This is a genomic window from Paenibacillus sp. N22P23 (genome assembly GCF_059383735.1).
The window spans coordinates 57672-115342 of the sequence record NZ_JBXENT010000013.1; the positions used below are offsets into that span (position 1 = coordinate 57672).

Here is a 57671-nt window from a genome sequence, read left to right on the forward strand (position 1 = left end):
CACAAGCTGCAGGCGCAGACATTCTGCAAGGCAATCAAGCAGGCGCATTTGCACCTAAAGCGAATGCAACGCGCGCGGAAGCAGCGGTTGTATTGAAGCGTTGGCTGCAATTCGTGGGCTTCATGAACTAAACAACAAAAAGGGACGGAGCAGGTTCAAGCTGCACCGTCCTTTTTGTTGTACGCGCATATACGGTGCGCGACATTATGCCGCAGTTCCGTTGACGATCCGATTCACGGATGCGACCGTAATGCCGTAGTACACCGTGTAAATGATCACATAAGCGATCATGGCCAATGCAATGCTCCAGCTGCCGGCAATCAGGTTCACATTGTCCAGCACCTTCAGAATCATGGCGCAATGGGCGATGCCGACAAGAAGCGGCAGCGCGAAGATGAACTGCGTTTGCTTCGCGATCGCCCGGCGGATCTCTTGCCGGCTGACGCCGATCTTGCGCAGCACCGCATAGCGTTCGCGGTCAGCATGTGCCTCGGCCAGCTGCTTAAAGTAGATGATGCTCCCGGTCGCCGCAAGGAACACCAGCCCGAGGAAGCCGAGGATGAACAAATTCAGACCGCCATTCTCCAGTCCTTCGCGGTAAGGGGTGTAGAACGGCGACATTTCATCATCATCTTCCGCCATCGCAAGCAGTGTCTTGGCCGTCGCGCCTGTCTTACGTTCATTCTCGACGTTGTATGCCATATACGTAATCGGAAGCGCAGTCTTCGACATCGCGGCAAACGTCTCGTCGCTTACGACCAGCGCAAGGTCGGGATAACCCCATCGCAGCACGTGCTCCTCCAAGAGCTGCGTCAAGCGAACCTCCGTCCGCGGAGCGACAGCAGCTGCATCCTTGCCGCGCCAATCAATCGTGCGGCCGACGAAATCGGCAGACGAGAGATCGGACGTATAACGCGGCCGAATGATAGCGGCCTCATCGCGCTGCAGCTCACCCAGCTGGCTGCGTTCTCCGAGCGCTCGGACGGCGTCTGCGTATGCGCTGGCCGACATCACTTTCATCGGCATTTCGGCAGCGGGAAAGGCGGACGGAATATAGACAAGCTTCGATACGTCACCTACCGCGCGCAGGACAGGAATTTGCGCCTGCGCCGTAACCGGGTGCGATTTGTCCGCCTCGATAAGAGCAATAGCCTTCGCGTCAAGCTCGCCGCGGCTGACCCAGCTGTAGCTGAACGGCGCAGACTCCTCAGCTGCCCGTCCGTTGTCGGTATACATAATATACCCCGTGCTGACTGCGCTTAGCGCCATCGCACTCAGCAGCGCGATCATGGTCAGCGTGCGGGTATTGCCCTTCATGCGGTACGCGAGCTGAGAGACGGCAACGAGGTTCATCCCTGAATAGTAGCGGGATTTGTTCCGCTGCGCCAGCTGCAGCAGCTTCATAATGCCGGAGCGAAACAGGAGATACGTCCCCGCAATCAGCCCGATCAAGAACAGCAAGCCGTTCCGGCCCATCTGCTCACTGGTCGTCATCGGTTGAAACACGATCCAATAGCTGCCTGCAAGCAGCGCTGCGGCCGCAAGGGCAGCGACCAGTGAAGTGCGCGGAGCATGCTCGCCTTCTTTGTCCGCTTGAAAGAGCTGCGCGAGCTGGAACCGGTAGACCAGGCGGTAAGCCCGTACCGACACCAGCAAGATGAGCGCCATGAACACGATGACCGTATTGACGATGGCAGCGCCGGAGAAACGGAAGCTGACCTCTACCGCGGAATCCAGCAGCTTCAAGAAGATCATCGCGAACATTTTGGAAAGTAGCGTGCCGAGCAGCACCCCTGCTCCAAGCGCCGCTGCACCCATCAGCAGATTCTCATAGAAGAGAAGCAGGCCGATGGTTCTTTTGCGAATGCCAAGCAGCGCATAGAGTCCGACTTCCTTTTTTCTCCGCCTCGTGAAGAAGCCGTTCGAGAACCAGATAAACACGGCAACGAATAGAATGAGCACGATAGAAGCGCCGAAGAACACGTTGCGAATGCTGTCCGCAAGCTCCATGGTGGCCTTGATTTCACGGCTGTACATTAACGAAACGAAGGTGAAGTAGATCATGACACTCAGCACGAGCGAGACGAAATAGAGCAGATAGCTGCGCGCGTTGCCGATCAGATTCTTCTTAACCAAACTAAACAAGGTCACCAGCGCCACCTCCAAGCACGGCCAGCACATCGAGCACCTTCTTGAAGAATTGGCTGCGCGGCATCGATCCTCGCACCAATTCGGTAAACAACGTCCCATCCTTTATAAAAATAACCCGTTTGCAGTAGCTCGCGGCAAACGCATCATGCGTGACCATGAGAATGGTGGCACGGTCTTGCTCATTCAATCCCCTCAAGCTGTCCAGCAGGTCGGCGGCTGCTTTGGAGTCAAGCGAGCCGGTCGGCTCGTCCGCGAGCAGCAAACTCGGTCGTGCGATCATCGCGCGGGCGGCAGCCGTCCGCTGCTTCTGACCGCCGGAGATGTGATAGGGGTACTTATCGAGGATAGCCCCTATTCCGAAGGTGGCGGCGACCTCCTCGGCACGTCGCTCCATATCAGAAGCTTTCACCTTCGAGAGCGCAAGCGGCAATATAATATTCTCCTTCACCGTCAGCGTATCGAGCAAATTGAAATCTTGAAAAATAAAGCCGAGCTTGCTGCGCCTAAACGCCGATAGCTGCTCCTCGTTCATGCGCAGCATGCTCTGGCCGTCAATGATAATATCGCCGGCCGTCGGCTGATCAATCGTCGCCAGCAGGTTCAGCAATGTCGTCTTGCCTGACCCGGACGGGCCCATGATACCGACGAACTCACCTTCCTGCACAGTGAGGTCGATGTCCTGCAGTGCGGTATATAGATTGCCCTTAGCGCCGTATACTTTGCGCACGGCGGTTGCTTCCAATATGGTCTTCATCGTCAGTTGTCCTCTCCATTAGGTGCTCATCGCACCGGTTATAGCTTCATTGTACAGGAATCAACCCTAGCTCAAGCTTACAGCTTCCGCCGGGAACCTTACAGATTTGTCAGGTTGGTTGCTTCCGATTCGGGCCGAAGGTAACATGAAGGAAGAAACCATTGCAGGGAGCGAAGGCTACGTTGAAAATCATGATTGTCGAGGATGACGCGACTATACGGGAGATGATCTGCGAGTCACTGAACAAGTGGGGGTTTGAGACAGCGGCTATCGTTGATTTCCAAGACGTCATGGGCCGCTTTGCCCGCGAGGAGCCGCATCTTGTGCTGCTCGATATCAATTTGCCGGTCTTCGACGGCTTCTACTGGTGCAGCGAAATCCGCGCAGTGTCGAAGGTGCCCATTCTATTCATTTCCTCGCGCAATACCCCTATGGATATGATTATGTCCATGAATATGGGCGGGGATGATTTTATTCAGAAGCCGTTTCACCCCGATGTGCTCATTGCGAAGATCAATGCGCTGCTGCGCCGAACCTATACCTACATGGACGCGCAAACCAGCGCCATCGAGCATGATGGCATACTCCTGAATTTGAAGGACGGAGCCTTATATCTAGGCGAGCGGAAGGCGGAGCTGACGAAGACGGAATTCGTCATTATGAGCCTGCTCATGCGGCAGAAAGGATCCATTGTCAGCCGGACGAAACTGATGCGAAGTCTGTGGGAGGACGAAAGCTTCGTTGACGACAATACGCTGACCGTCAATATCGTAAGACTGCGCAAGAAGCTGGCTGAACTCGGCCGTGAAGAATTCATATCGACGCGGAAAGGGCAGGGGTATATGATCGAATGACCTTTCTCTCTTATCTGAAGGACAAGCGTTATTATGTCAGCTGGTTCGCGGTCGTGCTGCTGTTCGTGACCGTCATGCTGATTGTCAGCGGCAACGGCTGGAGTGACGTGGTCTACATCGATGGAAGCTGCCTCGTGTTCGCCATCATCTATATAGTGGCAGGCTATTACTATCGGCGTTCCTTCTACAAGGAACTGGCGGAGCTGCTTCATAGCGGCGAACTGGAACGGTTCGAAGCGCTGCCGGATCCGCAGAACGAAACCCAATCTCTTTATTTTGCGCTTCTTCGCAGCCAGCAGGAAACCTACGTCAAGCGACTTCAGCAGGTGCAGCTGGAGATAAAGGATCATCAGGACTTCGTGATGTCCTGGATTCACGAGGTGAAGCTGCCCATAACGGCAAGCAAGCTGCTGCTGTCGGGCAGTGATGATAAGCCAGTCGATGAGTTGGTCGACAAGCTGGAGGATGAGATCAACAAAATTGACAGCTACGTCGAACAAGCGCTGTACTATTCGCGGATTGACTCGTTCTCCAAGGATTATTTTATAAACGAAATCGGCATTTCGGCGGTCGTAAAAGGAAGCGTGAAGAAATACGCGAAGCTCTTCATTACGAAGCGCATCCGGATTCTGCTCGCGCCAAGCGATGACATGTTCGTCGCCAGCGACAGCAAGTGGCTGACGTTCATGATTGATCAAATGATGGCCAATGCGCTGCAATATACGGCAGAAGGCGGGGAAGTCGCGACTTTCTATGAGGAAGACAGCAGAGAGAGACGGCTTGTCATTCGTGATACCGGTATCGGCATTCGGCCGGAGGAAGTACACCGCGTGTTCGATAAAGGGTTCACCGGCTCTAATGGGCGCGCGCATACAAAGTCGACAGGGATGGGGCTTTATCTGGTCAAGCAGTTGGCTGCTAAACTCGGGCATGAGGTGTCAATCGCTTCGGAGGAAGGCGTGTTTACCGCAGTTACGATACATTTTCCAAAGTTTCGAAGATTGGAATAGCCAAGCTTATCAGCGAAGAAATAAGAACCATCGCCATTTCATATGGCGGTGGTTTTTTGTCATTTTTTCCACCAAACCGCGATAGGCGATAGGCAATTATCTACTCCCGGCATTTGCCACTCAGAGATATCTATCAAGTGTTGATAGGAGATGGTTTTCATAGATTCGGGGGTATTGTCCAGTACGAGCCATCTGCCTTGTACATATATATACAGTACATAGCTGCAGTTAGGGGCATGCAGAGGAGGAATCTATGAAAACAGCAGGGCGAAGAATGAGTTCCTATTCGGCTTGAAAGGAGAATGAAAGACTAGAGAAACGATTCTTTGAAGAGAGGTAAAAAAACATGCACGACATAATGGCAATCATTACAGTTTGTACGTTCTTCCTAACCGTCGGCTTTATGTTTTGGCGTCCGAATGTGAATGAAGCGATACCAGCCACAGTCGGAGCGGTAATTGTTATGCTTACCGGTACGGTGTCGCTTGGAGATTTAGGGAGCATCACAGAAACGATCTATGGCGCCGCTATTACCATCATAGCGACGATCGTCATGGCGATTGTGCTCGAGAGCTTCGGTTTCTTCAATTGGGCCGCTGAAATCTTAACCCGCAAGGCACGGGGCTCGGGAATCCGTCTATTCTGGCTCACCAACCTGTTTTGTTTTCTCATGACGCTCTTCGTCAACAATGACGGCAGTATTCTGATTACAACACCGATTCTGCTTATGCTGCTTAAGAGCATGGGGCTCAAAAACCATCAGAAAATACCGTATCTCCTCTCCGGCGCTCTGATCGCAACGGCCTCCAGCGCTCCCATCGGTGTAAGCAACATCGTCAATCTGATCGCACTCAAGATCGTTCACATGGACCTCTACATGCAAACGGCGATGATGTTCGTGCCGTCATTCATTGGACTTGTGTTCATGGCGTTTCTCTTGTTTGCGATCTTCTACCGTACGCTTCCGAAGAAGCTGCCTGAAATTCAGCCGTGGAAAATGACGCCGGGCGGCCATCCGCTCAAAGGGGAAGCACCTAAGGAGAACCCTAACCGCAGCAGCAAGTTTATGCGCAATGTGCTTATCTTTGTCTTCTGCGTGCGGATCAGCCTGTTCGTTGCTTCGTATTTCCATTTTCCCGTCGCTTTAATGGCCGTCATCGGATCTGCTTTTCTACTCACTTGGCGCTGGATCTATCTCAAAGTACCGCCTGTCGATATGTTGAAGAAAACGCCGTGGTATATCTTGATCTTTGCCTTTGGGATGTATGTCATCATCTATGGACTGCGCAATATCGGATTAACGGAGTGGTTAATTGATTATTTACAGCCGCTGGTCTCCGGCAGCTTATTGCACGCAAGCGTGTTGATGGGCGTGCTGCTGAGCATAATGTCCAACTTGTTTAACAACCATCCGGCATTAATGGTCGGGACGCTCACTTTAACGAATATGGGTCTGGACCCGCTTACGCTCAAAGTTTCTTATCTGGCAAGTGTTATTGGCAGTGACATCGGTTCGCTTCTGCTGCCGATTGGTACACTGGCGACCATTATGTGGATGCATATCATCAGGAAAGGCGGTGTGAAACTCAAGTGGACCGAGTATATGAAGATAACGGTCCTCGTTATTCCGATAACAGTGCTGTTCACGCTTGTCCTGTTAACGTACTGGGTAAGCTGGATTTTCTGACCAGACAAGCCAAGTGAAATATGAATGTAAAGGAGGGACTGGCTTGAATCAATTGATTCCTTTTCTTGCGGAGAAAATAATGGTGGAGGTGACGGGTAAACAGCAGTTAGCGGGTAAATTAGTCGATGTCGGTCCGGATGTTATGGTCCTCTACCATCAAGAACGGTATATGTATATTCCGACCATCCACGTGCACAATCTGAATCCGGACACTTCAACCGGTAACGTTGATGATCAAATAGGAGATCCGAGTGCGATGCTGCAGACGGCTTCCATTTCTCTACTGGCTGTGCTTCAGGAAGCGAAAGGCATGTTCGTCGAAATTAGTGTCAGCGGCAGTAAGCCGATGCATGGCTTCTTGCAAGGCATTATGAACGACTATCTCGTGATCTGTTCACCCATCTATAACGCGGTTTATGTTTCCCTGCATCACTTGAAATGGCTCATTCCTTATCCGACTTCTCATCTCCCATACGCCCGAAGTGCGGATACACCTTCGATGAAGCCGCTGCCGCCCGCTCTATCCAGAAGCTTCGAGGAACGGTGCAAAGAAGAAGAAGGTAACATGGTCGTGATCAATCTTGGCGGACAATCCGCAAAATTAGGCGTCATCAAGAAGGTGAGCGGCGGCATCATTGAATTCATCACTGCAAGCGGAAGCAGCACATTTTTGAATATGCAGCACATCAAATCCATCTATGCGCCAAAGTAATCCTTTCGAAGATTGCAGGGCGTTATCGTGGCACTTAGGGATTATCGCACAAAAAAAAGAGACCTCCGGGAGAAGGCCGCAAAGAAATTCATGCACAACTTAGTTTATGTACGATTGCATTTGCGTGCGTGGGTGTTTGAAAGGCTTGAACAATAATTGTTCAAGCCTTTTCTGCGTACAGGCATTTTCTAGGGCTGTCTCTTATATATTTTAGTATTTAGACGAGAGGTGCTGAAGGGATGCTGCATATTGTCGCCTGCATTAAGCAAGTGCCGGATACGAAAATCATCAAGATGAACCCCAAAACCAATACGATGGATCGTGCCAGCGCGCCGGCGATTCTGAATCCCTATGACGCGCATGCGGTTGAGGAAGCGGTTCGGCTGAAGCAGCGCTACGGGGGAACGGTTTCGGTGCTCACCATGGGTCCGCCGCCGGCTGTCAAAGCGATTCGCAAATGCATCGAGATTGGCGCAGATGAGGGGTATATGATTTCCGACCGCGCCTTCGCCGGAGCGGATACGCTGGCAACGAGCTACGCATTAACGAAAGCGCTTAACAAAATCGCCAAGGAAAAGCCGATCGACCTCATTATCTGCGGCAAAATGACGATCGACGGCGATACCGGCCAAGTGGGACCGGGCATCGCGCGGCGGCTCGACATTCCGCCGCTGACTTCGGTGAAGAAGATCGTCGAGATCGACAAGGAGAAGGGGATTGCGATTCTCCACCGGAAGCTGGAGGACGGCTATGAGGTGGTCTCCTCGACGCTGCCTTGTCTGTTCTCCGTCGAGAAGGACATCAACGAGGTCCCTTACTCGACCATGCCAAACATGCTCCGAGCGGCAAGATATAATCCGTATATTTGGTCGGTTAATGAGCTCGAGGATGTGGATAAGGCGCAGCTTGGTCTTAAAGGCTCGCCGACGATCGTATCGTCGGTTTGGGCACCGCAGAAGCCGCAAGGCGGACAGATGCTGGATGGCGCGGCAAGAGAGCAGGTCAGCCAGCTGCTAACTGTCCTGATGGAGAAGAAGGAACTGTTCCAAGCGAAGGGGGAATCGTCATGAACTTCGAGGATTACCGCGGGATCTGGGTGTTCATGGAGGTCAAGGACGGTGCAATCGTACCCGTAGCGCGGGAGCTGCTGGGCGCGGGCAGGCAGTTGGCGGACAAACGCAGAACCGAGCTGGCCGGCGTTATTATTGGCGATGGGGTGAGCGCGCTTGCACAGGAAGCCATCTATTACGGCGCGGATCGCGTTTATGTCTACGACGCGCCGATTTTCAAGCATTACCGTACCGAAACGTACATGCAGGCGCTCCTCGCCTGTACGGAGAAATACAAGCCCGAGATTATCCTCTACGGCGCAACGTCGACGGGTAAGGATTTGGCAAGCGCTGTCGCCACAGACCTCCCGACAGGTCTTACCGCCGATACAACGCAGCTGGACGTGGAAGAGGACACAGGTCTTCTGCTCGCAAGCCGCCCCGCCTTCGGCGGCAACATCATGGCGACGATTCTATGCAAGAAATACCGGCCGCAAATGGCCACGGTAAGACCGAAAGTGGTTCGGGCGCTCCCTCGTGACACGACCCGAGAGGGCACGGTTATTGAGGAAGCCATCGAGCTGCACGAGGATGATGTACGGACGAAGGTACTCGAGATCGTACGCAATACGGTACAGACCGTACGGATCGACGAGGCTGATATTATCGTCGCCGGCGGCAAGGGGCTTGGCAGCCCGGCCGGGTTCCAGCTCATCCACGAGTTTGCGGACGTCATCGGAGCTGCGGTCGGTGCAAGCCGGGATGTAGTCGAAGCCGGCTGGGTGGGTCATCACCATCAGGTCGGGCAGACCGGCGTGACGGTGACGCCTAAGATTTATTTTGCCATCGGAATCTCCGGGGCGATCCAGCATATTGTGGGCATGCAGAATTCCGGTCTCATTATTGCGATTAACAAAGATCCCGGCGCGCTAATCTTCCAATCCTGCCACTATGGCATCGTAGGCGATGCCTTCGAAGTTGTGCCGCTGCTGATCGAGCAGTTCAAGCTTGCGCTTGGGAAGGAGAGTAACTATGCCTGAGAAGTTTGATTGTATCGTCGTAGGCGCAGGGCCTGCCGGCATTGCCTGCGCCTACGAGCTGGCGAAGGCGGGCGTGAAGGTGCTGCTGATCGAGAGGGGGGAGTATCCCGGCTCGAAGAACGTCATGGGCGGCGTGCTGTATCGGCAGATGATGGAGGATATCATACCGGAGTTTTATAAGGAAGCGCCGGTAGAACGGCCCATCGTGGAGCAGCGCTTCATGATGATGGATAAAGAATCGGCAACGACGTTCGGTTACAAAGGGCTGGAGTGGGCACGCGAGCCCTATAACAATTTCACCGTGCTGCGGGCCAAATTCGATCAGTGGTTCGCGAGCAAAGCGGTAGAGCAAGGGGCGCTGCTCATCAATGAGACGGTTGTCCTCTCCTGCATCGTCGAGAACGGCAAAGTCGTAGGCGTTCAGACCGATCGCCCGGACGGTCAGCTCTATGCTGACGTTGTCGTGCTCGCCGATGGCGTGAACTCGCTGCTCGCCAAGTCGCTCGGCTTCCACAAAGAGTTTAGACCGGATGAAGTGGCGCTTGCGACGATGGAGATTTTGAAGCTGGATAAGAAGGTCATCGAGGACCGCTTCAACTTGGAGGAAGGACAGGGCTGCACGATTGAACTGTTCGGAGATGCGACGAAAGGCATTCTCGGCACGGGGTTCCTCTACACGAATAAGGATACACTCAGCCTTGGCGTGGGCACGTTACTTTCGGGCATGATCAAGCATAAGCTAAAGCCTCACCATTTACTCGACTATGTCAAGAATCACCCGATGATTCGTCCGTTTGTGCAAGGCGCGGAGCCGCAGGAATATTTGGCCCATCTCATTCCCGAGGGTGGCTACCACTCCATGCCGAAGGTGGTCGGCAACGGCGTGCTTGTCGTTGGCGACGCGGCGCAGCTCGTCAACGCCATTCACCGCGAGGGCTCCAATATGGCGATGACGTCAGGACGATTAGCCGCGGAGACGGTCGTGCTGGCGAAGCAAGCCGGAGATTTCTCGGAAGCCTTTCTCGAACACTACAAGGCAGCGCTGATGGGCAGCTTTGTCGGGAAGGATTTGAAGAAGTACAAAGACTCCACGCATCATTTTGACAAGTTCCCGCAATTCTTCGAGCAGTACATTCCGATGATGAACCGTGCGGCCAGCCAAATGTTCACCGTAGACGGCACTTCGAAGCGGGATAAGCAGAAGAAGATATGGCGGGATATCGGCACGACGAAAGAGAAGGTGAAAATCGCGCGGGATATGTACCGGGCCTGGAAGGTGATGAAGTGAAATGAGCGATCTGGCGAAAGGGCAGTCCATCGAGGAGAAGCAGTACCTCTTACGGTTCAATGCCGATACGAAGTCGCATTTGACCGTACTCGATGCCGAGGTGTGCATGTCGAGCTGTCCGGACAAAATTTGTACGATTTTCTGTCCGGCGGAGGTGTACAAATGGGAGGAGATCCGCATGCATGTCGGCTATGAAGGCTGTCATGAATGCGGGAGCTGCCGCATCGGCTGTCCGCATCAGAACATCAAGTGGGAATATCCGAAAGGTGGTCACGGAATCGTTTTCAGACTGGGGTGATAACGATGTTCGAGGTCGGAGATTGCGTTGTGTTCTTGCTGGATGGCACGAGAGGTACCGTAATGGAAGCCGGAGAAGGCTTATACCACGTAGCTTGGGAAGATCAGTTCGTAAGCTGGGAGCGGGAAGAGCTGCTGGAGAAGATTCAGCTTCAGAGTTGAAAACGCATACGTTAGATGAATGCCGCTCTCCTGCCTTGCAGGGAGCGGTTTTTTATCGTTTGGGTGTGGGGGATGCAGGAACATTGACGGTTTTTGTCGAATATTCTCTCATCAGCTTGAAAGGGGGCATGTGCATGCTCCGAGCTAAGGGATTCTCGATACGAACGATGGTTAGCGTACTTGTCGTTGCATCCGTACTGATTACACTGGGTATCAGCCTGTTGATCAGCTACCGCAATGAGAAGAACTCGCTGATGACCATGAATTTTCAGCTTAACCACATGTATACGACGAAGATCAGCGACACGGTCAACGAGCTGTTCGCTTCGATGAAGCAGAACTTGAAGTACAACGCCGAGCATCTTGCAAAAGGGGATCTGAACCGTCCTGACCTGGACGAGCAGGTGAAACTTATTCAACAAACGAACCCGATGTACAAAGCGGTCGTCGTGGTCGATAAGACCGGTAGAGTGATCAGCATTGCATCGGAAACCGAAACGGGGCTTAAAGGTAAAACCATTGAAACGGATGGTGCCAAGCAGGCGCTTACGGAACGGAAGCCGCTCATTTCCGAGCCTTATATTAGTGCGGCTGCTCAATTGATTATTATGGTGAGCCATCCGCTGTGGGGGGCCGACGGCGAATATTTGGGCTATATCGGCGGTACGATCCGTCTGCATGAGACGAATCTGTTGAATACGATTCTAGGTGATGCTGCGCAATCCGGCAACGGCACATACGCTTATGTGGTCAGTGCTTCCGGCGCGATGCTGTATCATCCGGATAAGAGTCGCATCGGGGAGCGCGATATTGTGAATCCGATCTTCGCAGAAATGCTCTCTGGGCACAGCGGCGTGAAACGCATTGTCAATTCGCGTGGGGTTGATATGCTAGCCAGTTACACCTATATGAAGGAGACCGGGTGGGGCGTGGTCACGCAGACCCCGACAGCTGTCATCTTAACGGCGTCCAAGCGTCCGATTCTCAAGGTTGCGCTGTATATGACTCCGATTCTGGTACTCCTGCTGCTGGTCATTTATTGGCTAATTGGTAAAATGTCCGAGCCGCTGACGAAGCTCTCTAATTTCGCTTCTGTGCTGCTGACCAGCAAATCCGTGCGTGATGAGGTTCCTCGTATTCACTCTTGGAATAGTGAAGCCAATGCAATGCACCGGGCGTTCGTGCTGGCTGTCGGCCATATTCGCAGCAGATTCGATCATTTATCGCAGGAGGCGCAAACCGATCCGCTCACGGGGCTGTACAATCGGCGGACAATGGATCTCTATATTCGCAGATGGATCGCCGAGGAGCTGCCTTTTGTCATTATGGTGCTGGATCTGGACCACTTTAAGCTGGTCAATGACACCTACGGCCATGAAAGGGGCGACGAAGTGTTGCGGTTCCTGGCTGCCAACATGCAAGCGCAATTCGAGAACACCCATATTTGCTGCAGATATGGCGGGGAAGAATTTGTCGTGCTTCTGCCGGAAACGGATCTGGACACGGCGATGGTCTATGCGCAGAACCTGCGCACCATCATGGAAGAAACGGACAGTCCCGTTGGCAGACCTGTTACGCTATCGATGGGCATTGCGCGGTATCCGGACACCGCGCAGGATGCGGCCGTATTGTTCCGGGATGCGGACGAGGCACTCTACCGCGCCAAGCATCTGGGCCGCAACCGCGTGGAAACGGCGAGTACCGCTGCTCCGGAGCTTGTGCTCTAACAGCCATCGCAGCAGCACATCAGCGGAAAGCTGGCGAAATGAACGAAAGTGTAGCGCGTAGAGCCAAACACCAGGGGAAAGTTGGCGAAATGATCGCGAGAGTAGTCCGTAGAGCCACACACCAGCGAATAGATGGCGAAATGAGCACGAGAGTAGTCCGTAGAGCCACACACACCAGCCAACAACAGCCGAATACAAAGCAAAAGAGCAGCTCTCAGCCGAGAGCTGCTCTTTTAGGCTGTCGATAAAGTCTCGACGGCCATTTTTCGATATAAATAAACACATCACAGCGATAATATAGTAAAAATCTCAACTTGCGCTCCTCATCTTGCATGCCGCGAAAATCTAACGAACCGTAGAGGCCTTATTGGGCCGGATTTCGGGCCTTTGAGAATCTAACGAACCGTAGAGGCGTTAATCGGGGATAATCGGCTCCCAAAACCTCCAAAACCGTCAAATAGAGTCCCTACGGTTCGTTAGAATGTTTTCGCTGCCAATAATGGGCAAATAAGCGCCGTACGGTTCGTTAGAACATTCCGCTCTTCCATATTCCCCAAAAGGCTTAGATGCCTTCAGCCTGCTGAGAAACCTCTATACAAAAAATCGTCAATCACCTGTTCAATCAGGCAGGTGGTTGACGATCTTTTTGTTAGATGGCAAGCGAATTGATAAAGCTTCTACCGCTTCTCGGCAGCCAGTATGTGCTCCGGCGAATGACTGTTTAGGATGCGAAGAATGGTATCTGCTTGCTGCGGCGGATAGTACAGGAACCCTTGAATGTCATGGCAGTGGTTCTGCTGCAGGAAGAACAGCTGGTCCGTCGTTTCGACGCCTTCGGCGATGATGGTTAGGCCCAGATGGCTTGCCATCAGCATGATGGCCAGAATGATGGCTTCATCCTTAGGTTCCTTGGAGATGCCGTTTACGAAAGAGCGGTCGATCTTGATTTTGTCGATCGGCAGACGCTTCAGGTAGCTAAGAGACGAGTAATGCGTCCCGAAATCATCGATGGAAATCGTAATATTTAGATTGCGCAGCTCTTGCAAGGCTGTCGCGTTCTCGTCCTGCATAGCCAGGTTTTCCGTAATTTCAAGCTCCAGATAGGCGGGGTTGAGTCCGGTCTCGGCCAGAATCGATTTAATGAGCTCCGTCAGCTTGTTCCGCTGGTTGAATTGGCGGGCGGACAAATTGACAGCGACCCGAATAGGCTCGGCGCCGGAATCCTGCCATACCTTACTCTGCGCGCATACGGTACGCAGCACCCACTCTCCGATCGGTTCGATCAAGCCGCATTCTTCCGCAATGGGAATAAAGGTGGACGGCGGAATATGACCTCGCTTCGGATGATTCCACCGGATAAGCGCTTCAAGTCCGATGATTTTTCTCGTCTTAATCTCCAACTGCGGTTGGTAGTAAATTTCGAACTCGTTATTCTCAAGCGCGCGACGAAGGCTGTTCTTGATGTAAATTTTCTCCTGCACATCGGCATTTAGCGTATCGTCATAAATTCGGTAGTTGTTCTTGCCCTCTTCCTTCGCGCGGTACATAGCGGCATCGGCATACTTCATGAGCAGCTCCGCATCGTCACTATGTTCCGGGAAGACCGAAATACCGATACTTGCAGTCACATAATATTCGATCCCTTGAAGGACAAATGGCTGCTGGAACAAGTTCACGACCTGCTGCGCCATATGGTGCAAATGCGCCAAATCCTTCAGATAGGGCAAAATAATGGTGAATTCGTCGCCGCCGATCCGCGAGAACGATTCCCCTCTGGTCAGGAGCATCGTCATCCGTTCGCCGACCTCTTTAAGCAGCAAGTCGCCATACGAATGGCCGAGTGTATCGTTAATGAGCTTGAATTGATCCAGATCGATGAAGAGCAGCGCGAAGCGGCGATTCTTGCTGCTGGACATGACGATAATTTCTTCGAGTCGTTCTTGGAAGAAAATCCGGTTGTTGAGCCCGGTTACCGTATCGCGGTAAGCCATCTGCCGGAGTGTCCGTTCGGTGCCTTCCAGCAGCCGATATTGCGTACGCAGCTCATCTTCGGTAGCAATGAGCTCCTCGTACGTTGCTTCCAGCTGTTGATTGGCGCGCGTCAGGTTGTTCGTTCGCTCGTTCACCATCACTTGCAGCTTATGTTTCTGGGTCAATTGAATATAAATTAAATAGATGAGCAGAATCAGAGCCAAGAGGAAGATCAGCTGGATAATTTGTACCTTCGTATCAATCGCGTTCAGCTTCGCTTTATTAGGAAGTGCGGCAATCTCCCAGTTTCCCTCAACCAGATAGACCTTCTCCAACAGCGGAGACCGATTGTAGAGTCCGGCATCACCGTAGATGACGTGCTTGTCCGCTTTTACAGCCAGATCAATGCCCTTATTCACTTTCGTCAGCCCAGCCTCTTCGAGAATAGGCGGCACATCAAGAACGATGGAGACGAAGCCCCAGAATTCGCGCTCTACGAAGATGGACTGTCTGGACAATAACCCGAGCCCGCCTTGTGTGAGCTCGAATGGACCGAAGATCGTCTTGGCGTTCAGATGCCGGGTTCGCAGCGCATTCGCACGGATGTCAGGATTGGGATGTTCAAAGAGATTGATCCCAATGACATTCTCATTTCCTTTCAGGGGATAGACAAATTCAGCGATGCCGCCAGGGTAGACAGATAAATTACGAATGCCCTGAATCGGACCGATGAAACTTTTAGCGAAACTGTTAAAATGATTAGGATCGAGTGTATGATTCGAGTTCATCAGCGAGGTATCCACAAAGGCTTTAAGCCCGTCTGAGAGCAGCAGCCTGCGCTCCAGAGCCAGCGTCAGCGAAGAGGCATTGGCCGACAGCTCCACGGATGCATCGTGATAGACTTCTTTATGCAGCCACCGGCTGTAGGCGCTTGTAATCCACCAGAAACAGCTGCCTAGAACAAGCGTACTGATGAGCAGTATAAACCATGTTCTGCGGGGAGTCGCGTACCGCAATTGCGTGTCGTCATTTAAGTTATACAAGGGTGCAGAACTCCTCTCAAGCAGTAAGGGGAAATAATAACCAGTCGTTATCAATTCGTCATGAATCGACAAATTCCTCCATTCTTCGGTATAATATGCTGTCTTCTTATCAAATCACTGCCACAGGGTCAAACTAGCAGCAACAACAAGACAGTGAATTGCGTTACCTATGATGATTACTACATACAGAGGGGATGAACAATAGAATGAATAGATGGCATCAATTGCCCAAAGTAGATCTTCATGTTCATCTGGACGGTAGTCTCTTGCCGGCTACCGTCCTTGAGATTGCTGCAGCAGAAGGCATCGAGCTGCCTGCAGGAGATGCGGCAGGATTGATTCCTTACATGCAGGTTGACGATGAGTGCCGCAGCTTGCCGGAGTATTTAAGCAAGTTTGATTTTACGACGCGGTTCATGCAAACAGGGGCTGCGCTGGAACGTGTGGCTTACGAGACGTTGGCACAAGCCGCTTCTCATAATTGCCGCTATATCGAAGTCAGATTTGCGCCGCAGCTTCACAGACTTCGCGGCCTTCGGCCGGAGGAAGCGATCCATCATGTTATTGAGGGATTGAACCGGGCTGAGCAGCAGTTTGATATTAAAGGTCGTGCGATAGCGATTTGCATGCGTCACCATGGCCGTGAGGATAATCTTGAAGTCATCGAAGCGGCGGCCAAATTTGCCGGACGCGGTCTAGTCGCCGTTGATTTGGCGGGGGACGAGGCTTCTTTCCCGCCTGAGCTGTTCCGCGAAGTGTTCGCGCTTGCCCACAAGCGGTCGTTGCCTGTTACGATTCACGCCGGCGAAGCGGCAGGGGCGGAGAATGTATATGAAGCCGTGAAGAATCTGGGAGCGTCTCGGATCGGTCACGGTGTCCGCCTGCGAGAGAATCCGGCGATTCTCCAGATGATGCTGGAGCAGCGCATTCCGCTTGAAATGTGCCCGGTCAGCAACATTCAGACGAAGGCAGTAGCGGACTGGGATGTCTATCCGATCCGTGATTATTTTGAGCAAGGACTGATCGTCACGTTGAACACGGATAACCCAAGCGTCTCGGGCACGGATATTACACGCGAATATCGCATTGTATCGGAGAAGTTTGATTTTACGGATGCGGAGCTCGCGTCGATCATTCGTAACGGCGTGAATGCGGCTTTCCTGGAGGACTCGGAGAAGAAGGCGCTGAAGCAGCGTATCGAACAGGAGCTGCAGGTACTCGGGATAAAATAATGCGATCACTCGTTCGGATTTTGGCAGGATTTCATTCCAACTTCATCGAAGAATAGGGAGAAGGATTCAGCCAAAATGCCAAGGAGGAATTCGCTACAATGGGACAACGGGTTGTTTTGTTAATTGGGACGAATAAAGGGGTATTTCAATACACCTCGGATCTGGAACGGAAAGATTGGAAGCTGAGCGGTCCTTTTCTTCCGGGCTGGGAAGTGTACAGCGTGCTTGGAGACAGCCGGCATGGCAATCGGATTTATGCCGGTACTTCGCATGCTGCTTATGGTGCTTCAATTCGAGTATCGGATGATTTCGGCGAAAGCTGGACGCAAATTGAGAATGGCCCGTCGTACACCCAAGAGAGCGGATTCTCTTTGAATCGAATATGGCAGCTCGTTCCCGGGGCAGAACCGGATACGCTATATGCCGGGGCCGAGGAAGCGGGTCTGTTCGTCAGCTATGACCGTGGCATCAATTGGCGCGAGCTGAAGGGATTGACCGAGCACCCAACCAGGCCGAACTGGTTCCCAGGCGCTGGAGGCATGTGCTTGCATACGATTATTATCGATCCGTCGAATAAGCATCGGATGTGGGTTGCGATGTCGGCGGTCGGCGTCTTCCGTTCAGAGGATGGCGGCGAGACATGGAAGGCGTGCAATAATGGACTTGCACGCGTACCTACGGGACAGCCTTATGATGAAGTAGGCTACTGCATCCACAAGATGGTCATCGATCCGAAGGAGTCGAACACGCTCTATATGCAGGAACATAGCGGGGTGTTCAAATCGACGGATGGCGGCGACAGCTGGTTTGCCATCGAAGAGGGTTTGACCTTGAAAGGCGACGATGCGCCATTCGGTTTCCCGATCAGCGTCTCGCCGACAGGCGATCTGTTCCTTGTCCCGCTTGAGAGCAGCGAGCAGCGCTCGATGAAGGGCGGCAAGCTGCTCGTTTACGGCATGGCCCCAGGAGAGAGCCGCTGGGAGCCGATCGGCGATGTGATGCCTGATGAAGAGCGCCATGTCAGCGTGCTGCGTGACGCAATGGCTGTAGATTCGCTCGATCCGTACGGCCTGTATTTTGGCACGACATCCGGTGAAATCTTCTGCTCCATTGATCGAGGCGTAACGTGGGACAGGCTGCCGGGACAGTTTTCCCGGATTCTGACGGTCAAACCTTGGATCATAGAGGAGTAATGCGCGTGCGTATTCAAGTATCTGTGCCGCTTCTGCTGAGCGACTGCACGAAGGGCAGATCAACTTTCGAGCTTGAAGCGGAGACGCTTAAAGAAGCGCTGCAGCTGCTTATTGAGGAATATCCACTGTTGAAGGTACATCTGTATACGGAGCAGGGCGAGGTGCGGAAACATGTGCTGCTCTACTACAATGCCGATAACATTGCTTGGCTGGAGCGGCTTGATATTCCGCTTGCGTCAGGCGATAAGCTGCGCGTGCTGCAGGCCGTTTCCGGCGGGTAACGCAGGAGCTGCGATAACCCATAGATCGTTATATAGAGCCGTCCTGTCCTGCTGCATGCCAGCGTGAAGGGCGGCTTGATTTGCACAGAGAGGGCGTGATGCAGCTTGAGTCTAGAAGAACAATCCCCATCACCGCTTGAGGATCAAGCTTCTATTAACAGGGAGCGCTATTCTCGGCAAATGCTGTTCCCTCCAATCGGGGTGAGCGGGCAGCGGAAGATTGAAGCGGCAACCGTTGTTGTCGTTGGAATGGGTGCGCTTGGTACCGTCATCGCGAATCATATGGCAAGAGCCGGGGTAGGCACCTTGCGTATTATTGATCGCGACTATGTGGAACGGAGCAATCTACAGCGGCAAATGCTGTATGACGAGGACGATGTGCAGCAGGTCAGGCCGAAAGTGGTTGCCGCAGAGCGGAAGCTTGGACTCATTAACGCTGACGTCGCAGTGGAGGCAGTCGTCTCGCATGTGACAGCCGAGAATGCGGAGCAGCTGCTTGCCGGTGCGGATCTCGTGCTGGATGGCACGGATAACTTTCAAACCCGGCTGCTGCTCAATGATGTGTGCTTCAAGCGGGGAATCCCGTTCATCTACGGAGGGGCCGTCAGTTCGCATGGCATGACTGCGGTATTTGTTCCCGGTAAGACATCTTGCCTGCGCTGCCTGCTCGGTGCCGGAGACAGCGGCGGAGACACGTGCGATACCATTGGCGTCATCTCGCCGATCGTCGATATTATCGCTTCCCTTCAAGCGGTGGAGGCGCTCAAGATTATCGTCGGTGCGACAAGCGCGCAGCGGCAGGGTTTGCTGTCGCTGGAAATTTGGCAGCATCAGATGATGGATTTGAAGCTCCCGCCGGCAAGAGAGGATTGTCCTACTTGCGGTTTGCGGCAATTTCCGTCCTTGCAGGCGAGGGATGGCGCCGGGGCGGTAACGCTGTGCGGCAGGGAGACCGTTCAAATAAGCGGCTCGCGTCCGCTTGACTTGGAACGTATGGCGGAGAAGCTTGCTCGCTCCTGTGAGCTGCAGCGAAATCCGTATTTGCTCAAGGCCTCGCTGCCGGAAGGGGAGCGGCTTATCTTGTTCGCAGATGGGCGTGTGCTCGTGCAGGGAACGGAAGATCTCCACCGGGCGCAGTCGCTTTACGACCGTTATATTGGATCGTGATTTTTTTGTAAATGGGTGTATGGGAGAGGCATGTGACGGTCATAATAGCAGAGGGCAAGCGTAATAGCTTGCACTTTGCAGATGGCTGGGTGAAGAATAACCTAAAGAAACAGTTAAGAAATGGAATCACGTTGCTTTTCACTTATAGATATGCTAATATGATCTTAGTAAGAAAAGACCTGAATTCACATATTGAAAAGGGTTGTCATAAATCGAGATGGTACCTTTTTCAATGTGTGATTTTTTTATTTGCTAAACGAATAAAAAGTACATGTTAATTAAATTTTGGAGGTTTTCCTAATGCAAACAGGAACAGTTAAATGGTTTAACGCAGAGAAAGGTTTCGGCTTCATCGAAGTTGAAGGCGGCAACGACGTATTCGTACACTTCTCCGCAATCGTAGGCGAAGGCTTCAAGTCCCTTGACGAAGGCCAACGCGTTGAGTTCAACGTTGTTCAAGGCAACCGTGGACCACAAGCAGAAAACGTTGTAAAACTGTAGTTTTATAGCGAACAACAACAAACTGCCCTTAACGAAAGTTGAGGGCAGTTTTTTTATAATTCCGGGAGGGATGCGCCTTGTATAATCGCAAGAAAATCGTGGAGGATATCCCTGAAGAGAACACAGCCATTTGGAGCTGTGAGACAGAAGGCTGTAAAAGCTGGATGCGCGATAACTTCGCCTTCGATGTTGCTCCTTCCTGCCATGTGCATCATACACCTATGGTAAAAAGCATGAAGATGCTGCCGGCATTGAACAACAACAATTCGTTAAAAAGCTCAAAAAACTAGTCGTCCCTTGTAGGGACGGCTTTTTTTTGCGCAGATTTGGGGTTGATGGTACAATTGAGGAACAAATGTTCGATGTGGTTAGCTTGAGGGAGATGCCATGGGAGATCAAATACAGCTGTCTGTTCGCGCTTTGGTGGAATATGCATACCGGAGCGGCGATATCGAATCGGGATTTCATGTGATGAGTTCGATGACGGAAGGCACGAAGGCACATCAACGCATCCAGAAGCAATATGGCGAACTCGATCAGAAGGAAGTATATGTAAGCGCGGAGATCGTCATGGATGATCTTCTCTTTGTCATTGATGGACGCTGTGATGGACTGCTCGTTGCCGAGGGGGACGGCGGTCTTATTGTCGATGAAATTAAGTCGACCGCCGGGCGGCTGCCGGAGGAGATCGATCATACATACCCGGTTCACTGGGCACAGGCCAAGTGCTACGCCTATATGATTGCCAAGGATCGCGGGCTTCAGGAGCTGACTGTGCAGCTGACGTATGTGCAGGTGGAGAGCGAGGAAGAGCGGCGCTTCCTGCAGCATTTTACTTATGAGGAGCTCGCGCAGTTTGTTCAAGAGATGGTAAACCGTTATTATGCATGCGCTGCGCAGCAGGTGCGGCATAGGGACCTTCGGAATCGCAGTATCCAAGAGCTCGCTTTTCCCTTTGCGGCTTATCGGGAAGGGCAGCGGAAGCTGGCAGGTGCTGTTTATCAGACTATCGCCGAAGGCCATAAATTATTTGCTAAGGCGCCGACGGGCATCGGCAAAACGATCTCCACGATTTTCCCTTCGGTTAAAGCGATTGGGGCAGGGCTGCTGCAACGCTTCGTTTATTTAACGGCGAAGACGATTACGCGAACAGCGGCGGAAGAAGCGTTCGCACTGCTGCAGACGAACGGTCTGCATATGCAGGTGGTCACCATGACGGCGAAAGAGAAGATTTGTTTTCAGGAAGAAGTCCGGTGCTCGAAGGAGCATTGTCCGTATGCGGACGGCTACTACGACCGAATCAATGAGGCGCTGCTTGATTTGCGAACGAACGAAACGCTCATTACACGTGAAGTAGTGGAGGGCTATGCGCGTAAGCACAGGGTCTGTCCGTTCGAATTCGCGCTGGATGCGGCGTATGGGGCGGATGCGATGATCTGCGACTATAACTATGTCTTTGATCCGCGCGTCAGCTTGAAGCGCATGTTCGAGGAGCAGAAACGGCAGACGGCGCTGTTGATTGACGAGGCGCATAACCTTGTAGATCGGGCGCGGGAAATGTACTCGAGTGACCTTAATAAAGCGGACTTTCTGGAGATGCAGCGAGCGTTTAAAGGCGTGAACAGCGAGGTTCACGGCGCGGCAAAAGCGATCAATCAATATTACATCACGCAGCGTAAAGCGCTTGGAGAACAGCGGCAGGAAGTGACGGAGTCGCTGCCGGAGCCGCTTGTGAGCTTGGTGGAGCGGTTTGCCGCGGCGGCAGAGAAGGAACTGCTGGCACCTGCTGGAGGAAGCGTGAACCCGGAGCTGCTTGACTTGTACTTTCAGAGTCAAAGCTTCGTGCGCATTGCGGAGCTGTATGATGAGCGATTCGTTGCGTATACAGAGTGCATACGGGGTGATATGCATACCAAACTATTCTGTTTAGATCCTTCGCATCTGCTTGGGGTGATGAGCAAGGGATACCGCGCGATGGTATTCTTCTCGGCTACGCTTACGCCGCTGAATTACTTCATGGATATGCTTGGTGCCGGTGAGAGCGAGGGGAGCTACAGCATTGTCATTCCATCCCCATTCTCGGCGGACCAGCTGGAAGTGACGATTGCTCCGTTATCTACCCGCTATCAGGACCGGGAACGGACGAAATACTCGATTGCGGCTCTCATCGCAAGGGTGACACAGGAGAAGCAGGGTAATTATTTGGTTTTCTTCCCGTCCTATGCCTACATGAATGATGCGTATGAGCAGTATCACGTGCTTGTTGGTGAAAGTTCGGATTCGATGAGGACCATGGTGCAAGGGCCGGGAATGACGGAAGAGGAGCGGGAAGGTTTTCTGGCTGCTTTTCAGGAAGGATCCGGGGAAACGTTGGTTGGCTTTGCTGTTATGGGCGGCATTTTCTCGGAAGGAATCGATCTTGTCGGGGATCGGCTTACAGGGGTTGTAGTAGTAGGTGTAGGACTGCCTCAAGTCGGGCTTGAGCGCGACATTATGAAGGCATACTTCGACCGGACTGACCGCAATGGATTTGATTACGCGTTCCTATATCCCGGAATGAATAAGGTGCTGCAGGCAGGCGGGCGTCTCATCCGCTCAGAGCGTGATCGCGGAAGTTTGCTGTTGATCGACGACCGCTACCTGCAGCCTCATTATAACCGGCTTCTGCCACCGGAGTGGCTTAACTATCGTGTACTGCGTGCTAATGAAGATCAAATGGATCCGAACACCTTCGTGCCGCGCGGTTGACTACCCTGATCATCGGGCTCAATGGTAATGCCGATGCTGTCGTAATCGAGCTTCGCCGAAGCGATAGGCATCGCGAGCAGGCCGATTCCGCGATCCGCTTGGCCGACACGGAATGTACCGGCGCTCGTACGGGTGCCGTCCTTAATTAGCCAGACCTGATAGGCTTCCTCGCCATGAGTTGCAGCGGCGCCGAACAAATACACGACGAACTGCCGGCTTTGCCCATTGTCTACAATACAGGCGACCCCGGAGGATTTGCCGGCGAGCGGTCCTTGCGCCTTTAGTGAAACGAGCTCACTAATCTGGGCGGCAGATACTTGGAGTGCCTGCTCCACCGGAAGGGGAGCGATTCGCTGCTCATGCCGCAGCTGGATGTTCCAAATGGACAGCAGCACTATCCCTGCAATTGAGGCGGCGAGCAGTCCGGGGAGCAGCTTGCCGAAGCGAGCTCTGGAATTCCTTGGTCGTTTCGCAATACGGCTAACAGCCGCATCGTGGAGAATCTCTTCTTCCGGACGAGCTGCAAGCGCGGCATCCATCACTTGCTGCTTCAGGTCTTGAGGCGGCTCGATCCATTCAATGTCGACAGGGAGTGCATCCCAGGCAGTTCGCAATTCCAGCAGCTCCTTCTGACAGGCATCGCAGTGAGGGAGATGAAGCTCGAAGGCGAGCGATTCTTCTTCTGTGCATGCGCCTGAAACGTATTCCAGACAGAGCTCGCACGGGAATGAAGACAGTATATCTTGCTTCTCCATCACAATCCCTCCTCTTCTGCCGGCAAATGTCTGCGTAATATTTTGAGTGTTTGATGCAATCGATTCTTCACGGTGCCAAGGGGCTGATTATAAGCTGCAGCGAGCTCGCTTAAGCTGTACCCCTGCCAATAGAAGTGCTCCAGCAGCATAATTTGTTGTGAGGACAGATGGCGGTAAGCGCTGCGAATTTGCGCTTTGAGCGATTCGCGCTCTGCACTCTCCTCAGGGGAATGGACGGCAGCATCCGGAATGCGCTCAAGCTCCTCCGGCACATAGGGGAGCAATGGGGCGTTGATACGCCGCTGCTTGCGCAGCCAGTCTGTTGTCATATTTCTCGTTACGGTTAGCAGCCAACTGGTGAAACGGCCTTTGTCCGGGTTATAGTCCGACTCGGTCGTCCACAGCCGCATGAAGACGGACTGCGTAATGTCCCTTGCAGACTGTTCGTCCTTCAACGACTTCAGCGCGAACGAATACACGAGTGCCGCGTAACGGTCGTATAGAACAGACAGCGCCATCTGCTGCTTGGCTTTGATGAGCAGCATCAATTCATGATCAGCAAGATTGTGCATACCGGCAAGCCTCCAGAACAGACGTCAATAATTAAGACAAGTGTACCAAAATAACGCAGAGAGGGTAACCGCCTGAGCTGCGGCTACCCTAAACGTTGCAAGGCAGGCATGTTATTTAGCTGAAACGATAATGGTTGCCTGCATAGCGGGATGCGGCGAGCAGTAGTAAGAAAACTCGCCCTCGGTGTCGAAGGTGACGGATTTCTCTTCATCGAGACCGAAGAGGCCTGTATCGAAACTGCCATCGTCCGCCGTGGCGCTGTGCTTGACCTTATCCCGATTGATGAATTTTACGGTATCGCCCGGGCGGATGGTTAGACTGCTTACGGTGAATGCGAACTCCTTAATCTCGACCACATAGGTTTTACTCTTCACTTCGGCTTTCGAATCGCCCGCAACCGGTTTGTCGGGCTTGGTCGTCGTGCTTTGATCAGGCTTCGTCTCGGGTTTCGCAGCCGGTTTTGTTGCTGGCTTTGGAGCAGGTGTCGTTGACTTTGAATCATCTTTTTGCGTATCATCTTTGGAATCGTTCTTTGTGCCGCCTTTATCATCAGCTGCCGGTTTAGGCTCGGCTTTGTCATCCTCGGGCATCGTCACAGTCTTAGAATCGTCAGCCTTCGGCTCTGTTTCCGCAGCAGTTCCGCCATCTGTTGAAGAGTTGCTGCCCTTGTCGTCCGCCTGAGTGTCGTCAGTCGTTGGGGCAGGCTGCACTGCCGAGTTGTTGGCTGCTGAGGCGTTAACAGAGCTGTTCTCTCCGGAGTCAGACAAGTTTGCTGCATCATTCATCGCCATATCACCATGATTGCCGTGATTCTCCATAGCGGCGTTATTATTGCTGCTGCAAGCAGACACCAACAGACATAGCAATAAGCACATGGCAGCGAATAGATAGCCTTTGTTCCACATCGCTCCTACGCGGTTACTCCTCGTTTTCCTCTGCATAAGCTGTCACTCATTTCACAATAATTTGGCCCGTCATGAACTTCTTGTGGGGCTCGCAGAAATAATCGTACGTACCAGGTTTGCTGATTGTAATGGTAAATGTTTCGCCCTTTGCTAATAACGGAGTGCTGAAGCTGCCGTCTACCGCAATGGCATTGTGTTTCATGTCGTCAAAGTTGGTGAAAATGATCTTGGAGCCGGCTTCCACAGTCAGCGGGCCGGTGCCGAAGGAATATTCTTTGATGTCTACCTGATACGTTTTGACTTCTGCGCTGGCAGTTGTACCTTTGAAAGCAACAGGGTCAATGACATACCACACCTTATTCAAGCCTTGTCCGTTAACGTCGCCATGTGCCAAGTCTTTGACAAAGTAATAGAGCGGGTAGCCCTTATACGTGGACTGTTTGCTGCCATCCGTGCGTGTAATGACGCCGAAATCAGAGCTTGCAACGCCGGTAGGCGCTTTTGCACCCGCAGCGAGATAAGCCGGCCAGTTGGCCAAACAAGTGCCTTCGCAAACGCTGCTGCCAGAAGTATCTTTGTCAAAATAGTACAAGGTGCGTCCATTCGCATCTGTTAAGTAGTTTCCGAGGGTGGCAGACGTGCCTAACATAGCGGCATAATCCGATTTGGCTGCGAACCATACGCCTCCGACTGCTTCGCCATTTACATCACCGGGAGCCATGTCTTTGGCAAAATAGTAAAGCGGCCATCCTTTATACGTTGTTTGTATCGTACCGTCAGCACGAGTATACATCCCAAAGTCAGCCGCGTTCAGAGATGTTGGAATTTGCAGCTGATCCGCATGGAAAATCGGCCATGCTTGCAGGCAGCCGCCTTGGCAGGACTCCAGATTGGCAGCGTCCTTCGTGAAGTAGTAGAGTGTGCGTCCTTTACTGTCGGTTAAGTAGGAGCCGAGCTTATCTGTAGCAGCAAGGCCTATGTGCTCGCCTGTTGGCAGTACGGCAGAAGCGGCGATTACGTTCGCCTGCTGCAGCTGGGCGAACAGCGTGGCACCTTTTGCGTTCGGCGCATTCAGCGCTTCAACAAGTGCTGTTGCGATATCGGCATTGGTCAGCTCGGCTGAGGCCGCGATGTTCTTCAGCCCTTTTCCTTTAGCGAAGGTGAATGTATCGCTATATTGGAAAGCGGTGCCGGACTTGTAGCCGAGCGCTTCAAGCAGCACTTTATAAAACTGCTGTGCTGTGATGGAGGCAAGGGGATTGAAATTGCCGTTGCCCGTACCGTTCCAGCCCAGTTCTGCGTGAACGTTCAAATAAGCCAGGATAGCCTGATTGCTTGTGCTTACGAGGGAGGCATCTTTAAAGCTGCTGCTGCCTGTAAAGGCTTGTGCATCAGTTAATTTACCTTGAAGACGTAACGAAATAATGGCAGCTTGGAGGCGGGTGGACGTCTTGCTGAGATAGGCGGTTGAAACGCCGGTCCCGTCACCTAACAGCAGGCCAAGGTTGGCGGCCGTCTCCGCATCTGTTGTGACCCCCTTGGAGCTTTCTTCCGCCGAGGCGCTGAGAACAGGTAGAAGCATGGCCAGACATACGGTTAGGGTCAGCAAAAACAGCCCAAACCTTCTTGGTTTATTCATCGATCTTCCTCCTCATAATAGTCGTTCTATTAGGAGGTAACGATGAGATAAGCCTAGCGGTTTGAGCTTTTTTTAAAAACCCAATTTTATTTTGCCTCTGTGAGCGATTTCTCGTAGACATTGATCCAGAAGCCGTCAATAACGGAAGCGCCTCGATGCGCGTAGCCATTACTAAGAAACAGCCTTTTGGCGCCGAGTTGGTTCGTTAGGGCGTCGAGATAAATATGGCGAAAGCCGAGCTCCTTAGCCCGGAGCTCCAATTTCGTCAGCATCATCTGGCCATAGCCGCGCTGCTGGAAGCTTGGGTGGACGCGCAGCCGTTTGATTTCAGCGGTCTCGTCGTCGAGCTTTTTCAGTCCGCCCATTGCCACAACGACGCCGTTCTGACCGGTTCCGACAAGAAAATCGCCGCCGCTCTCCAAATATTGCTCGTCAATATGAAAAATATCATGATAATGCTGATGAGTCGGTTCTACGCCTGCTGCGGAAATAACAAGAAGATGAAGCCGCCAGATGTCGTCGTGGTCTGCGGTAGAATAACGCCTAATGTTGAACATAGCATTCTCTCCTTTTCCTAACCGGACTGTGAGCGATCAATTGCTTTATATGTAATATAATCTAACACGAAACAAGGTGTGAATGACAGTTTTTTGTGCAAATCGATGGGTTTATGAACGAAAAATTTAATTAGCGATAAGTCTGTGTTAGATTACAAGAATAAAATGGTTTCATGTTGAATACAGGGTGCTTTTGCACAATAATGAAGGTAATAGGATATAGGTGGAAGATTAGCGGCGTTGTGGTTACACCATGCCAGAGTGAAGGGGCGAGTGGAGGCATGAAAGTAGTCGTTGTATCGGATACGCACATGACAAGGATGGCAAAGAAGCTGCCGGACCGGCTGATTCAGGAGCTTAAGGACGCGGATGCGATCTTGCATGCGGGGGATTGGATGACGTTATCGGTATGGGAAATGCTGCGTGCTTATGCGCCGACTGAAGGTGTGGCAGGCAATAATGACGGGGATGAAATTATAGCTAAATTCGGCCACCGCAAAGTGCTCGATATAGGCGGGCTTCGCGTCGGCCTGGTGCATGGTCACCTAGGTGCGGGTAAGCGTGAGGATACGGAGACGAATGCGTATCGGTCTTTCGAGCAGGGCAGTGTGGATGTTATTGTGTTTGGGCATTCCCATGTTCCCCTTATTCGGGAGCGAAACGGTGTGCTGCTGTTTAATCCGGGCTCACCGACAGATAAACGTAGACAGAAGCAGTATTCGTTTGGGATTTTTACAATGGAAGGCGGCGCTATAGCGGCGGCCGATCATGTTTATTACGACGATAAGGGCTAAAACCGGAGGAGATCAGGAGCTATGAGCGCGCAGATGCGTAATGTTGGCATATTTGCTCATGTCGATGCAGGCAAAACGACCACGACCGAGCAGATGCTCTATCAGAGCGGGCATATTCGCGCGCTGGGCAGCGTGGATTCAGGAACAACGCAGACGGATTGGCTGGATGTGGAGCGGGAGCGGGGCATCTCGGTGCGAGCTGCCGTGACACGGTTCGCATGGAAGGATACGCCTATTAATCTGGTGGACACGCCGGGGCATGTCGATTTTTTGTCTGAGGTGGAGCGGTCGCTTCGAGTGATGGACGGTGCGGTTCTGATCGTATCAGCCGTTGAAGGCGTGCAGGCGCAGACGGAAGTGATCTGGCAGGCGCTGCGCGATCTGTCGATTCCAACGCTTATTTATATCAATAAAATGGATCGCGTAGGCGCTGATGCATTGGTTGTGCTAGGGCAGCTGCAGCGATTGCTGTCGCGGCAGGTGGTGCCTGTCGCGGCACCAGTTGGGGCAGAAGCAGCGTTTACGGGTTCTGTGCCGGTGTTGGACGAGCGAGAATTGGTACAGCATCCGTGGGCGGAACCTTATCGGCGCATGCTGGTGGAAGCGGCTGCCGAGCAGGACGAGTCGCTGCTGGAAGCGTATCTGGAAGGGCAGGCGGTGGATGACGCGCTGCTTGGGCAGGTGGTGGTTCGCGGTGTGCACCAAAGCACGTTGTTTCCTGTCCTGTTCGGTGCATCGAACCGCGGGATTGGCGTAAAGGAATTAATGGATGCCGTTCTGACGTATCTGCCGGCTCCGAGTGGGTCGGAGGATGCTCCGGTTTCGGGCGTTATTTTCAAGATGGAACGGGACCCTGTTATGGGCAAAATCGCGTATGTCCGCCTCTTCGAAGGGACTATCCGCAACCGAGATACGGTGCTCAATTACAGCCGGGATATGCAGGATAAAGTGACGCAAATTCGGCGCGTAACAGGTCAGAAGACGGAAGATATCGGCGTCTTGCGGGCCGGAGATATTGCGGCTGTATATGGCTGGAGCCGCGCACGAATCGGTGATGTCATCGGCGCGCCTGAGGGTGTGCCGGGAGAGAAACGGCTCGCGGTGCCGCTGCTCACCGTGCAGGTGCAGTGGAAGAACGAGGCGGAGTATCCGGCTGTTGTCGCCGCCTTTCAGGAGCTGGCGGACGAGGACCCGCTGCTCGACTTGCAGTGGCTGCAGGATGAGCGTGAGCTGCACTTGAAGGTGATGGGGCCGATACAGATGGAGGTACTGACCTCCATCTTGCTCAGCCGATTTAAGCTCGAAGTCAGCTTCGGCGCGCCGTCGGTCATTTATAAAGAAACGCCTGCTTCGGTTGGCGAAGGCTATGTCGCTTACTTAATGCCGAAGCCTTGCTGGGCCATATTGCGGTTTACGATTGAGCCGGGTGAGCGAGGCAGCGGACTCGTCTATAAGTCGCTTGTTCGCAACGAACGGCTGCTGGAGAGTTATCAGAATGAGGTCGCGAGGCGAGTGCCGGAGGCGCTGCAGCAGGGACTGCGCGGCTGGGAAGTAACGGACCTGCGCGTCACGCTAATCGAAGGTGAGCATCATGTGTGGCATACGCACCCGCTGGACTTTGTCATCGCGACGCCGATGGGCATAATGAACGGCCTTGCGAATACGGGAACGAAGCTGCTGGAACCGCTGCTTCGTTTTCGGCTCTCCGTGCCGGAGGAGTATGGCGGCAAGCTAATGAACGAGCTTGTCCTGATGCGCGGCGAATTCGATGCGCCTATCGTGCGCCAAGAGCGAATGGAGCTTGAGGGAACGCTGCCTGTCGCGACTACGCTCGACTTCCCGGCGCGCCTCGGCTCCATGACAAAAGGCCGCGGCACGCTCACGACCTTCTTCGCGGGCTACCGCGAATGCCCGCCGGACGTTGACGTGTCGCGCCAACGGCGCGGTGTGAATCCGCTCGATCAGGCGAAGTATATTCTCGCGGTACGGAATGCGCTTAGCGGGTAGTGCGATTGAACGCTGAAACTGCGGGAAAATGCTGGTGAGAGTAGGGAAAGCCGTCTCTCAGCAAATAAACTAACCACTTTCCATTGCGGCGGATGATGAGAGTTCGGGAATTGGACTCTCAACGTCAAAAACACGTCGAAATGCAGCTGAGAGTACGAAAGTCGAACTCTCAGTAAACAAACTAACCCGATTCCTCCTAAGTCGGATGGTGAGAGTGCGAAAAACGAACTCTCAAAGTCAAAACCACGCCGAAATGCAGATGAGAGTACGAAAATCGGACTCTCAGCACAGAGGCGAGAGCGTTTGGTGCGCTGAAAGCGAATATGACGCTCTCGTATGCTGCTTTTGGGTCGAAACGAGCTCAACATGCGGATTTCTCATACTTTAAGCGGATATACCGCTTATAGCGCAGAGATTAGCTAGTTTGGAGCATCGATAGCGGAAATACCGCTAATCGAGCCGGTTCCCGGGCCGAAACGAGCTATTATGCGGATTTCTCAGACTTTAAGCGGATATGCCACTATCGGTGCAGAAATTAGCTAGTTTGCAGCCCTGATAGCGGATATACCGCTTATCGAGCTGGTTCTCACTAGTTTGGCGCGCGATGCCCCGCCGCCTCAACCCACCAAAAACACAAAAAGCTGAGAAGGCCAACGTGCCTTCTCAGCTTTTTCACAACCATTTATACCGTTACGCGGTCACCGCGCGTAGTCGGGGACGAAATAACGAGGAATTCCACCGGTTCGATGGTGGAGCCCAGCATCTGGTGAGGGGTGAGCGGCGGCACCTCGACACCTTCGTGCGGCCCAATAATAACAGGCACGCCGTCGATTTCAAGCGTCGCCGTCCCGGACAGCATGAAGAAAAACTGCCGCGACTGCTCATGATAGTGCCGCAACTCACTGGCACCGGCGGGCATCCGCTCGTGGATGATGCTGAGCTGGTCATTTTTGACCAAATGCCAGCCGTCGCATACGTCGCCCCAGATGTAATGCTCCGCACTCTGCTTGCTCACATTTACCTTCATACGAGCCCGCCTTAATAGCCGCGTTGGTATTGCCGCGGAAGAAACGCCGCAGCTTCGCCAGAGCCCTTCTCGGCTACCGCTTGGATCGCATGCAGCGCCCAATACGGGTCGCGCAGCATACCGCGGGCAACGGCTACGAGATCGGCATTGCCTTGCGCAATCGTCGCGTTCGCCAGCTTCGGCTCATCGAGCAAGCCGACGGCGATGACAGGCACGCTCAGCGCATCCCTCACTGCGCGAGCAAGCGGCACCTGATAACCGGCATAAATCGCCGGGCGATTGGCACCGGTAACCGGCGCTTCGCCACCGCTCGAGACGTGAAACATGTCGATGCCGGCTTCTTGATAGCGTCGGAAAATCTCAATTCCCTGCTCAAGCGTATAGCCGCCTTCTGAGAACTCGGCTGCGGAAACCCGAATGATAAGCGGCATATCGGCAGGCATCACGCTTTTTACAGCTTGAATGACTTCCACACCGAACAGTGCACGGTCCTGACCGTATTCATCCTCGCGTCGGTTCGTGACCGGTGATTGGAACTGGTGGATCAGATACCCGTGGGCGCCGTGGAGCTCGATCGTATCGACACCGGCTTCAACCGCGCGGCGAGCTGCTTCCCGGAACTTCACCACCATGGCTTTCACTTCTTCAGTCGTCAATGCACGAGGTGTACGGTAGGCTTCACTGAATGCGATAGCGGAAGGAGCAACAGGGTCTACCGCTTCTTCGGCCTTACGTCCGGCATGGGCAATTTGGATGCCGATCTTCGCGCCGTGACGGTGCACTTCCGAAATAATGCGGCGATAAGCCGGGATCTGCTCATCTGACCACAGGCCAAGACAACGCTCCGTGATACGTCCATCCGGCTCGACATCGGTCATTTCCATAATGATCAGGCCCGTGCCGCCAACCGCGCGAGTCACATAGTGAATATAATGCCATTCGTTCGGCGTACCGTCCTTTGCATCTACGGAATATTGGCACATCGGCGCCATAACGATGCGGTTCTTAAGTGACAGGCTTTTCAGCGCAAAAGGTTCTGCTAATCGGTTCAACATGCTCCACTCCTTCTTATTTGAATACCTATAAAGCAGCAATTCAACAGTAAGCTCAGCCTCAGTATACCCCTGTCACTTACATTTTGAAAGTGAAATTCCTTCCACAAGCTGGGAAACGGGAATTCGTCAAGCAAATCCGTTATAATAAAGATAACTAATCATCGGGCAGGCAAGGAGAAGTTATGCAGAATCAACAGACGATCATCAACAATGTAGGGCTGCTTCAGGAGGCGGAGACGTTTATCAGACAATTCGGCAGCGAGCTCTTTATTGCCGAACAGGAGACAGCGGCACGAATAGCGGAGATCACAGCGGAGATCGCTGCCACCGGAACGTATACGCATACTTTGGAGGAGCTTGCCTACGGGGCTAAGCTGGCATGGCGCAACAGCAATCGGTGCATCGGCCGATTGTTCTGGGATTCGTTAACCGTGCAGGATGCGAGAGAAGCGACTGCCGCGGCTGATATCGCCAAAGCGGTTTTTCGTCATATTGAACATGCCACAGGTGGAGGTAAAATATTACCTTCTATCACCGTTTTTGCCCCGTGCGTAGACGCAGAATCGCCTCGTATCCGAATCTGGAACGATCAGTTGATCCGATACGCGGGTTACCAGAAGGAAGATGGTACCGTTCTTGGCGATCCGATATCGGTGACCCTTACGCAAACGTGCATGGAGATGGGCTGGCGGGGGACCGGAACTGCGTTCGACGTGCTGCCGTTAGTAATCCAAATCGGCTCGCAGCCGCCGGAGTGGTTCGATATTCCGACGGATATCGTCCTCGAGGTGCCGCTATCTCACCCCGACTATCCTGCTTTCGACGACTTGCAGCTAAAATGGTACGCGGTTCCGTTCGTCTCGAACATGCGTCTTGAGATCGGCGGTCTTCATTATACGGCGGCTCCGTTTAATGGCTGGTATATGGGCACCGAAATCGGGGCGCGCAATCTCGCTGATCCATTTCGATACAACATGCTGCCGGCAGTAGGCACGTTGATGGGGCTGGATACAACCAGAGAGATCACTTTATGGCGTGATCGGGCGCTCGTAGAGCTGAATGTAGCGGTGCTGCACTCCTATAAGGCGCAAGGCGTTACGATCGTCGATCACCATACCGCGAGCAAGCAGTTCGCTCTGTTTACAGAGAAGGAACGGCGAAACGGCCGAATGCCGACCGGACGATGGTCCTGGTTGATTCCACCGCTGTCCCCGGCGACAACGGCTATTTTTCACAACCGATATGAGGATACGGAGCTAAAACCGAACTATTTTGCTCAAAAGGCTCCTTACGAGTCGTAAAGGATAGGTTGGCGGGCGTGCGATACGGACAAAATAAGGATAAACAGTGGAGAAAAATGGTCGGTAAGCGACATTTTTACTGGGAATTGGGAAGAATCGGTACATGAGCAGGTCCGTAATGTGGTACGATAGAAATGCCGGTTTTCGAACGGGAAGGTTTTTATAACTAAAAGAGGTGGATGTATTGGCAGGTTTTGAACAATTAGGTATTGCCAAGGAACGGTCGCAGTCGCTGCGCAATGAAGGAATTCATGAAGCGACACCGATTCAAGAAGGCGCAATACCCGTTATTATGCAGGGCAGCGACGTAATCTGTCAGGCACAGACAGGTACGGGCAAAACGCTCGCGTTCCTGCTTCCGATGCTGGAGAAAATCAGACCGGAGCGCGATGATTTGCAGGGTCTCATCCTTACGCCGACGCGTGAGCTTGCGCTGCAAATTACGACAGAACTGAAGAAACGGCTTGCAACGAAGGACGAATTCAGCGTGCTGGCTGTTTATGGCGGACAAGATGTGGAATCGCAGCTGCGGAAGCTTCAGCGTGCGGTTCATATTGTTGTTGCTACACCAGGCAGGCTGCTTGATCATATCCGCAGAGGCACAGTGAAGCTTGGTTCGGTCAAAATGCTCGTGCTCGACGAGGCCGATCAAATGCTGCACATGGGCTTCCTGACAGAAGTTGAGGAAATTTTGAGCCAAATGCCTTACCGCAAGCAAACGATGCTGTTCTCGGCTACAATGCCGGGCGGTGTACGCTCGCTGGCGCAGCGGTTCATGATCGAACCGAAGGACATCACGGTGCGCGCACCGCAAGTGACGTTGAAGGCCATTCGCCAACTGACGGTTGAAGTCGGCGCGAAAGATAAGATGGAGCAGCTGCAGCGTCTTCTGGGTGAGTACAACCCTTATTTGGGTGTTATTTTCGTCCGTACGAAGAAGCGGGCTAGCGCGCTTAACGAATTCCTGCAAGAGAATGGCTTTAACAGCGACGAGCTGCATGGCGATCTCACGCAATCGAAACGCGAGCAGGTTATGAAACGGTTCCGCGATGCGAAGATTCATTTGTTGGTTGCGACTGACGTTGCAGCACGTGGCCTTGATGTTGAAGGCATCACACATGTATTCAACTTCGACATCCCGGAAAATGCAGAGAGCTACATTCACCGGATCGGCCGTACTGGTCGCGCAGGTGAAGATGGTCTTGCGATTACGCTCGTATCTCCGCATGATCGTCTGGAGCTTGCTGCTATCGAGAAAGGCATTAATCAGCCGATTCCGCGTGAGAAGAATCGCGGCGGCGCACCGATTCGCACATCGGTGATGGACGATATGCCGGACCGTCAAGGCGGCGAACGCAAATCCGGCGGCTCCGGCCGCAGAGGCGGAACGTCAGGTCAGTCGGCTTCCGGCAAGTGGGCACCAAAGGGCGGACGTTCCGGCCAAGAGGGCCGCAAGAGCAGATCCGGCTTTGGCGGCAACATTGATACCCGGAAAGCCAGCACAGGCGGCGGTGCTTACGGTGGAGCAGCGAAGCGCGGTGAATCGCGCGGAGCAGGTGTACGCGGCGGCGGAGCTGAAGAGGCGCCGCAGTGGGGCGCGGCAAGAGCGGAAGCACCGCGCGGACGCGGCGGAGCAGGCTCGCGCGAAGGCGCAGCAGCGTCTGGCGGACGCGGGCGCTACAGCACGCCGTCCCGCGAAGAAGGCGGACGCGGCGAATTCGGCGGTGCTGGCGCAGCTGAGCGAAGCGGCGGGCGCGAGGGCGCAGGCCGTGGACGCGGCGGCGACTCGTCACGCGGACGCGGCGCATCAGCCGGGCGCAGCGAGTTTGGCGGCGCAGGCGCAGCTGAGCGCAGCGGCGGACGCGAAGGCGCTGGCCGTGGACGCGGCGGCGACTCGTCACGTGGACGCGGCGCATCGGCTGGCCGCAGCGAGTTCGGCGGCGGAGGCCGTGGAGCATCGGCGTCACGCGGTGAGTTCGGCGGCAGCCGCGGCGGTTCTACGCAGCGCGGCGAATCACGCGGAGCATCATCGGCACCGCGCAGCGAGTTTGGCGGCGGCGCAGCAGCTTCGCGCGGGGATTCCCCGCAGCGCGGTGGAACCGGCCGTGGCGGCGAATTCGGCAGCCGCGGTGCAGGCGCACCGCAATTCCCGAACGGGGGCGGCGATAAGAATCGCGCACGCACTAGCGGCAGACCGTCTTCGGGCGGCAGACCATCCTCAGGCGGCTTCAAGGGCGGCCGAAGCAGCGGTGGAAAGCAAGGCGCGGGCGGACGTCCGCCACGTAAAGGGTCACGTTAATATCCATTGATGAGCTAAGAATGAAGCAAGGCACAAGACGATATTCTGTCGATGCCTTGCTTCTTTTTCTATACATAAAGGAGTAGGGGAAAATGGTGCGTTTAGTTAAGCCGTCAGTTGCTTTGCAAGAAGCTTATTTGGCATTCTATCGGGAGTGGATCGAGAGCGGGGAAGATATCGTTCCGTGGGTGGTTAGTAAGGACCCGAGTGATTTTGAAGCATACATAAATGAATTGAACGAGGCCTGTAAGGAGGAGAATACGCCTGACGGCTGGGTGCCTCACTCCACATACTGGCTGTTGGACGATGACGGGCATGTCGTTGGTGCGGCGAATATTCGCCATAGGTTGAATCAGAAGCTGCTTGAGAGCGGCGGTCATATCGGCTACGGCATTATTCCGTCTGAGCGGCGCAAAGGCTATGCAGCGCAGCTTCTTGCCCTGTCGCTCCAGGAGACGGATGCTCTGGGCATACGCGAAGTCCTCGTCATATGCGACCAGGACAATATCGGCTCGGAACGCACGATTCTGCGAAACGGCGGGCAATTCGAATCGATCTTCACGGAAGCACACGGTAATGTCGTCAAGCGTTTCTGGATTCATCGTTCATAACGTAAAAAAGGGATGCCGCATTCAAGTGGTATCACTCTGAAATGCTCTAACGAATCGTACGGCGCTTATTAGCCCATTCTTGGCTCCTAAAACATGCTAACGAATCGTAGGGACTCTATTTGACGGTTTTTGAGTAGTTTGGAGCCGATTATCCCCATATAAGTCCTCTACGATTCGTTAGATTCTCGAAGCCCCAAAATTCGGCCCAATAAGACCTCTACGGTTCGTTAGATTTTCGCGGAGTGTAAAATGAGGAGTGCGAATTGAGATTTTTACGATGTTAACGCTGTGATGTGTTTATTATTGTTGTAATCATTCGATTATGTCGAATGTGCAACCTGATTTACGAATGCAGGCTTGTTTTGTTACACTTTATGGTAACAATGAAAGCGACAGCTATCGAAAAACGGAGGAGGAATTGACCCATGACCAAGCTTCGACCGTATCTCTATTGCGACGATGCGAAAGTGCAGGCGAACTTCTATGTAGAGGCGCTTGGCGGTGAAATTATTAGCCTGCAAACGTACGGCGATATGCCGGGCGCGGCAGAGGAAACAAAGGATAATGTCATGCATTTGGTGCTGCAGGCGGCAGGTTTGCTGTTCTATATGGCAGATGCCGGACCGATTAATCGCGGCAATGGGATTGACCTCACATTGGAGTTCGAGACCGAGGAAGAAGCGGAGGATGCCTTCAACAATCTGTCGGGAAATGGCGGCAAAATCATCATGCCGTTCGAGCGGATGTTCTGGGGCAGCATGTTCGGCCGATTGGAAGATAAGTTCGGCGTCCGCTGGCAAATTGCTACGCAGCCGGGCCATTAATGTCTCTTTGCGCACAAAAAAGCCGATCCGCTCTTCGCGAATCGGCTGCAATAGTCCTACTCAAGCTTAACTAACGCATCTTCGAATTGATAAGCCAAGTGCAGCTGATGAATGGGCAAACCGTCCTTGGCGCTCGATTCATAGATCGTAAGCACACCGGTCGGGCTGGTCGGCGATGCTGTAAGTCTAACTGTAAATTCGTAATTACCCCATTCCGGCGCTCCTTTGTCAGCCATGACATGTCCCTCCGCGAGCACGTTATGCCCGTCTTCCAACGTATAGCTGAAAGCGGCCTCGCGCGCCTGTCCTTTCACCGTAAAGGATTGGCCGATGACACTTTTCTCAGCAGGCCAATAAACGTTGAACGCCTCGTTGCCGGCGACGATCTTGGGAACTTCAAGGACTGCAGCTGAGGCGGGAGATGGTTCTGACCCTTTGCCAACAGTGGTGGTGCTGTGCTTGGCGCAGGCCACCAACAAAATCATGGGCAGTAATAGAGCCGCTGCAGCCACTACTGGCATTTTATTTATTTTCATACGAATCAACCTGCCTTCTTGTGAGCAAAAGCTCTCGCATCATTCTTGAAAATATTATACGCTTGAAGAAGCGGCCTTAATCAGCCGAAGTTGGTTCGTCGGCCCAATATTAGCGAAGAGCGAGGAGAGTGCGCATTCATGTTTGAATGGCGTCGTTTGCTTCGATTCAACAGATATATAAGAGGCAATGGGCAAGAAGAGATCGACTACCAGTGGCCCACTGCAAAGTTTCCCTTCATCAGCATTCGAACAAGCGTAGGCAAAGGAAAGCCTAAGGTCGCCATCGGAATCATCGCACTTGGCGATGTGGCGATCGGGCTGGTAGCCGGAGGGGCTGTCTCGGTCGGCATCATTTCGGTCGGAGCCGTGACGGTAGGCTGGTTGCTCGCGCTTGGCGCTGTGGCCATGTCAGGCGGGTTGTCCGCCGGGGCGGTTGCCATCGGGGAACTGGCGCTCGGAGCGGTTGCCATCGGCCAGTCTGCTGTCGGTGCGGTAGCGATCGGTCAAAACGCGCTTGGAGCCGTGGCCATTGGGGAGCATGTTCTTGGCGCGGTTGCGATTGGCGAACGCGTTTACGGAATTGTAGCCATCGGTGAGCACGGATTTGGCCTGGTACCGATTGTGGGCGATTTTATCAGATGGGTAGCAGGGCTGTTCCGCTAGGTTTCAACCGATTTCGGCTTTGTGCTACAATAAAAGACAGCATGAGTGTATAGAGGAAGGTGTAGTATGAATACAGTCAATATATTAGGCGTTCCGTTCTCGAAGCGGACGCTTTCGGATACGGTGGCGCTCGTACAAGCGCAGATTGCAGCGAAGGATAAGCCGCTATTTCATCTTATTACAGCTAATCCGGAGATCGTTATGGCTGCACGTTCGGAGAAGCAGCTTCAAACGATCGTGGACGAAGCGGATATTATTACGCCGGACGGCATCGGTGTGGTGCTTGCCGCGAAGTGGCAGGGCGAGCATATCCCTGAGCGTGTGACAGGCTATGATTTGCTGATTCGTCTGTTCGAGGAAGCGAAGCAGCACAACTTCACTCTATATGTCGTCGGAGCGGACGAGCAAACCAATGCGACAGCAGCTGAAATCATCGCAAGCAAATACGCAGGCGTCACCATAGTCGGCAGACATAACGGCTTCTTTAAGGACGGGCAGGAAGAAGCGCTTGTCGCGGATATCGGGCAGAAGCGCCCGGATGTGCTGATCGTAGCGCTAGGCGCACCTAACGCGGAGCGGTGGATCTTCAAGCACAAGAGCCGCTTGCATGCGAAGGTTGCTTTCGGTGTCGGCGGCAGCTTGGATGTCATCGCGGGCAAGGTGAAACGCGCCCCGGTAATATGGCAGAAGCTGAACGTCGAGTGGCTGTACCGCCTGCTCAAGCAGCCGTCCCGCTGGCGCCGCCAGCTCGTACTGCCGAGGTTTGCAGTGACGATACTGACTAGCCGTCGTCGTTAGAAACAATAAAGAGCCGTCTCAAAAGTGTGCATCGCGACTTTTGAGGCGGCTCTCTCTATGCAGTGCGGCTATCTCGTTCGCATAGCACTGGAATATGCTAAAGTCGCTGCCGTGGTTTCGCGCTAACGAACCGTACAGGTCTTATTTGCTCGAAAATAGCCCCTTTTCAAATCTAACGAACCGTAGAAGCCTTATTTAGGAAAAATGGGACGGCAAAGGGCATTTTTTGGCCAAATAAGGCCTGTAGGATTCGTTAGAATTTCGAATCGAGCTATTTTGCAGAAATAAGACCTGTAGGATTTGTTAGAATTTCCAGTGTTCGTGATAGTTAGAATCTGCAGCGTTTGCCGCGTGGTCGGTGGCAGGGAACGGATAGTAGGAGGTTGGTCAGAGCGGATAGTGGGTTGGTGGGTAACGGAGGGCGGATAGTAGGCAGTTGGTCAGCGGATAGCGGGTGGCGAGCAGCGGTCAGCGGATAGCGGGTGGCCGGTGGTTGTGGTTGTTCAGCAGGCAGTGAATGGTCGATGGTTGGTGGTTGGTCAGCGACTAGGTAGCGGGTGGTCGATGGTTGGGAATCGGCTCCTTCATGCGGCGTCTAGCGCACATAAAAAAGTGGCTGAGCGGGAATCCCCTGTTCAGCCACTTTTCGTCACAACACTTAAGCCGTAGTCGGTGGAACGAATGTCCGCTGCGCAAACTCGTTATCGAGCATGAAGAAGGCATTGCTGTCGGTGTCGATTCGTTTCAGCTTGTTAATGATGCTGTCGAACATCGACTCTTCCTCGACTTGCTCATCGATAAACCATTTGAGAAACTGGATCGTCGCATGCTCGCGATCATTCATTGCAAGGTCGGACAAGTGGTAGATCCGCTTGGTGACTTCCTGCTCATGCTGGTAAGCATGCTGGAATGCATCGAGGATTGAGCTATAGTCATTGTTAGGTGTGCTCATGCCGATCAGTGTGACGCGTTTTCCGCGATCGTTCAAATACTTGTACATTTTCATCGCGTGGAAGCGTTCTTCTTCGGCTTGAACAATAAAGAAATTCGCAAAACCATCGAGGCTTTCTCCGGAACAGTAAGCGGCAATTGCCAAATACACGTGCGCGGAATACAACTCGAAATTCAATTGATCGTTCAAAGCTTGGCTGAGTGTATCGTTCATCATCGGCCGCACCTCCCTTTCCAAATGTATTATAAAATAAAAAGAGACGAAGCACCAAACTCCACTAAGGAGTATGGACTACCTCGTCTCCTATATTACCATACTATGCCATATCAGCCTATCCGGTGTTTGAGCTTGGCGTACAACACTTCTGCTGTCGGAGCTACAACGACTTCCGTTTTGCCGATCATTACGATACATTGCTTGGAACACAGCTTGCAGTTGCCGAGACAGTCCTTCTTCTTCTGCTTCAAGTCGGGAAATTCTTGCTTTAAGGTTTTGAAAACAGACTTAGAGCCGTGCTTGAAGTTTCTGCAGCAGTATTTGATCTTTTTCATCCGCCTTGTTCCCGACCTCTCTGGATGGTGTTGTTGTCGTGCTCTACAACAATGATAGTAATTCTCATTCTCACTGTCAATCGTTTCTTTCGCTGCCTGTCCAAATTCTTTACTTCACGAGTAAGCTGGCATATGATGGGAGCATTAAAACCTAATTTTGAAGGAGTATGTAACAAACCATGAGTACAAACGGACAACAACGCTCGGCGATCCGCCCAGGGCTTACTGTAGATATCGTTTTGAAGAAGGATCAAGCAACTGGCAAAACAACAAGGGGCATAGTAAAGGATATTTTGACGAATTCGCCCAACCATCCGCATGGTATAAAGGTGCGGCTGCAATCCGGTGACGTCGGCCGTGTGAAATCGATCGTAGAGGGGCCGTAACGCTTATGATATTCAGCGATTTAACGAATTGGGAGCGGGAGCGGCATACGTTCCCTGCGCCTGTGCGCCGGGCGATTGAACGGCTGCAGCAGACGGATCTAGACGAACTTCCTGCCGGTCGGCATGAGTTTGGCGAACCAGGCATGTTTCTGCTCATTAACGAGCCCGTTACGAGAGATTGGCGTGAAGTGAAGCCGGAGACACATAGGCAGCACACGGATATTCAGCTGCTGCTGAGCGGCCGCGAGCGGATGCGAGTAGCCAAGGTTTCGGAGGAGCAGGTCATTACAGACGACCGCTATGAGACGCAGGATATTGCTTTCTATAATGAGGTTCATAACGAGAATACGATTGATATGGTGCCCGGCGATTTCATCGTCTTGTTTCCGACAGATATTCACAGGCCGAACTGCTCGGTGGAACAAGATATTCCGATTCGCAAAGCGGTTGTTAAGGTACATCGGGATCTATTTGCAACACAGCAGCAAAATGAGTAGGATTAGAGAAAACAAGCGCTTTAGCCGGAAATAAAGGAGCTGCGTCCACATGAGCTTTCTCCCTCAATCAATCTCTCTCCCTCACGTGGCGTCCATCTTGCTCACGCTGCTATCAGGCATAGCGGTCATGTTCTTGCGACTGCGAGCAAGCAATCGGCCTACGACAATGCGCAAAATCATTATTCCGCCGATCGGCATGTCCACCGGCTTTCTGATGTTTGTTGTTCCGATCACGCATGTGCCGTGGTTATGGGCCATTGCTGCTTTCGCTGTCGGCGCGGTATTGTTCGCTTATCCGCTCATCCGTACCTCGAAGCTGGAGAGGGTTGGGGAAACAATCGTATTGAAACGTTCCAAAATGTTTATATTCATTCTGCTCGGTCTTCTCATCGTGCGTTTGCTCGTTCATAACTTAGTGGAGCAGGCTGTCAGTATCCCGCAAACGGGAGCGCTGTTCTTCGTGCTTGCATTCGGAATGATCGTGGTCTGGAGAATCGCAATGCTTCAATCGTATCTTAAACTAATGCGGCGGAGGTAAATGGACTGATGAAGATGCCTGAATCTATAAGACGAATGTTTGATCTGTGTGCAGCAGGAGAAAACGCGATGGTGGAAGAGCTGCTTCAGCAAGATCCGAGTCTGGCAACATGCAACTGGGGGTATTTCTCACCGCTGCATGTTGCCGTCAGGGAAGGCCATCTGGATATCGCAGCACTTCTGCTTCGTAACGGCGCAGACGCTGCGGATAAGCCTGTTCTGAGCTGGCAGGATTCCCTGCTGCAGAAGGCGCAGGATCGCGGGTATGGAGATATCGCCGAGCTGCTTCGCGAGCATCTTCAGTGCACGCTGAAGGTGCAGCCTATAGGCGATGTGACGGCGGGGCTTATTCGCGCGTACAACCGCGATGAACTGTTGGCATGGTTCGAGCAGCACCCGGAGACGATCCACGCAGGTGATGAGCGAGGCAACACGCCGCTGCACTGGGCCGTTATGACACGGCAGCTGGAGCTGATCGACCTGCTTCTGGAGCGCGGCGCAGACATTCATGCACGTAGAGCCGACGGGAGTCAGGCCATCCATTTGGCGATGGAAGGCGATTATTTCTACAGGGGCAATCGCGACCTGCCTTCGAATACGTTACGTGACCAACGCTTCTTGCTAGGGTATCTCATTGGAAAAGGAATCCCTTACGACATCTTCATCGCAGCTGCTGTAGGTGATGCTATACGAGTGAAGGAGCAGCTGGCGCAGGATCCGCTGCTGGCTAATGCCAAAGACTCGTCGGGGCGATCGTCTCTCTATTATGCGGCCAAGCATGGCCATGTAGAGGTTGTGCGCTGCCTGCTGGCTGCAAGCGCCGATCCGAACCTGCCTGAGCGAGATGCATCAGGTGGAGCGGCACTCTATGCGGCGGTAAGAGGAGATCATGCCGATTGCGTGAAGCTGCTGCTTGCGCATGGAGCGAATCCAAACGCAGAGATTGAAGCATCAGGTAATGCCGTGTATGCCGCAATGCAGAAAGGCGCGCAGGAACTGCTGGAGCTGCTCTATGAACATGGCGGGACCGTTACGATGTCCGGTGCATGTGCATTAGGCCGTATCGATCTGGTCGGTGAAATGCTCGCGCTTAATCCGGCTTCTGCAAACGATGGCGATTACGGACCGCTCGCCCAGGCGGCGAGCTGCGGATACACCAACATCGTCAAGCTGCTGCTGCGGTATAATGCGGAGCTGAACGGACCGTGGTACGCCAGCAATTATATGGTGTATGCCTTCAGCTATGCAGACCAAGAGATGGTTGAGCTGCTGCTTCGGCATGAGGCTGATCCGAACGTTCGGAATTGGCTCGGTATCAGCTATCTGCATCTTATCGCGAAGAAAGGCGACATCGACCTTGCAGAACTGCTGCTTCGCTATGGCGCTGATCTTCACGCCGTGGACGAGGAATATAATACGACCCCGCTCGGATGGGCGGCTAAGTATGGTCAAGCCGAGATGGCAGCCTATCTGCTTCGCAAAGGAGCCGCTATAGAGCCGGCAGATGTGCCGGAATGGGCGACGCCGCTGGCGTGGGCGAGGCGTGGTGGTCATAAGGCGATCATGGATTTGCTTCTTTCCCATCAGAAAGGTGCGGTGTAGCAGTTGACAGTACCTGTGGCAACTGTTATTCTAACGACATAAATTGCATGCAATTTAATTGTGTTATTCACTATAGATTGGCTTGCTAGCTTAAGCCGCAGAGAGGAAGACTGCAATGGAACAAGGTGCCCAGCTGGAGCTCGACAATCAGCTCTGCTTCGCCCTCTACGCCTGCGCCCGCGAAGTAACGAAGCTGTATCGGCCGTATTTGGATGAACTCGGCATTACGTATACACAGTATGTAACCTTGCTTGCGTTATGGGAGAAGGACGGCGTACCCGTTAAGGAGCTGGGGAGCCGGCTGTACCTGGATTCCGGCACGCTCACGCCGCTCTTAAAGAAGCTCGAAGGAATGTCACTTATCCGCCGGGAGCGCGATCCTGAGGATGAGCGCAGCGTCATCGTTCGATTGACTGATCAAGGACGCGAGATGAAGTCGAAGGTGATAACGATTCCGGAGCGCGTGTTTTGTCAGACCAATATGCCTCCTGAGGAAATCGGCCAGCTTCGAGATCAACTACGCAAGCTAACCGCAGCTGCTCATGAGCTGTCCTGCGGCGGCCAGTCATAAGCCTTAACTACTATAAAGAAGACCATTTCAGAGCTGCTGTACAAGCAGAAGTCTGAGGGGTCTTCTTTTTTTATTGCTTGAGTACGGCGATTATTTCCCGGGAAACAGACAATAGGCGTTATCCTTCCCACCAAGAAATGTTGGCGAAGGAGGTAAGTGTACCCGCTATGGTGAGCGAGCTGCTGACAGTAATGGAAATGCTTTGATTCTCCGGCACAATTAGCCCGCCCACATAGTCGAAAGCAAACATACCGGGGTTGAGCGGCAAAGTCAGAAAGGCTGTCCCTCCGAAAATGGCACTTGTGGATGATCAGTAGGCGCATGCCCATGGCAGCAGCGCGCCGCTGCGGCGGGGCTTGCCGCAGCGTTTGCCGCGCAGGCGAGGGCGTTTAGCGGCGCGGAGCTGCTGCCCAAGCTGCGCTGCGAGGAGATGCCGGAGCTGCTGCTCGGGACTACTGTGCTTGCGAACTAAAGTCGGTTGGCTGTTGCTCGATAGCCCGTCGATAGTCTCTCGATAGTCTCTCGACCAATCACTCTGCAGCAGCCCATCGTCGACCATTCCCGACAACTCTAACGAACCGTGGAGGCCTTATTTTGGGGAAAAGGGCGCCTCCAAAATTCTAACGAACCACAGAGACCTTATATAGCGGAACTAAGCAGAAATGCACGGGTTTTGGAGTAAATAAGGCCTGTAGGGTTCGTTAGAATTTCAAATCCAGCTTTTTGGAGCAAATAAGACCCCTACGGTTCGTTAGATTTATAGGGAACGTGAACTCTCGGCAGTCGCTCAGTAGTCTCTCAATGACAATCGTTCGGCAGTCGCTAGGCAGCCGCTCGATAGTTTCCCGCCCAGTCACTTTGCAGCAGCCCGCCGCCAAGTTTTCCCGGTCACTTCTTCAGCCTTTCCCCAGCTCCTCGCAGCTCTAACGAACCGTGGAGGCCTTATTTTGGGGAAAAGGGCGCCTCCAAAATTCTAACGAACCACAGAGACCTTATATAGCGGAACTAAGCAGAAATGCACGGGTTTTGGAGTAAATAAGGCCTGTAGGGTTTGTTAGAATTTCAAATCCAGCTTTTTGGAGCAAATAAGACCCCTACGGTTCGTTAGACTTACATGGAACGTAATCTCTCAGCAGTCGCTCGATGTCCAGCTGCTGATTGCAAGAATCGCTTAATTTCGGCCAGCCGACTGCCATACGCTGCCGTCCGCGCGTTTCGTCGGCCGGCGGGAATAGAAAGGGAATAAGGTGATGTGGGGAAATCACCGTAAAAACAGCCAATGAGGCCCTGCAGGGGATGATTTGTACCCCTGTAATCCGACAATTCGTACGCTTTCTGACGGAAGTGTACCTATCTCCGCCGTGAACCGTTCTTATATAATCGGTCGTGTGGAAAGCGCTGTCATACATATTTGAGCCGATCGTTATCCACTGCTGGAAGCCTGGCAGTGTTTTTTTTATCGAGGGATAAAAGCGCTTTCAGATCGGCTGTACGGTTGTCGTCGTTCATGCAAGGTGTCATATCGGAAGAAAGGGGGAATGGGCAGCGTCCGCTCGCCGTACATAACCGCGGATGAATGCCGTCGGTGCATCAAGAGGCTATTTTCTAATGACAAAGGGGACTGAATGGAATGAAAAACAAATCGCAGCGCCGAAGAAAAATCTGGCTGAGCTTTCTCTTAGCCATTATCGCCGTCGCGCAGATCGGCTATGTGCCTCCGCACGCCAACGTGGCGGAAGCGGCCGACAACGGATTAGCGCTGAAGCCGTATATGGGCTGGAGCAGCTACAGCATGCAGGTATATGACGGTCCGACGGGAAATTGGATTTCCGAGGCGAAAATCAAGCAAATGTCCGATGCGATGCACGAGAAGCTGCAGGCGCACGGTTATAACTATATTAATATTGATGCCGGCTGGAACGGCAGCATGGACGAATATGGACGTCCGGTTCCGAGCACGACGCTCTATCCGGGCGGATTCGAGAATCTCGTCAAGTACGTCCATGCCAACGGACAGAAAATCGGGATTTATATGATTCCGGGCATCTCTCCGGATGCCATCAATTCGCCGACGCCGATTCCGGTATACGGCACGACAGATTGTTTCGTTAACGATATTGCCGTAACGCCTCACACGACGGCGGACTACTGGGGCATCGGCTACAAGATCGATTTCAGCAATCCGTGCGCGCAGAAATACGTCGATTCCGTCGCGGACCAGCTGGTTGCATGGGGCGTGGACTTCGTTAAGTTCGACAGCGTTACGCCGGGCTCCGGTCATAACGACACGTCAATTGACGCTCGGGACGATGTCAAAGCGTGGTCCGAGGCGCTAAGCAAACGTCATATTTGGTTCGAGCTTTCATGGGCGCTTGATCATAACTACGTTGATTTCTGGAAGAAATACGCGAACGGCTGGCGCGTAGACTGGGATGTTGAATCCTACGACCCCGAAATCGGCATGACGCAGTGGGCCAACATTGCCCGCTTGTTCCCGGATGCCGCTCTGTGGTGGCGGGATGCAGGTCCGGGCGGCTGGAACGACTTCGACTCCCTCAACATTGGCAATGGGATGACATCGGGGCTGACGAAGGATGAACGGCAGACGGCGATGACGCTGTGGTCTTCATCGTCGGCACAGCTCTATACCGGTGACGATCTCAGCCATTTGGATGATTACGGACTTGAGCTGCTGACGAACGACGAGGTTATCGCCGTTAATCAGGCGGGCCGTCCGGCGCATCGGGTGTCGATGTCTACCAATCAGCAGGTATGGTACGCAAATAACGGCGACGGCACGTATACGGTCGCATTGTACAATCTCGGCAACAAGGCGGCCGCGGTGAATGTGAACTGGAAGGATATCGGCCTCACCGGCGCCGCATCCGTCCGTGATCTGTGGGCGCATAAGGAGTTGGGCAATTTCGCGACGGGCTTCGGTCCGGTTACGCTGGAACCGCATGCTTCGCGATTGCTTAAGGTAACGGCGCAAGCCGGAACGTCGCTCGTTAACAATGACGACACGGGCATGCGTTATACGGGCGCATGGACCCGCAATGGCGGCAAAGAGCTGGCAGGCGATGCGCAGGATATGTCCATTGCGGTGACGGATTCGTCCGCCTCTCCGATACTGAACGTTACGCAAAGTGCGGATAACGGCGACAACGCACAAACATCCGGTTCGGACCTTGGCCTCGCGGCAGTATCGCATACGGTCATAATCAACGACAATGATGCAGCGATTTCCTACTCCAACAAGTGGGGCTACAGCAGCGGCAGGAACGGACTTTCCGATTATATGAACGACGTCCATTACGGCGAGCCCGATAACGGGACGGAGCCGGAATTCACGTATACCTTCAACGGCACCGGCATTGAGCTGTGGTCTGAGAAGGGCGGCAGCAACGGCAAACTGGACGTGTATGTCGACAACGATGCAGCCGTAACGGTGGATACCGAAGGAACACCGCAGGCCGGTCAATACGCCGTCTTCAGTAAGACCGACCTGGCACCGGGCGCACATACGATTCGTGTCGTGCGCAACAACAGCGGCCAATATTACTTTATCCTCGATGCGCTGAAGGTCACGACGGACTCACTCCTTGACCAGCCTTCCGCGTCCAGCTTCAGCAAGGACGTTCCTGCTGATATTACGGTCCATCTGCCGTATGGAGCAAGCTCGCTGACGGGTATCAAGAACGGAGCGGCATCGCTTGCAGCCAATACCGATTATTCGATTAACGGCAATGACGTGACGATCAAGCAAAGCTATCTCATGCAGCAGCCTTCCGGCCAATCGGCCGTGCTGAATTTCGGCTTTGCCGGCGGCGATTCGCAGTCGATATCGATCGCGGTTACAGGTACATCGCTTAGCACATTATCGGCGACCTTTGATTTGAAAACATCGGCCCAAGCCGACGTCACGACGACGCTGACGCTTGGCGGCGGCAACAGTCTGACCGCGATCAAGAACGGAGCGGCAGCACTAACGGAAGGTACCGATTACACGATCGCAAGCGGTCTTGTGACCATTAACAAGTCGTATTTGAAGCAGCAGTCGGTCGGCGTGACGAGCCTGACCTTCGAATTCAGCGCGAGCAGTCCGCAGACGCTGGCCATCAACGTTATCAATTCATCTTCGCCGGGACGCTATGCGATGATCAACGATGACAACCCGGATATTAAATTTACGGGCTCTTGGAACCGCAGCACCGGTCGTCCGTTGGACGATTACAACAAAGACGTTCACTATCTCGAGGCGAACGGCGGCTTCTTTACCTACACGTTTAACGGTACGGGAATTTCATACATTACCGAAATCGATCAAGGCCAAGGCGATGTAGATATTTACATCGACGGTGCGTTCGACAAAACGGTCAGTACCTATGAAGCGAATGCCCACAACAAGACGCAGCAGGTTGTCTATTCAATCTCGGATTTGACACCGGGTATCCATACCCTGAAAGCGGTCAAGAAATCCGGCCAATTCATGCTTCTTGATGCACTGAAAGTGCGTTTAACCGATTTGCTCGATGTTTCCGCAGCTGATTTTGACAAGAACGTCTCCGCGCAAGCCGACGTGAGTGTGAACGTTCTTGGCAGTATCGGCAGCCTCAAGGAAATCTCAAACGGCGCGTACACGCTCATTAACGGCACGGATTATAGCATTACGGAAAATGAAGTCACGATTAAGAAGGCGTACTTGGCGGCTCAGCCGGTCGGTACGACGAAGCTGACGTTCGCATTCAACGGAGACTATGCCAATGATGTACACGTGACAGCTGCAGACAACGATTACTTCCACTATCAGTTCAAAGGCACAGGGGTCGAGCTGTTGTCCCCGACAGGACCGGAGCAAGGCGATATGGACATCTATATCGACGGCGAACTGAAGGAAACGGTGAGCGCGAAAGCGGCAACCCGGAACGCGATGATCAGCTTGTTCAGCATCTCGTCACTGACAGACGGCACACACACGCTTAAAGTCGTCAAGAAGTCAGGCGCGCTCATGCTTGTCGATGCGCTCAAATTCAATGTCTCCGCGATTTCCAGTTCCTCTGATCCGGTCAATATCGGGGGCGGCGGATACACAGATCCGGGCGCAATCAACGTCGTGCATACGACACTGCCTGACGGTACAGTCAAGGATGAAGTGAAATTATCCGGCGACAACGCAAAAGCGTTAATCGACAAAGCCAAAGCCGCGGGCGACAAATCGGTCATTATCTCGGTTCCGGTATCGAAGGATGAAGTATCCTTAACGAGCATCACACTGCCGAAAGAAACGATCGGCCAGCTCGCGGAGAGCGCACTCGACGTGAAGCTTGCGGCGAATGGCGTAACGGTTGAAATTCCAAACGCTTCGCTGAAGGACTTCAAAGACGATGCTTACTTTAACCTCGTTCCTGTGAAAGCAGCGGATAAAGGGAAGGAGCTCGAGAAACGCGCGAATAGTGCGAAGATCGTGATTGCGGCAGCAGGCGGCAGTCAAGTGACGCTGCTTGGTCATCCTGTTGAAATCGAGACGAATTTGCAAAATCGCGAGGTAACGCTTGTCCTTCCGATCGAGGATGCAACCATCAGCGAAGCGAATCTGACGCGGCTTGGTGTGTACATTGAACACAGCGACGGCACTACAGAGTTCAAGCAAGGTAAGCTGACGACGATTAACGGCGTACGCAGCATTCAATTCACGACGAACAAGTTCAGTACGTTCGCGCTGATGAAGATCGCAGGCGATTCACCTGTCTTCTCACATGCGCCTTACGTGAAGGGCTACGACGGCGGTTTGTTCAAGCCGAACGGCAGTATCACCCGTGCGGAGTTGGCGACAATTCTGTCCCGCGTCGCGACACAATCCGATACAGAGAGCAGCCTTACGTACACGGACGTTAAGTCCGGATATTGGGCAGCCGACGCGATTGCGAAGGTGACGCGTATGGGATTGATGCATGGTTATGCGAATGGCAGCTTCAAGCCGGAGCAGCCGGTAACCCGTGCCGAGATGGCTGCGCTCACGGCGAGCTTCGCTCCGAAGGACCAGGTTGCAGGAGCGGGTTATTCCGATACGGTCGGCCACTGGGCTGAAGCGGCCATCAAGACCGCTCAAAGCGCAGGCTATCTAAAAGGCTATGCAGACGGAACGTTCCGTCCGGGCAGCACGCTCACGCGCGCCGAAGCGGTAACGGTCATAAACCGCGTGCTTGGCAGAGGCCCGCTTTACGGAATTGCGCATTCCCCATGGAAGGACGTTCCGGATAATCATTGGGCTGCCGGCGATATCGAGGAAGCCTCGGTCAGCCATCAATACCAGCCAAGAACAGGCAGCGGCGAGCAGGTCGCGAAGTAATTTGCTGCTTGGCATAGGCTGAAGTTGATGCGAAGCGCATTTCGAGGGTAAATTCCTGAACCGCCGAATGCCAATATATGCATGAAAAGAAAGGAAGCAGTCCGGATCATCCATCCGGGCTGCTTCCTTATTGTCTATATCGAGGGACTTTTCGCTCCGTATTGTTCCTCCAACAGGCTTGCATGATGTGGAACAATTGTCTTCAGATCTGGGAGTCCCGTCGCTCAAACTGTTCCTCCAACAACGCAACCCACCGCTGCTGCCATCTGCCGATATCGAAAGCGAATGCGGTGCGCCGCGCATCGGCTCCATACCGCCGTCTCAATTCTTCATTCAGAAGAAGTTCACGCACAGCGGTGTTATGCCCAGTCTGCAGAGGTCCACTGCCCAATTGATTACGTATAGCGCTTTCAAAGATTATCGATTATATTCAAATTCTAGTCATTCCTTCGTTCATGAATCACATCGACTGATCTCGCGATCAGCGTTTAAGACGGCGACAGCCGTCGCTTATTGGAGGGTTACCTATGAAGCGATTAAAGCCGATTTCACTACAGAAGAAGCTGCTTATCATTATGATCTTTCTCTATTTTCCCCTGCCGATTCTCGGCTGGATTTGGTATGAACGGACTTACCAGGTCATTGAGAACAACGCGGTCGATTCCAGCATCCAGATGGTGAACCAGGTCAATTTACATTTGGAAACCTATTTCACGGAAGTGCAGCGGACGATGCTGCCGATGCTGGCAAGCGATCTGACGGGGGCATTCCTCAACAATCAGGATGACGATCCCATTAAACGTTATGAGCTTTCTTATCGAATCGAGAAAGAGCTGTTTGCCAAGATCGTTATGAATCGGCAGGATATTCAGGGTATCTCGCTTATCTCAGACAGAGTTAAAGCGACCTCAAGCTCAAGCTTTATGCTTGCAGAGCAGCGTTATTCGCTCTATCTCAAACGGCTGGAGTCTCCGGGTCGATTTCGAATTATGGGCTTTGAAGGGACGCCAAGTACCCGAGTCGTGGCAATGGCGATGAAGTTTAATCCGCCGCAAAGCACGATGAAGCAGGGGATGCTCATCGTGGACCTCAAGCGTGACGAGATGGTGCATATCATTCAGCAGGTACAGCTTGGGCGGACAGGCTTTGTATGGGTGGCGGATTCCGCCAATCAAGTCATCTATCATCCGCAGGATGAGCAGTTGTCGCAGGTTGTCCCGGCTAACTATTTGAAGCAGATGGGCACGAAGCAGAGCGGCACCTTCACGATGAATACGGATCAAGGCAAGAAGTTAGTTGTGTTTATCCGTTCGGACCGCACCGATCTGACCTTGATCTCGGAGGTACTGCTGTCGGAGCTTAATCAATCGATCGTGACCGTAAGTCGGATTTCGATTGTAGTGCTGGTATTGCTCTTCCTGCTGTCGATGTTGGCTGCCAGCGGGGTGGTGTACTCGATTACCAAGTCCCTAGTGAAGCTGCTGCAGCTCATGAAGAGTGCGGAAATGGGCGATTTCACCGCTAAGGCTCCGAATGAAGGCGGGCATGAGATTGGGAGCTTGTATCGCGGCTTTAATAAAATGGTCGAGGAAATCAAACGGCTCATTGAAATTGTGCATGTGACGGAGCTTCGGGAGAAAGAGCTGGAAGTGAAGCAGAAGGAGTCGCTGCTGCATGCGATGCAGGCACAGATTAATCCTCATTTTCTATATAACACCCTTGAGTTTATTAACTCCAATGCCATCGTGGAAGGGAACGAGAAGATTAGCAATATGATTGTCTCCTTGGGAGACATGTTCCGCTACAATGTGCAAAATCCGAACGGCGGCGTGTATTTGGCAGATGAATTACAGCATATTGAGGCTTATCTGGCGATTCAATCCGAGCGTTATCCAACGTTTACGTACCGCATTGATGTCGATCGTGCAGCGGCGGCTTCGATTCCGGCCGTGCGTTCGTCGCTCCAGCCGATTGTGGAGAACTGCTTCAAGCATGGCTATGAGCGGCATAAACTCCGTCCCGGCGCGATACGGATTGCGGGCAGTATCGTCGATGATAATCGATTCGTGCTGGAAGTAACGGATACCGGTAATGGGATGCCGCGCGATATGATGGAACGCTACAATTCAGCCTTCTTGCAAAGTGATATCGATCCATCGAACCGCTTCAGTCCACAAGAAGGCTCGCTGTCTATCGGTTTGCATAATGTACATTCACGTCTGCGGATGATCTTCGGAGAACCGTTTGGCTTGTATATTGCCGCTTCGGATGAGAGCGGAACGACGATTCAATTGGTGCTGCCGCTTCAGGCGAAATCGAAGGAGGAGAAGTCCGATGAGCTACCGCATCTTGCTGGTTGATGATGAACCGATGATCAAGCTGAGCATGCGCAAAATATTAACCGATACGCATCCTGATTTCGTCATCGTGGGGGATGCGATGGACGGTCAAGAAGCGCTGGAATTGGCTGAGCGAGAACAGCCGCATGTCATTATTACCGATATCAGCATGCCCGTCATGGGCGGGCTGGAGCTGATTCGCGCTATACACGAGAAGGGCTGGAAGCCGGAGATCGTCATTTTGTCCGGGTACGGTGAGTTTGATTATGCGCGGGAAGCGCTGCGATATGGCGTAGCCGATTATATACTGAAGCCGATTCGCGTCTCCGCCGTTAAGGAGCTTATGATCGGTCTCTACGAGAAGCATCGGGAGAAAATAGAGTGCTGCCGAACCAAGAGCGACCTGATGTTCCAATGCCTGCAAGCATCCGGAGGGCTGTTCGAGCTGATTTGGAAGGTGGACGAGCCCGGCGTGAAAGCAGCGGCCCAAGAGGTCGTGCGGATGATTCTGAGCTATGAGCTGCCCGATGAGCAGAAGAAAGAAAGCTTGCTCGACACCGCTGCCGCCATTCGGCATCAATCGGAAGAGCGGGGAACGCCGCTTGCCTTTGAGCTTATTTGGAGAGAGCAGCTCTCTGAGATGATTCAGGATTTTCATGACATGCTCTTTCATGAGCTGGGTCAAGTAAGAGGCAGCCGAAATTGGGGGAAACACTCCGCCATTCACGAGGCAATTGCCGTTATTCAGGCTCGTTATGCCGATCCGCAGTTTAAGCTCGATGAGCTGCTCGCGGTACTCAATATATCCGTCACGCATTTCTACAATATGTTCAAGCAGGAGACAGGCAAGTCGTTCATCACTTATTTGATTGAATACCGGATTGAGCAAGCTAAGGGGCTGCTGGGTCAGCAGAAACAGCTCAAAACCTATGAGGTCGGCGAGCGGGTGGGCTATCCGGATTATCCGCATTTCACCAAGCTGTTCAAGAAGGTCGTTGGCGTCACGCCAAGCGAATATCGGAAGCTCGTGTAAACGCTATCATTACAGTGATGAATAACACATACTCGTGAAGATATGTACATCCTCAATTCGATTCATGTCCCCTAGTATAAGTCATGTAAGCATCACGGCTCCAGTGAAACACTATTTTGTTAGGGGGATGAAAGGATGAAGTTTAGAAAGAGTACGGCTTTGGTATTAGGCTCGGTGCTTCTAACGGGAGGGCTGCTGGCTGGCTGTTCGGACAACGCTAAAGATGCGAACACGAGTGAAGACTCGAATGGCGCAGCAACAAACGCGCAGCAGAATACAGAGACAGATACAGGAGCTGCACCGAAGGTTAATTCGTTCGGCTGGACGGTTCCGGAGAAGACGATTACCATCGATTACTATTCTGCTGATAAAGACAACCCCGATAAAGCAGCTAAGAAATTAGTTGCGATACATGATTACATCCTAGAGAACTTCAACGTAGACGTAAAGAAAACATCCTATGATGTGGATGGCAAAGAGAAGCTGAACCTAATGCTGGCCTCCAGCGATTACCCCGGTGTGATGTCTTCCATTGACAGCGAATCGCTGGACAAATGGCGCTCGCAAGGCAAGCTGATTGACTTAGCTCCTCTGGTAGACAAGTACGGCCCGAACATCAAGAAGGAGCTCGGCGACAAATACAACTCCTACCTGGACAAGGACGGCAAGCTCTGGGGACTGCCGAGAGGCTGGGGTTACCTGCCGATACCGGACTTTAGCGCTCACATTCGCTGGGATTGGTATCAAGCGATGGGTTCGCCGAAGATCGAGACTCCGGATGATTACTACAATGTGCTGAAGCAAATGGTGGCCGAGCATCCGAAGAATGCGCAGGGTGAGAAAACGTATGCGATTTCCTGGAACGATCAGGTCGGTATCAACAACGTAATGGGCATCTGGGGCCTGAAGGACGGCTATAAGGATGATGCGAGCCATAACCTGACACACTGGCTGAATACGTCGGAAGGTCTTGAGGCGGTGAAATATTATAATCGCTTCTTCCGCGAAGGGCTGATGGACCCGGACAGCTTCCTGAACAAATTCGATGATTGGAAGCTGAAGTTCTCGAACGAACGTATTCTCGGTCATATCGGGACTTGGTGGCAGTCGTGGAATGCCGGCCATGAGGTATGGAAGACGACCATGCAGGGCTGGACGGATGAGCAGCGCTACGTGCAGATCGGCTTGAAAGCACCTGAGGCTGAAGCTGCATACTTGTCCCCTAAAGATACAACGGGCTGGAACTATACCGTTATTACGGATAAAGAAGAGCATCCCGAAGACATTATTAAATTCTTGGATTTTGAAATGACGCCAATCGGCACCCGTCTATTGGGCTGGGGCATTCCGAATTTACCGGAATCGGTTTGGAACTATGAAGAAGGCGGCAAATGGTCCTTTAACGATACGCACAAGCAGGAACTGTTTGCGGGTACGCTTGATTTTGAGAAGGAAGATGAGCTGACGGGCTGGAATCAAATTTGGTTGTCTCATCCGCAAGGACTCATGAGCGACGACAATAAGAGCACCGCTTGGTACGATCAGAACTTCAACATGGAAGACAAATGGAAAGCACTGATGAACACGAACCTGAAGGATACGATTTATGACAATACCGCAAGACGCGTCGTCTTCTCGGTCGATAATCCGCTCACCATCGTCAATCAGCAGATTGAAGATTTAATCAAAACCGGCTTCGCGAAGGCGGTTATGAGCAAAACCGAGCAGGACGCGGTTAACGCCTTCAACGATATGCGGGACAAAGCTGAGAAGCTTGGCCTGAAAGATATCGAAGCCTTCCGTACGAAGGAATATCAGGACAATCTAGCTAAAATGCAGTAACGAAGCGGAAAGCGGGGAACCGTTCCTGTTCGGAACGGTTCCCTTTTTCATAGGAAATGGAGGCACACGTATGACACAGCTGTGGAAAAGAGTGAGGCGTGAACGGCAGATTTGGCTGCTCTGCATTCCGATGATCGCATGGGTGCTTACGTTCTCGTATTACCCCATGTATGGACTGCTCATCTCCTTTCAAAATTATGTTCCCGGACATTCCATGTTCTCCAATTGGATCGGGCTGGACAATTTCGTTCGCTTCTTCAATGAACCGGACTTCCTGCAAATCATGCGCAACACGCTCGTCATTAGCTTCTTAAACTTAATCGTTGGTTTTCCTGCCCCGATTATTCTCGCCCTGTTGCTGAACGAATTGAGAGGCCGTTATTTTAAAAAGACCATTCAATCGCTGTCGTACATTCCTTACTTTATCTCGTGGGTGGTGGTTGCCAACATCCTCATTACGCTGCTGGGAAGCGACGGGATTCTGAACGATATATTGCTCAGGCTTGGCTTCATTGACGGACCGATCGGATTTCTGACCGAGGGCAAATACTTCTGGACGATCCTTGTAAGCAGCAACGTGTGGAAGGACATGGGCTTCTCCGCCATTATTTATTTGTCCGCCATCGCCGGGATTGATAAGGAGCAGTATGAAGCAGGCCGGGTAGACGGACTGGGACGCTTCGGTCTTATTCGCCATATTACAATTCCGGGCATCCGCTCTACAGCAGTGCTTCTGCTCATCCTCGCGATCGGCGGCATTCTGAATGCCGGCTTCGAGCAGCAGCTCTTGATCGGCAATCCGCTCACGCAGGATCATTACGAGGTTATTGATACGTATGTGTATCGCTTTGGCGTACAGCTCGGGAATTACTCCTACGGAACAGCTGTCGGATTGATGAAGAGTGGAATCGGTCTTATTCTCGTTATCGTGGCGAACCGTCTGTCCAAGCGCTACATGCAATCATCTATTTTCTAGGAAGGAGGACTGCCCGCGATGGAAACCTCTTATATAAAGACCTCTTTTGCAAGCCGAGTGGCGGATGTGCTCATCGTTGCTGCTCTGCTGCTGCTAGCTTTCATCGTTATCTATCCGTTCATCAATCTGCTGGCTCTGTCCTTTAACGACGGCAAAGATGCGGCGCGCGGCGGCATTTATTTCTTCCCGCGCAAGGTTTCGTTCTCTGCTTATAGCATGCTCTTCGAGAATGAGAAGCTGCTCAAGGGACTCGGCTGGTCCATTCTTCGTGTTGTGATCGGCACGGGCACCTGCTTGTTCGTCACGGGGCTCTTATCTTACATCATCAGCATTCGAACGTTCTCTGGCCGCAAGTTTATGCGCATTCTGTTCTTCATGACGATGTACTTCAGCGGCGGCATCATTCCGACTTATATTCTAATGAACCAGCTGCATTTGACGAATACGTTCCAGGTGTATTGGATTCCGGGGCTTATTAATGCGTATTTCATGCTGCTCATGGCTTCCTATATCTCCGACCTGCCGGAAGCGCTGTTCGAATCGGCACGAATTGACGGAGCAGGGGAGCTCCGCATCTATTGGCGAATTGTCATTCCGGTAGCGATGCCGGTGTTCGCCGCCGTGTCCATCTATGGGGCGGTAGGCCACTGGAACTCTTGGTTCGATGTTATTCTGTACAACTTTAACGGGAAGTTCGATACGCTCCAGGTGTACTTGAGGCGTCTGCTTCTGGAGGTCGAGGCTACGCAGCAAATTCGCGATCAGCAGCTGCTGATGCATAAGTTTCAGGGCTTATCTCCGCAGACGCTGCGTGCGGCGACAACC

General features: G+C 52.9%; 51 protein-coding genes (2 of these 51 cut by a window edge). 38 read left to right on the plus strand and 13 right to left on the minus strand.

Annotation, left to right across the window (positions count from 1 at the left end; genetic code table 11):
• Positions 1-131, plus strand: partial view of a S8 family serine peptidase gene (locus AC506A_RS28690; RefSeq protein WP_495464434.1) — the end only. It extends 6013 nt beyond the left edge of the window; the window shows 131 of its 6144 coding nt (coding positions 6014-6144); its start codon lies off the left edge, out of view; the stop codon is at positions 129-131.
• A gap of 73 nt (positions 132-204) precedes the next feature.
• On the opposite strand, the gene AC506A_RS28695 is transcribed toward AC506A_RS28690, so the two are convergent.
• Together AC506A_RS28695 and AC506A_RS28700 are read right to left on the minus strand one after the other, a co-directional pair.
• Positions 205-2151 (minus strand): FtsX-like permease family protein, encoded by a 1947-nt coding sequence (locus AC506A_RS28695; protein WP_495464435.1) that lies wholly within the window; start codon positions 2149-2151, stop codon positions 205-207.
• Positions 2138-2905, minus strand: a complete 768-nt coding sequence (locus AC506A_RS28700) for an ABC transporter ATP-binding protein (RefSeq protein ID WP_495464436.1) — start codon at positions 2903-2905, stop codon at positions 2138-2140. The genes AC506A_RS28695 and AC506A_RS28700 overlap by 14 nt, the downstream gene beginning before the upstream one ends.
• Before the next feature lie 182 nt (positions 2906-3087).
• On the opposite strand from AC506A_RS28700, the gene AC506A_RS28705 reads away from it, so the two are divergent.
• From AC506A_RS28705 to AC506A_RS28750, 10 genes are all read left to right on the plus strand, one after another.
• The gene (locus AC506A_RS28705; RefSeq protein WP_495464437.1) at positions 3088-3759 is read left to right on the plus strand and encodes a response regulator transcription factor; all 672 of its coding nucleotides are present in this window, start codon (positions 3088-3090) and stop codon (positions 3757-3759) included.
• On the plus strand, positions 3756-4769 hold the full coding sequence (locus AC506A_RS28710; protein WP_495464438.1) for a sensor histidine kinase: 1014 nt from the start codon (positions 3756-3758) through the stop codon (positions 4767-4769). Before AC506A_RS28705 ends, AC506A_RS28710 begins: the two co-directional genes overlap by 4 nt.
• 346 nt (positions 4770-5115) lie before the next feature.
• Entirely contained in the window at positions 5116-6456 is a 1341-nt protein-coding gene (locus AC506A_RS28715) for an arsenic transporter (RefSeq protein WP_495464439.1), read from the plus strand.
• A gap of 43 nt (positions 6457-6499) precedes the next feature.
• Entirely contained in the window at positions 6500-7168 is a 669-nt protein-coding gene (locus tag AC506A_RS28720; protein ID WP_495464440.1) for a DUF2642 domain-containing protein, read from the plus strand.
• A gap of 239 nt (positions 7169-7407) precedes the next feature.
• On the plus strand, positions 7408-8238 hold the full coding sequence (locus tag AC506A_RS28725) for an electron transfer flavoprotein subunit beta/FixA family protein (RefSeq protein WP_495464441.1): 831 nt from the start codon (positions 7408-7410) through the stop codon (positions 8236-8238).
• Positions 8235-9257 (plus strand): electron transfer flavoprotein subunit alpha/FixB family protein, encoded by a 1023-nt coding sequence (locus AC506A_RS28730; protein WP_495464442.1) that lies wholly within the window; start codon positions 8235-8237, stop codon positions 9255-9257. Before AC506A_RS28725 ends, AC506A_RS28730 begins: the two co-directional genes overlap by 4 nt.
• Entirely contained in the window at positions 9250-10545 is a 1296-nt protein-coding gene (locus AC506A_RS28735; protein WP_495464443.1) for an FAD-dependent oxidoreductase, read from the plus strand. Before AC506A_RS28730 ends, AC506A_RS28735 begins: the two co-directional genes overlap by 8 nt.
• Before the next feature lies 1 nt (position 10546).
• On the plus strand, positions 10547-10843 hold the full coding sequence (locus tag AC506A_RS28740) for a ferredoxin family protein (RefSeq protein ID WP_090980218.1): 297 nt from the start codon (positions 10547-10549) through the stop codon (positions 10841-10843).
• Between the two features lie 5 nt (positions 10844-10848).
• Positions 10849-11004: a hypothetical protein gene (locus tag AC506A_RS28745; protein WP_495464444.1), complete on the plus strand. Its 156-nt coding sequence runs from the start codon at positions 10849-10851 to the stop codon at positions 11002-11004.
• Between the two features lie 134 nt (positions 11005-11138).
• Positions 11139-12731 carry a sensor domain-containing diguanylate cyclase gene (locus tag AC506A_RS28750; RefSeq protein WP_495464445.1) on the plus strand — a complete coding sequence of 531 codons (1593 nt, stop codon included), beginning with the start codon at positions 11139-11141 and terminating at the stop codon, positions 12729-12731.
• Between the two features lie 677 nt (positions 12732-13408).
• On the opposite strand, the gene AC506A_RS28755 is transcribed toward AC506A_RS28750, so the two are convergent.
• The gene (locus AC506A_RS28755; protein ID WP_495464446.1) at positions 13409-15745 is read right to left on the minus strand and encodes a bifunctional diguanylate cyclase/phosphodiesterase; all 2337 of its coding nucleotides are present in this window, start codon (positions 15743-15745) and stop codon (positions 13409-13411) included.
• Between the two features lie 206 nt (positions 15746-15951).
• Here AC506A_RS28755 and add point away from each other — a divergent pair, with 206 nt between their 5' ends.
• The 7 genes from add to AC506A_RS28790 all read left to right on the plus strand — a co-directional run bounded on the left by add (position 15952) and on the right by AC506A_RS28790 (position 22867).
• Positions 15952-16977 (plus strand): adenosine deaminase, encoded by a 1026-nt coding sequence (add, locus tag AC506A_RS28760; RefSeq protein WP_495464447.1) that lies wholly within the window; start codon positions 15952-15954, stop codon positions 16975-16977.
• A 98-nt stretch (positions 16978-17075) separates the two neighbouring features.
• Positions 17076-18170, plus strand: coding sequence for a WD40/YVTN/BNR-like repeat-containing protein (locus tag AC506A_RS28765; RefSeq protein WP_495464448.1), 1095 nt, complete (start codon positions 17076-17078; stop codon positions 18168-18170).
• Positions 18171-18175: 5 nt separating this feature from the next.
• On the plus strand, positions 18176-18451 hold the full coding sequence (locus AC506A_RS28770) for a MoaD/ThiS family protein (protein WP_495464449.1): 276 nt from the start codon (positions 18176-18178) through the stop codon (positions 18449-18451).
• Between the two features lie 105 nt (positions 18452-18556).
• A complete protein-coding gene (locus AC506A_RS28775; RefSeq protein WP_495464450.1) occupies positions 18557-19618 on the plus strand; it encodes a ThiF family adenylyltransferase in 1062 nt (353 codons plus the stop codon).
• A gap of 300 nt (positions 19619-19918) precedes the next feature.
• The gene (locus tag AC506A_RS28780) at positions 19919-20119 is read left to right on the plus strand and encodes a cold-shock protein (protein ID WP_025337122.1); all 201 of its coding nucleotides are present in this window, start codon (positions 19919-19921) and stop codon (positions 20117-20119) included.
• A 77-nt stretch (positions 20120-20196) separates the two neighbouring features.
• On the plus strand, positions 20197-20409 hold the full coding sequence (locus AC506A_RS28785; RefSeq protein ID WP_090980204.1) for a cold-shock protein: 213 nt from the start codon (positions 20197-20199) through the stop codon (positions 20407-20409).
• A 97-nt stretch (positions 20410-20506) separates the two neighbouring features.
• Positions 20507-22867, plus strand: a complete 2361-nt coding sequence (locus tag AC506A_RS28790) for a helicase C-terminal domain-containing protein (protein WP_495464451.1) — start codon at positions 20507-20509, stop codon at positions 22865-22867.
• On the opposite strand, the gene AC506A_RS28795 is transcribed toward AC506A_RS28790, so the two are convergent.
• From AC506A_RS28795 to AC506A_RS28815, 5 genes are all read right to left on the minus strand, one after another.
• Positions 22831-23622 carry an anti-sigma factor gene (locus AC506A_RS28795; RefSeq protein ID WP_495464452.1) on the minus strand — a complete coding sequence of 264 codons (792 nt, stop codon included), beginning with the start codon at positions 23620-23622 and terminating at the stop codon, positions 22831-22833. The genes AC506A_RS28790 and AC506A_RS28795 overlap by 37 nt on opposite strands.
• On the minus strand, positions 23622-24194 hold the full coding sequence (locus AC506A_RS28800) for an RNA polymerase sigma factor (protein ID WP_495464453.1): 573 nt from the start codon (positions 24192-24194) through the stop codon (positions 23622-23624). Before AC506A_RS28800 ends, AC506A_RS28795 begins: the two co-directional genes overlap by 1 nt.
• A gap of 111 nt (positions 24195-24305) precedes the next feature.
• On the minus strand, positions 24306-25136 hold the full coding sequence (locus AC506A_RS28805; protein ID WP_495464454.1) for a plastocyanin/azurin family copper-binding protein: 831 nt from the start codon (positions 25134-25136) through the stop codon (positions 24306-24308).
• Positions 25137-25146: 10 nt separating this feature from the next.
• Entirely contained in the window at positions 25147-26739 is a 1593-nt protein-coding gene (locus AC506A_RS28810) for a plastocyanin/azurin family copper-binding protein (protein WP_495464455.1), read from the minus strand.
• An 86-nt stretch (positions 26740-26825) separates the two neighbouring features.
• Positions 26826-27296 (minus strand): GNAT family N-acetyltransferase, encoded by a 471-nt coding sequence (locus tag AC506A_RS28815; protein WP_495464456.1) that lies wholly within the window; start codon positions 27294-27296, stop codon positions 26826-26828.
• 281 nt (positions 27297-27577) lie between these two features.
• On the opposite strand from AC506A_RS28815, the gene AC506A_RS28820 reads away from it, so the two are divergent.
• Positions 27578-28090: a metallophosphoesterase family protein gene (locus AC506A_RS28820; protein WP_495464457.1), complete on the plus strand. Its 513-nt coding sequence runs from the start codon at positions 27578-27580 to the stop codon at positions 28088-28090.
• Between the two features lie 21 nt (positions 28091-28111).
• Positions 28112-30097 carry a GTP-binding protein gene (locus tag AC506A_RS28825; RefSeq protein WP_495464458.1) on the plus strand — a complete coding sequence of 662 codons (1986 nt, stop codon included), beginning with the start codon at positions 28112-28114 and terminating at the stop codon, positions 30095-30097.
• Between the two features lie 682 nt (positions 30098-30779).
• Here the strand turns inward: AC506A_RS28825 and AC506A_RS28830 are convergent.
• Together AC506A_RS28830 and AC506A_RS28835 are read right to left on the minus strand one after the other, a co-directional pair.
• Positions 30780-31124, minus strand: a complete 345-nt coding sequence (locus AC506A_RS28830; protein WP_495464459.1) for a cupin domain-containing protein — start codon at positions 31122-31124, stop codon at positions 30780-30782.
• Positions 31125-31135: 11 nt separating this feature from the next.
• A complete protein-coding gene (locus AC506A_RS28835; protein ID WP_495464460.1) occupies positions 31136-32179 on the minus strand; it encodes an NADH:flavin oxidoreductase/NADH oxidase in 1044 nt (347 codons plus the stop codon).
• A 182-nt stretch (positions 32180-32361) separates the two neighbouring features.
• Between AC506A_RS28835 and AC506A_RS28840 the strand changes: the two genes are divergently transcribed.
• The 4 genes from AC506A_RS28840 to AC506A_RS28855 all read left to right on the plus strand — a co-directional run bounded on the left by AC506A_RS28840 (position 32362) and on the right by AC506A_RS28855 (position 37214).
• Positions 32362-33480: a nitric oxide synthase oxygenase gene (locus tag AC506A_RS28840; RefSeq protein WP_495464461.1), complete on the plus strand. Its 1119-nt coding sequence runs from the start codon at positions 32362-32364 to the stop codon at positions 33478-33480.
• Positions 33481-33664: 184 nt separating this feature from the next.
• Complete coding sequence (locus AC506A_RS28845; RefSeq protein ID WP_495464462.1) at positions 33665-35779, plus strand: DEAD/DEAH box helicase; 2115 nt, start codon at positions 33665-33667, stop codon at positions 35777-35779.
• Between the two features lie 92 nt (positions 35780-35871).
• Entirely contained in the window at positions 35872-36390 is a 519-nt protein-coding gene (locus tag AC506A_RS28850; protein ID WP_495464463.1) for a GNAT family N-acetyltransferase, read from the plus strand.
• Positions 36391-36815: 425 nt separating this feature from the next.
• Positions 36816-37214 carry a VOC family protein gene (locus AC506A_RS28855; protein WP_495464464.1) on the plus strand — a complete coding sequence of 133 codons (399 nt, stop codon included), beginning with the start codon at positions 36816-36818 and terminating at the stop codon, positions 37212-37214.
• A 56-nt stretch (positions 37215-37270) separates the two neighbouring features.
• On the opposite strand, the gene AC506A_RS28860 is transcribed toward AC506A_RS28855, so the two are convergent.
• A complete protein-coding gene (locus AC506A_RS28860) occupies positions 37271-37750 on the minus strand; it encodes a Gmad2 immunoglobulin-like domain-containing protein (protein WP_495464465.1) in 480 nt (159 codons plus the stop codon).
• A 138-nt stretch (positions 37751-37888) separates the two neighbouring features.
• Between AC506A_RS28860 and AC506A_RS28865 the strand changes: the two genes are divergently transcribed.
• Together AC506A_RS28865 and AC506A_RS28870 are read left to right on the plus strand one after the other, a co-directional pair.
• On the plus strand, positions 37889-38413 hold the full coding sequence (locus AC506A_RS28865) for a hypothetical protein (RefSeq protein WP_495464466.1): 525 nt from the start codon (positions 37889-37891) through the stop codon (positions 38411-38413).
• 66 nt (positions 38414-38479) lie between these two features.
• Positions 38480-39211 (plus strand): WecB/TagA/CpsF family glycosyltransferase, encoded by a 732-nt coding sequence (locus AC506A_RS28870; RefSeq protein WP_495464467.1) that lies wholly within the window; start codon positions 38480-38482, stop codon positions 39209-39211.
• A gap of 658 nt (positions 39212-39869) precedes the next feature.
• On the opposite strand, the gene AC506A_RS28875 is transcribed toward AC506A_RS28870, so the two are convergent.
• The gene (locus AC506A_RS28875) at positions 39870-40376 is read right to left on the minus strand and encodes a ferritin (protein ID WP_495464484.1); all 507 of its coding nucleotides are present in this window, start codon (positions 40374-40376) and stop codon (positions 39870-39872) included.
• A gap of 113 nt (positions 40377-40489) precedes the next feature.
• Positions 40490-40714, minus strand: coding sequence for a DUF1450 domain-containing protein (locus AC506A_RS28880; protein ID WP_090986610.1), 225 nt, complete (start codon positions 40712-40714; stop codon positions 40490-40492).
• Between the two features lie 179 nt (positions 40715-40893).
• Between AC506A_RS28880 and AC506A_RS28885 the strand changes: the two genes are divergently transcribed.
• From AC506A_RS28885 to AC506A_RS28940, 12 genes are all read left to right on the plus strand, one after another.
• Positions 40894-41100 carry a YwbE family protein gene (locus AC506A_RS28885; RefSeq protein ID WP_495464468.1) on the plus strand — a complete coding sequence of 69 codons (207 nt, stop codon included), beginning with the start codon at positions 40894-40896 and terminating at the stop codon, positions 41098-41100.
• 5 nt (positions 41101-41105) lie between these two features.
• Positions 41106-41597, plus strand: coding sequence for a NanQ anomerase/TabA/YiaL family protein (locus tag AC506A_RS28890; RefSeq protein ID WP_495464469.1), 492 nt, complete (start codon positions 41106-41108; stop codon positions 41595-41597).
• Between the two features lie 49 nt (positions 41598-41646).
• Positions 41647-42135, plus strand: a complete 489-nt coding sequence (locus tag AC506A_RS28895; RefSeq protein ID WP_495464470.1) for a CcdC family protein — start codon at positions 41647-41649, stop codon at positions 42133-42135.
• Positions 42136-42143: 8 nt separating this feature from the next.
• A complete protein-coding gene (locus AC506A_RS28900) occupies positions 42144-43736 on the plus strand; it encodes an ankyrin repeat domain-containing protein (RefSeq protein WP_495464471.1) in 1593 nt (530 codons plus the stop codon).
• A gap of 115 nt (positions 43737-43851) precedes the next feature.
• A complete protein-coding gene (locus AC506A_RS28905; RefSeq protein WP_495464472.1) occupies positions 43852-44307 on the plus strand; it encodes a MarR family winged helix-turn-helix transcriptional regulator in 456 nt (151 codons plus the stop codon).
• Positions 44308-45937: 1630 nt separating this feature from the next.
• Positions 45938-50656, plus strand: a complete 4719-nt coding sequence (locus AC506A_RS28910; RefSeq protein WP_495464473.1) for a X2-like carbohydrate binding domain-containing protein — start codon at positions 45938-45940, stop codon at positions 50654-50656.
• 196 nt (positions 50657-50852) lie between these two features.
• The gene (locus AC506A_RS28915; RefSeq protein WP_495464474.1) at positions 50853-51281 is read left to right on the plus strand and encodes a hypothetical protein; all 429 of its coding nucleotides are present in this window, start codon (positions 50853-50855) and stop codon (positions 51279-51281) included.
• Positions 51184-53016 (plus strand): sensor histidine kinase, encoded by a 1833-nt coding sequence (locus tag AC506A_RS28920; protein WP_495464475.1) that lies wholly within the window; start codon positions 51184-51186, stop codon positions 53014-53016. Before AC506A_RS28915 ends, AC506A_RS28920 begins: the two co-directional genes overlap by 98 nt.
• Complete coding sequence (locus AC506A_RS28925) at positions 52991-54028, plus strand: response regulator transcription factor (protein WP_495464476.1); 1038 nt, start codon at positions 52991-52993, stop codon at positions 54026-54028. Before AC506A_RS28920 ends, AC506A_RS28925 begins: the two co-directional genes overlap by 26 nt.
• Positions 54029-54163: 135 nt before the next feature.
• Positions 54164-55870, plus strand: a complete 1707-nt coding sequence (locus AC506A_RS28930) for a sugar ABC transporter substrate-binding protein (protein ID WP_495464477.1) — start codon at positions 54164-54166, stop codon at positions 55868-55870.
• A gap of 70 nt (positions 55871-55940) precedes the next feature.
• The gene (locus tag AC506A_RS28935) at positions 55941-56846 is read left to right on the plus strand and encodes an ABC transporter permease (protein WP_495464478.1); all 906 of its coding nucleotides are present in this window, start codon (positions 55941-55943) and stop codon (positions 56844-56846) included.
• Positions 56847-56864: 18 nt separating this feature from the next.
• Positions 56865-57671: the 5' portion of a carbohydrate ABC transporter permease gene (locus AC506A_RS28940; protein ID WP_495464479.1), read on the plus strand. The gene runs 87 nt beyond the window's last position; only the first 807 of its 894 coding nucleotides appear in the window; its start codon is at positions 56865-56867; its stop codon lies off the right edge, out of view.

Excerpts from the sequence above, each read along its gene's own strand:
- AC506A_RS28740 (WP_090980218.1), top strand. The coding sequence starts at position 10,547 with ATGAGCGATCTGGCGAAAGGGCAGTCCATCGAGGAGAAGCAGTACCTC.
- AC506A_RS28710 (WP_495464438.1), top strand. The coding sequence starts at position 3,756 with ATGACCTTTCTCTCTTATCTGAAGGACAAGCGTTATTATGTCAGCTGG.
- AC506A_RS28725 (WP_495464441.1), top strand. The coding sequence starts at position 7,408 with ATGCTGCATATTGTCGCCTGCATTAAGCAAGTGCCGGATACGAAAATC.
- AC506A_RS28750 (WP_495464445.1), top strand. The coding sequence starts at position 11,139 with ATGCTCCGAGCTAAGGGATTCTCGATACGAACGATGGTTAGCGTACTT.
- AC506A_RS28825 (WP_495464458.1), top strand. The coding sequence starts at position 28,112 with ATGAGCGCGCAGATGCGTAATGTTGGCATATTTGCTCATGTCGATGCA.
- AC506A_RS28840 (WP_495464461.1), top strand. The coding sequence starts at position 32,362 with ATGCAGAATCAACAGACGATCATCAACAATGTAGGGCTGCTTCAGGAG.
- AC506A_RS28870 (WP_495464467.1), top strand. The coding sequence starts at position 38,480 with ATGAATACAGTCAATATATTAGGCGTTCCGTTCTCGAAGCGGACGCTT.
- AC506A_RS28805 (WP_495464454.1), bottom strand. The coding sequence starts at position 25,136 with ATGCAGAGGAAAACGAGGAGTAACCGCGTAGGAGCGATGTGGAACAAA.
- AC506A_RS28925 (WP_495464476.1), top strand. The coding sequence starts at position 52,991 with ATGAGCTACCGCATCTTGCTGGTTGATGATGAACCGATGATCAAGCTG.
- AC506A_RS28920 (WP_495464475.1), top strand. The coding sequence starts at position 51,184 with ATGAAGCGATTAAAGCCGATTTCACTACAGAAGAAGCTGCTTATCATT.
- AC506A_RS28900 (WP_495464471.1), top strand. The coding sequence starts at position 42,144 with ATGAAGATGCCTGAATCTATAAGACGAATGTTTGATCTGTGTGCAGCA.
- AC506A_RS28795 (WP_495464452.1), bottom strand. The coding sequence starts at position 23,622 with ATGGAGAAGCAAGATATACTGTCTTCATTCCCGTGCGAGCTCTGTCTG.
- AC506A_RS28735 (WP_495464443.1), top strand. The coding sequence starts at position 9,250 with ATGCCTGAGAAGTTTGATTGTATCGTCGTAGGCGCAGGGCCTGCCGGC.
- AC506A_RS28800 (WP_495464453.1), bottom strand. The coding sequence starts at position 24,194 with ATGCACAATCTTGCTGATCATGAATTGATGCTGCTCATCAAAGCCAAG.
- AC506A_RS28880 (WP_090986610.1), bottom strand. The coding sequence starts at position 40,714 with ATGAAAAAGATCAAATACTGCTGCAGAAACTTCAAGCACGGCTCTAAG.
- AC506A_RS28830 (WP_495464459.1), bottom strand. The coding sequence starts at position 31,124 with ATGAAGGTAAATGTGAGCAAGCAGAGTGCGGAGCATTACATCTGGGGC.
- add (WP_495464447.1), top strand. The coding sequence starts at position 15,952 with ATGAATAGATGGCATCAATTGCCCAAAGTAGATCTTCATGTTCATCTG.
- AC506A_RS28715 (WP_495464439.1), top strand. The coding sequence starts at position 5,116 with ATGCACGACATAATGGCAATCATTACAGTTTGTACGTTCTTCCTAACC.
- AC506A_RS28790 (WP_495464451.1), top strand. The coding sequence starts at position 20,507 with ATGGGAGATCAAATACAGCTGTCTGTTCGCGCTTTGGTGGAATATGCA.
- AC506A_RS28730 (WP_495464442.1), top strand. The coding sequence starts at position 8,235 with ATGAACTTCGAGGATTACCGCGGGATCTGGGTGTTCATGGAGGTCAAG.
- AC506A_RS28850 (WP_495464463.1), top strand. The coding sequence starts at position 35,872 with ATGGTGCGTTTAGTTAAGCCGTCAGTTGCTTTGCAAGAAGCTTATTTG.
- AC506A_RS28935 (WP_495464478.1), top strand. The coding sequence starts at position 55,941 with ATGACACAGCTGTGGAAAAGAGTGAGGCGTGAACGGCAGATTTGGCTG.
- AC506A_RS28810 (WP_495464455.1), bottom strand. The coding sequence starts at position 26,739 with ATGAATAAACCAAGAAGGTTTGGGCTGTTTTTGCTGACCCTAACCGTA.
- AC506A_RS28835 (WP_495464460.1), bottom strand. The coding sequence starts at position 32,179 with ATGTTGAACCGATTAGCAGAACCTTTTGCGCTGAAAAGCCTGTCACTT.
- AC506A_RS28765 (WP_495464448.1), top strand. The coding sequence starts at position 17,076 with ATGGGACAACGGGTTGTTTTGTTAATTGGGACGAATAAAGGGGTATTT.
- AC506A_RS28875 (WP_495464484.1), bottom strand. The coding sequence starts at position 40,376 with ATGAACGATACACTCAGCCAAGCTTTGAACGATCAATTGAATTTCGAG.
- AC506A_RS28910 (WP_495464473.1), top strand. The coding sequence starts at position 45,938 with ATGAAAAACAAATCGCAGCGCCGAAGAAAAATCTGGCTGAGCTTTCTC.
- AC506A_RS28930 (WP_495464477.1), top strand. The coding sequence starts at position 54,164 with ATGAAGTTTAGAAAGAGTACGGCTTTGGTATTAGGCTCGGTGCTTCTA.
- AC506A_RS28745 (WP_495464444.1), top strand. The coding sequence starts at position 10,849 with ATGTTCGAGGTCGGAGATTGCGTTGTGTTCTTGCTGGATGGCACGAGA.
- AC506A_RS28700 (WP_495464436.1), bottom strand. The coding sequence starts at position 2,905 with ATGAAGACCATATTGGAAGCAACCGCCGTGCGCAAAGTATACGGCGCT.
- AC506A_RS28815 (WP_495464456.1), bottom strand. The coding sequence starts at position 27,296 with ATGTTCAACATTAGGCGTTATTCTACCGCAGACCACGACGACATCTGG.
- AC506A_RS28885 (WP_495464468.1), top strand. The coding sequence starts at position 40,894 with ATGAGTACAAACGGACAACAACGCTCGGCGATCCGCCCAGGGCTTACT.
- AC506A_RS28820 (WP_495464457.1), top strand. The coding sequence starts at position 27,578 with ATGAAAGTAGTCGTTGTATCGGATACGCACATGACAAGGATGGCAAAG.
- AC506A_RS28890 (WP_495464469.1), top strand. The coding sequence starts at position 41,106 with ATGATATTCAGCGATTTAACGAATTGGGAGCGGGAGCGGCATACGTTC.
- AC506A_RS28905 (WP_495464472.1), top strand. The coding sequence starts at position 43,852 with ATGGAACAAGGTGCCCAGCTGGAGCTCGACAATCAGCTCTGCTTCGCC.
- AC506A_RS28895 (WP_495464470.1), top strand. The coding sequence starts at position 41,647 with ATGAGCTTTCTCCCTCAATCAATCTCTCTCCCTCACGTGGCGTCCATC.
- AC506A_RS28860 (WP_495464465.1), bottom strand. The coding sequence starts at position 37,750 with ATGAAAATAAATAAAATGCCAGTAGTGGCTGCAGCGGCTCTATTACTG.
- AC506A_RS28865 (WP_495464466.1), top strand. The coding sequence starts at position 37,889 with ATGTTTGAATGGCGTCGTTTGCTTCGATTCAACAGATATATAAGAGGC.
- AC506A_RS28855 (WP_495464464.1), top strand. The coding sequence starts at position 36,816 with ATGACCAAGCTTCGACCGTATCTCTATTGCGACGATGCGAAAGTGCAG.
- AC506A_RS28780 (WP_025337122.1), top strand. The coding sequence starts at position 19,919 with ATGCAAACAGGAACAGTTAAATGGTTTAACGCAGAGAAAGGTTTCGGC.